The 40,702-nt window shown below is 67.6% G+C and carries 40 protein-coding genes (1 of these 40 running past the window's edge); 21 read left to right on the top strand and 19 right to left on the bottom strand.

Annotated features, from left to right (window positions below):
* Nucleotides 1-267: 267 nt before the first annotated feature.
* Nucleotides 268-2,094, bottom strand: a complete 1,827-nt coding sequence (locus tag ACEQX1_RS12390) for a M3 family oligoendopeptidase (RefSeq protein WP_370193428.1) — start codon at nt 2,092-2,094, stop codon at nt 268-270.
* Nucleotides 2,095-2,273: 179 nt separating this feature from the next.
* On the opposite strand from ACEQX1_RS12390, the gene ACEQX1_RS12385 reads away from it, so the two are divergent.
* The 3 genes from ACEQX1_RS12385 to ACEQX1_RS12375 all read left to right on the top strand — a co-directional run bounded on the left by ACEQX1_RS12385 (nt 2,274) and on the right by ACEQX1_RS12375 (nt 6,866).
* Nucleotides 2,274-3,752 (top strand): sigma-54-dependent transcriptional regulator, encoded by a 1,479-nt coding sequence (locus tag ACEQX1_RS12385; RefSeq protein WP_370193427.1) that lies wholly within the window; start codon nt 2,274-2,276, stop codon nt 3,750-3,752.
* 251 nt (nt 3,753-4,003) lie between these two features.
* Nucleotides 4,004-5,692 (top strand): DUF882 domain-containing protein, encoded by a 1,689-nt coding sequence (locus ACEQX1_RS12380; protein WP_370193426.1) that lies wholly within the window; start codon nt 4,004-4,006, stop codon nt 5,690-5,692.
* A 742-nt stretch (nt 5,693-6,434) separates the two neighbouring features.
* Nucleotides 6,435-6,866: a MucR family transcriptional regulator gene (locus ACEQX1_RS12375; protein ID WP_024348910.1), complete on the top strand. Its 432-nt coding sequence runs from the start codon at nt 6,435-6,437 to the stop codon at nt 6,864-6,866.
* Nucleotides 6,867-7,041: 175 nt separating this feature from the next.
* On the opposite strand, the gene ACEQX1_RS12370 is transcribed toward ACEQX1_RS12375, so the two are convergent.
* Both ACEQX1_RS12370 and ACEQX1_RS12365 read right to left on the bottom strand, forming a co-directional pair.
* Complete coding sequence (locus ACEQX1_RS12370) at nt 7,042-7,305, bottom strand: DUF2312 domain-containing protein (RefSeq protein ID WP_024348909.1); 264 nt, start codon at nt 7,303-7,305, stop codon at nt 7,042-7,044.
* Between the two features lie 132 nt (nt 7,306-7,437).
* On the bottom strand, nt 7,438-7,743 hold the full coding sequence (locus ACEQX1_RS12365) for a DUF1244 domain-containing protein (RefSeq protein ID WP_188077630.1): 306 nt from the start codon (nt 7,741-7,743) through the stop codon (nt 7,438-7,440).
* A gap of 297 nt (nt 7,744-8,040) precedes the next feature.
* On the opposite strand from ACEQX1_RS12365, the gene ACEQX1_RS12360 reads away from it, so the two are divergent.
* Together ACEQX1_RS12360 and pyk are read left to right on the top strand one after the other, a co-directional pair.
* Nucleotides 8,041-8,460, top strand: a complete 420-nt coding sequence (locus tag ACEQX1_RS12360) for a DUF1036 domain-containing protein (protein WP_029702587.1) — start codon at nt 8,041-8,043, stop codon at nt 8,458-8,460.
* On the top strand, nt 8,457-9,893 hold the full coding sequence (pyk, locus tag ACEQX1_RS12355) for a pyruvate kinase (RefSeq protein WP_024348907.1): 1,437 nt from the start codon (nt 8,457-8,459) through the stop codon (nt 9,891-9,893). Before ACEQX1_RS12360 ends, pyk begins: the two co-directional genes overlap by 4 nt.
* A gap of 46 nt (nt 9,894-9,939) precedes the next feature.
* On the opposite strand, the gene ACEQX1_RS12350 is transcribed toward pyk, so the two are convergent.
* The 5 genes from ACEQX1_RS12350 to ACEQX1_RS12330 form a co-directional block, all read right to left on the bottom strand.
* The gene (locus ACEQX1_RS12350; protein WP_370193425.1) at nt 9,940-10,512 is read right to left on the bottom strand and encodes a tetratricopeptide repeat protein; all 573 of its coding nucleotides are present in this window, start codon (nt 10,510-10,512) and stop codon (nt 9,940-9,942) included.
* 278 nt (nt 10,513-10,790) lie between these two features.
* Complete coding sequence (ykgO, locus tag ACEQX1_RS12345; RefSeq protein WP_024348905.1) at nt 10,791-10,916, bottom strand: type B 50S ribosomal protein L36; 126 nt, start codon at nt 10,914-10,916, stop codon at nt 10,791-10,793.
* Nucleotides 10,917-11,090: 174 nt separating this feature from the next.
* On the bottom strand, nt 11,091-12,146 hold the full coding sequence (locus ACEQX1_RS12340; RefSeq protein ID WP_370196877.1) for a 5-(carboxyamino)imidazole ribonucleotide synthase: 1,056 nt from the start codon (nt 12,144-12,146) through the stop codon (nt 11,091-11,093).
* 41 nt (nt 12,147-12,187) lie between these two features.
* Nucleotides 12,188-12,691 carry a 5-(carboxyamino)imidazole ribonucleotide mutase gene (gene purE, locus ACEQX1_RS12335; protein ID WP_024348903.1) on the bottom strand — a complete coding sequence of 168 codons (504 nt, stop codon included), beginning with the start codon at nt 12,689-12,691 and terminating at the stop codon, nt 12,188-12,190.
* Nucleotides 12,688-12,891 (bottom strand): YdcH family protein, encoded by a 204-nt coding sequence (locus ACEQX1_RS12330; RefSeq protein WP_024348902.1) that lies wholly within the window; start codon nt 12,889-12,891, stop codon nt 12,688-12,690. The genes purE and ACEQX1_RS12330 overlap by 4 nt, the downstream gene beginning before the upstream one ends.
* A 208-nt stretch (nt 12,892-13,099) precedes the next feature.
* Between ACEQX1_RS12330 and ACEQX1_RS12325 the strand changes: the two genes are divergently transcribed.
* Nucleotides 13,100-13,276: a YdcH family protein gene (locus ACEQX1_RS12325; protein WP_035694417.1), complete on the top strand. Its 177-nt coding sequence runs from the start codon at nt 13,100-13,102 to the stop codon at nt 13,274-13,276.
* A 93-nt stretch (nt 13,277-13,369) separates the two neighbouring features.
* On the opposite strand, the gene ACEQX1_RS12320 is transcribed toward ACEQX1_RS12325, so the two are convergent.
* Both ACEQX1_RS12320 and ACEQX1_RS12315 read right to left on the bottom strand, forming a co-directional pair.
* Nucleotides 13,370-15,001, bottom strand: coding sequence for an acyl-CoA synthetase (locus ACEQX1_RS12320; RefSeq protein WP_370196875.1), 1,632 nt, complete (start codon nt 14,999-15,001; stop codon nt 13,370-13,372).
* Between the two features lie 93 nt (nt 15,002-15,094).
* A complete protein-coding gene (locus ACEQX1_RS12315) occupies nt 15,095-15,853 on the bottom strand; it encodes a sulfite exporter TauE/SafE family protein (protein ID WP_024348900.1) in 759 nt (252 codons plus the stop codon).
* Between the two features lie 236 nt (nt 15,854-16,089).
* Here ACEQX1_RS12315 and ACEQX1_RS12310 point away from each other — a divergent pair, with 236 nt between their 5' ends.
* From ACEQX1_RS12310 to ACEQX1_RS12275, 8 genes are all read left to right on the top strand, one after another.
* Nucleotides 16,090-16,743, top strand: coding sequence for a thiamine phosphate synthase (locus tag ACEQX1_RS12310; protein WP_370194181.1), 654 nt, complete (start codon nt 16,090-16,092; stop codon nt 16,741-16,743).
* Entirely contained in the window at nt 16,740-17,804 is a 1,065-nt protein-coding gene (locus ACEQX1_RS12305) for a tetratricopeptide repeat protein (protein WP_370194182.1), read from the top strand. Before ACEQX1_RS12310 ends, ACEQX1_RS12305 begins: the two co-directional genes overlap by 4 nt.
* 205 nt (nt 17,805-18,009) lie before the next feature.
* Complete coding sequence (gene efp / locus ACEQX1_RS12300; RefSeq protein ID WP_009208693.1) at nt 18,010-18,573, top strand: elongation factor P; 564 nt, start codon at nt 18,010-18,012, stop codon at nt 18,571-18,573.
* A 70-nt stretch (nt 18,574-18,643) separates the two neighbouring features.
* Nucleotides 18,644-19,465, top strand: a complete 822-nt coding sequence (locus ACEQX1_RS12295) for an inositol monophosphatase family protein (RefSeq protein ID WP_024348897.1) — start codon at nt 18,644-18,646, stop codon at nt 19,463-19,465.
* Nucleotides 19,466-19,638: 173 nt separating this feature from the next.
* Entirely contained in the window at nt 19,639-20,688 is a 1,050-nt protein-coding gene (locus tag ACEQX1_RS12290; RefSeq protein WP_024348896.1) for a MotA/TolQ/ExbB proton channel family protein, read from the top strand.
* A 2-nt stretch (nt 20,689-20,690) separates the two neighbouring features.
* Nucleotides 20,691-21,719 (top strand): peptidoglycan -binding protein, encoded by a 1,029-nt coding sequence (locus ACEQX1_RS12285; RefSeq protein ID WP_024348895.1) that lies wholly within the window; start codon nt 20,691-20,693, stop codon nt 21,717-21,719.
* A gap of 172 nt (nt 21,720-21,891) precedes the next feature.
* Nucleotides 21,892-23,148 carry a PQQ-dependent sugar dehydrogenase gene (locus tag ACEQX1_RS12280; RefSeq protein ID WP_370192997.1) on the top strand — a complete coding sequence of 419 codons (1,257 nt, stop codon included), beginning with the start codon at nt 21,892-21,894 and terminating at the stop codon, nt 23,146-23,148.
* Nucleotides 23,149-23,219: 71 nt separating this feature from the next.
* A complete protein-coding gene (locus ACEQX1_RS12275) occupies nt 23,220-23,555 on the top strand; it encodes a cytochrome c (RefSeq protein ID WP_370192995.1) in 336 nt (111 codons plus the stop codon).
* A gap of 107 nt (nt 23,556-23,662) precedes the next feature.
* Here ACEQX1_RS12275 and ACEQX1_RS12270 read toward each other — a convergent pair whose 3' ends face one another.
* Nucleotides 23,663-25,468, bottom strand: a complete 1,806-nt coding sequence (locus tag ACEQX1_RS12270) for an ABC transporter transmembrane domain-containing protein (RefSeq protein ID WP_370193003.1) — start codon at nt 25,466-25,468, stop codon at nt 23,663-23,665.
* A gap of 230 nt (nt 25,469-25,698) precedes the next feature.
* Between ACEQX1_RS12270 and rpmE the strand changes: the two genes are divergently transcribed.
* A complete protein-coding gene (rpmE, locus tag ACEQX1_RS12265) occupies nt 25,699-25,920 on the top strand; it encodes a 50S ribosomal protein L31 (RefSeq protein WP_024348891.1) in 222 nt (73 codons plus the stop codon).
* A 125-nt stretch (nt 25,921-26,045) separates the two neighbouring features.
* Here the strand turns inward: rpmE and ACEQX1_RS12260 are convergent, their stop codons facing one another.
* The 7 genes from ACEQX1_RS12260 to ACEQX1_RS12230 form a co-directional block, all read right to left on the bottom strand.
* On the bottom strand, nt 26,046-26,213 hold the full coding sequence (locus tag ACEQX1_RS12260) for a hypothetical protein (RefSeq protein ID WP_169513613.1): 168 nt from the start codon (nt 26,211-26,213) through the stop codon (nt 26,046-26,048).
* Nucleotide 26,214: 1 nt separating this feature from the next.
* Nucleotides 26,215-27,549, bottom strand: a complete 1,335-nt coding sequence (locus ACEQX1_RS12255; RefSeq protein WP_370196874.1) for an amidase — start codon at nt 27,547-27,549, stop codon at nt 26,215-26,217.
* On the bottom strand, nt 27,539-28,957 hold the full coding sequence (locus tag ACEQX1_RS12250) for a TRAP transporter large permease subunit (protein ID WP_024348889.1): 1,419 nt from the start codon (nt 28,955-28,957) through the stop codon (nt 27,539-27,541). Before ACEQX1_RS12250 ends, ACEQX1_RS12255 begins: the two co-directional genes overlap by 11 nt.
* Nucleotides 28,954-29,538, bottom strand: a complete 585-nt coding sequence (locus ACEQX1_RS12245; protein WP_024348888.1) for a TRAP transporter small permease subunit — start codon at nt 29,536-29,538, stop codon at nt 28,954-28,956. Before ACEQX1_RS12245 ends, ACEQX1_RS12250 begins: the two co-directional genes overlap by 4 nt.
* Nucleotides 29,539-29,612: 74 nt before the next feature.
* Nucleotides 29,613-30,773 carry a TRAP transporter substrate-binding protein gene (locus ACEQX1_RS12240; protein ID WP_024348887.1) on the bottom strand — a complete coding sequence of 387 codons (1,161 nt, stop codon included), beginning with the start codon at nt 30,771-30,773 and terminating at the stop codon, nt 29,613-29,615.
* Nucleotides 30,774-31,203: 430 nt separating this feature from the next.
* Nucleotides 31,204-32,211, bottom strand: coding sequence for an NAD(P)-dependent alcohol dehydrogenase (locus ACEQX1_RS12235; RefSeq protein ID WP_370195444.1), 1,008 nt, complete (start codon nt 32,209-32,211; stop codon nt 31,204-31,206).
* 160 nt (nt 32,212-32,371) lie between these two features.
* Complete coding sequence (locus ACEQX1_RS12230) at nt 32,372-32,923, bottom strand: DUF1465 family protein (protein WP_370196873.1); 552 nt, start codon at nt 32,921-32,923, stop codon at nt 32,372-32,374.
* Nucleotides 32,924-33,310: 387 nt separating this feature from the next.
* Here ACEQX1_RS12230 and ACEQX1_RS12225 point away from each other — a divergent pair, with 387 nt between their 5' ends.
* Together ACEQX1_RS12225 and ACEQX1_RS12220 are read left to right on the top strand one after the other, a co-directional pair.
* On the top strand, nt 33,311-34,318 hold the full coding sequence (locus ACEQX1_RS12225) for an NAD(P)H-quinone oxidoreductase (protein WP_370196872.1): 1,008 nt from the start codon (nt 33,311-33,313) through the stop codon (nt 34,316-34,318).
* 158 nt (nt 34,319-34,476) lie between these two features.
* Entirely contained in the window at nt 34,477-35,178 is a 702-nt protein-coding gene (locus tag ACEQX1_RS12220) for a DUF1013 domain-containing protein (protein WP_370196871.1), read from the top strand.
* A 127-nt stretch (nt 35,179-35,305) separates the two neighbouring features.
* Here the strand turns inward: ACEQX1_RS12220 and ACEQX1_RS12215 are convergent, their stop codons facing one another.
* Nucleotides 35,306-36,097, bottom strand: coding sequence for an SDR family NAD(P)-dependent oxidoreductase (locus ACEQX1_RS12215; protein ID WP_187390216.1), 792 nt, complete (start codon nt 36,095-36,097; stop codon nt 35,306-35,308).
* Nucleotides 36,098-36,347: 250 nt separating this feature from the next.
* Between ACEQX1_RS12215 and ACEQX1_RS12210 the strand changes: the two genes are divergently transcribed.
* The 4 genes from ACEQX1_RS12210 to pstC all read left to right on the top strand — a co-directional run.
* On the top strand, nt 36,348-37,589 hold the full coding sequence (locus ACEQX1_RS12210) for a hypothetical protein (protein ID WP_370196870.1): 1,242 nt from the start codon (nt 36,348-36,350) through the stop codon (nt 37,587-37,589).
* Between the two features lie 132 nt (nt 37,590-37,721).
* Complete coding sequence (locus ACEQX1_RS12205) at nt 37,722-39,029, top strand: ATP-binding protein (protein ID WP_370194838.1); 1,308 nt, start codon at nt 37,722-37,724, stop codon at nt 39,027-39,029.
* Nucleotides 39,030-39,179: 150 nt separating this feature from the next.
* Nucleotides 39,180-40,214, top strand: a complete 1,035-nt coding sequence (locus ACEQX1_RS12200; RefSeq protein WP_228240257.1) for a substrate-binding domain-containing protein — start codon at nt 39,180-39,182, stop codon at nt 40,212-40,214.
* 69 nt (nt 40,215-40,283) lie between these two features.
* Nucleotides 40,284-40,702, top strand: partial view of a phosphate ABC transporter permease subunit PstC gene (gene pstC / locus ACEQX1_RS12195; protein ID WP_370196869.1) — the 5' portion only. Its footprint extends 964 nt past the window's final position; the window shows 419 of its 1,383 coding nt (coding positions 1-419); its start codon is at nt 40,284-40,286; its stop codon lies off the right edge, out of view.

Below are 40,702 nucleotides of genomic sequence, written 5' to 3'. Positions count from 1 at the left end.
ATGCGCCCCGCTTGAAACAAGCTGGCAGCCAGCGTGCGCTCGCTACATCGAGCCGGCGTGACAGACTGAAGCTGAACGGCCGCTTGCGGGAATGGCCGTCGGCTGTGCTAACGGCCAGCATGGGTCGAAAGCCGCCGCCCTGAGGTAGCCTCTGCTACCCGACGTGATCTACGACGATTCCGAAGGCATGCGCCGGCGCCTTAAACGCGACAGCGCCGCCTGAGCTTGTGGCCCGGCGGCGCTGGTTTCCGGTCGATGGCCGGTGGCTCAGTCCATGGCTTCCAGTTCGTCGATGAAGCCGGAGATCATGGCGAGGCCGCGGGACCAGAAGGCCGGGTCGGAGGCGTCGAGGCCGAAGGGCTGCAGGAGCTCCGAATGGTGCTTGGTGCCGCCGGCCTTGAGCATCTCGAAATACTTCTCCTGGAAGCCCGCCTCGGAGTTCTCGTAGACCGCGTAGAGCGAGTTCACCAAGCAATCGCCGAAGGCATAGGCATAGACGTAGAACGGCGAGTGGATGAAGTGCGGCACGTAGGTCCAGTAGGTCTCGTAGCCGTCGCCGAGGCGCAATGCGGGTCCGAGACTGCGCTTCTGGATGTCCATCCAGATCTCGCCGATCCGCTCGGTGGTCAGCTCGCCGCCGCGGCGCTCCTCGTGCAAGGCGCGCTCGAACTGGTAGAAGGCGATCTGCCGGACCACCGTGTTGATCATGTCCTCGACCTTGGAGGCGAGCAGCGTCTTGCGCTCCGCCTTCGTCGTCGCCTGGTCGAGCAGCGAGCGGAAGGTCAGCATCTCGCCGAAGACCGAGGCGGTCTCGGCGAGCGTCAGCGGGGTCGCCGCCATCAGCGCGCCCTGGCGGCCGGCCAGCACCTGGTGGACGCCGTGGCCGAGCTCGTGGGCGAGTGTCATGACGTCGCGCGGCTTGCCCATGTAGTTGAGCAGCACATAGGGGTGGACGCTCGGCACGGTGGGATGGGCGAAGGCACCCGGCGACTTGCCCGGCCGGATCGCCGCGTCGATCCAGTCATTGGTGAAGAAGCGCTCGGCGATCGAGGCCATTTCCGGCGCAAAGCCCGAATAGGCCGACAGCACCGTGTGGCGGGCCTCGTCCCAGGAGATGTCGCGGCGGGTGGAATCGGGCAGCGGCGCGTTGCGGTCCCAGTAGTCGAGCACGTCCTGGCCGAGCCATTTGGCCTTCATGGCGTAATAGCGGTGGGAGATCGACGGATAGGCGTCGGTGACGGCCTGCGACAGGGCGTCGACGACATTGCGCTCGACCCGGTTGGCCAGATGGCGGGAATCGGCGACGTCCTCGAAGCCGCGCCAGCGGTCGGAGATCTCCTTGTCCTTGGCCAGGGTGTTGGTGATCAGCGTGAAGGTGCGCAAATTCTCGCTGAACACGTTGGTCAGCGCGCTCGCCGCCTTGCGGCGCTTCTCGCGGTCCGGATCCTGCAGGATGTTGAGGGTCGCCTCCAGCGCCAGATCGTCGCCGTCGACGGTGAAGCGCAGCGAGGTCAGCGTCTCGTCGAACAGCCGGTTGAAGGCGCCGCGGCCGGTGATCGCCTTTTCGTGGAACAGCTCCTCGACGCGGTCCTCCAGCTGGTAGGGCTTGTCGAGGCGCAGATCGACGAGCCACGGCCGGTAATGGGCGAGCGCCGGATCGCGGTCCATCGCCGCGTCCATGTCGGCATCCTCGATGCGGTTCAGCTCCAGCGGGAAGAACAGCAGCCGCGACGAGATGTCGGTGACCACCGACTGGATGTCGCCGTAGAACTTGGCCCGCGCCGGGTCGGAGGTGTCACCCGAATAGACCAGCCCGGCATAGGAGATGATCCGCCCGAGAAGCTCCTCCAGCGCCTCGAAGCTGGCGACGGCGGCGGCGAGATTGCCGTCCTCGGCCCTGGCGGCTTCCTCGAGCCGGCCGCGCCAGCGCTCCTGGAACGTCTCGGCGTCGGCGCGGGCGCGCTCGACGTCGCGTGTCAGTTCGGGACTGTCCATGGCCGGGTAGAGATCCGACAGATTCCATTCCGGCAGGGCGCCGGTGGCGTCGACCGCCGTCTCGGCGGCGGAAAAGGTCGGTCGGACAGAATGCGTCATCGGGACAATCTCATGGCTTGGCGGGAATACCGGCCGGCGCGGGTCGCCGGACGGTCGTCGGAAAGGATCAAATTCGACTGAAATTGCTGGGAGTTTTTTGCCCATTCTCGTTCAGTCGCTTTTTAGCGGTGCGTGTCAATTTGGGTCGTTCTCGCGTCAAGACGAGACTGGAGGCTGACATGAACCGCGTAGTACTTATCGTTGACGACGACCCCATTCAACGGCGTCTGGTGGAAGCCCAGATCGGCCGGATGGGCCTGCGTCCGCTGACCTGCGACGGCGGCCTCGCGGCGTTGCGGGCGCTCGACGCGCACCAGCCGGGCGAAATCTCCGCCGTCATCCTCGACCTGATGATGCCCGACAAGGGCGGCAGCGAGGTGATGGCCGAGATGCGGCGGCGCAATCTCGACATTCCGGTGATCGTGCAGACCGGCAAGGGCTCGATCGACACCGTCGTCGAGGCGATGCGGGCCGGCGCCTTCGACTTCATCGTCAAGCCGGTGTCGCCGGACAAGCTGAAATCGGTGATCGACAGCGCGCTGAAGATGCGCGGCGCGGCGACGCGGCGGACCACGTCGAAGGCGCGCACCGTGCGGCTCGACCAGGGCGACGCCTCGCCGGCGCTGCGGCCGGTGCTGGCGGCGGCGGCCAAGGCGGCGCGCTCGGGCATTCCGGTGCTGATCTCCGGCGAGACCGGGGTCGGCAAGGAATGGCTGGCGAGCGCCATCCAGGCCGGCGGCGACCGCGCCAAGGCGCCCTTCGTCAAGGTCAATTGCGGGGCACTGCCCGGCGATCTGGTGGAAAGCATCCTGTTCGGCCATGCCAAGGGCGCCTTTACCGATGCCGGCCAGCCGCATGAGGGCAAGTTCGCGGAGGCCAATGGCGGCACGCTGCTGCTCGACGAGGTCGGCGAATTGTCGGCCTCGGCGCAGGTGAAGCTGCTGCGGGTCCTGCAGGACGGCGTGATCGACCCGGTCGGCGGGCGCCAGGCGGTGAAGACCGATGTGCGGATCATCTCGGCGACCAACCGGGACCTGGCGGCCGGGGTGACGGCGGGACGGTTCCGCGAGGACCTCTATTACCGGCTGAACGCCTTCGAGCTGACCGTGCCGCCGCTGCGCGAGCGGCGCAGCGAGATCGCCAAGCTGGCCCGCCGCTTCGTCGACCGCTACGTGGCGATGGAGCCGCAATCGCCGGTCCGGCACCTGGCGGCCGACGCGATCGCCCTCCTGCAACGCTACGACTGGCCGGGCAATATCCGGCAGCTGGAGAACGCCATTCACCGGGCGGTGGTGCTGGGCGAGAGCGAAAGCCTGACGGCGGCCGACTTCCCGCAGATCGCGGCGCTGATCGCGGCCGGGCCCGCAGACACAGAGGCGGCGGCGGACTCCCATGCGTCGTCCCATACCGGCCATGGCGCCGGCACGACAAACGACCCAGCTCCGATATCCAACGGCCACGGTCGCGGCGAGCCCGCAGATTTCGCGGTGCGCGACCAGAATGGCGAAGTGCGGCGGGTCGAGGAGGTGGAGGCCGACCTGATCCGGCTGGCCCACGCCCAGTATCATGGCCGCATGAGCGAAATCGCCCGGCGGCTGGGAATCGGGCGGTCGACGCTGTACCGCAAGATGCGGGAATACAAGATCGACGCCGATTGATCAGCTTGCGCCGGTCAAGATCTTCCCATCCGGCAAGGCGTTGATTTCACGCCGAAACACCACTATCCCGGCGAGTAAGCTTAATCGGGCCTTAACGCTTTTCTTGCAGAATCGGGAGAAAGTTCGCTGACTGTCATCTTCATGCCGCAGTTTCGGAAAAATTGGACAGGCGACGAGAACGGTCATCGGGGTTGCCCATACCGGCGGATGCGTCCGACGGGCAGGCAAGTGTTTTGAGGGGAAGAGACCGCATGTTCGGACATACCGCTCGCGCCGGCCGCTCGGCCTGGCGCCTCGCGACGTTCGCTGCCCTGGCTCTGCTGATCGGCGGCACGGTCACCGCGGCGAAGGCCGAGACCCGCGTCCTGAAGTTCTACAATCTGCATACGAAGGAGAAGGGCAGCTTCTCCTACAAGAGCAACGGCCGCTACAACAGCGGCGAGCTCAAGAAGATCAACTGGTTCCTGCGCGACTGGCGCAAGGGCGAGCAGACCCAGATCGACCCGCGGCTCCTGGACCTGATCTGGGAGGCGTATCGCCAGAGCGGCTCCAACGCCCTCATCAATGTCGTCTCCAGCTATCGCTCGCCGGCGACCAATTCGATGCTGCGCTCGCGCAGCTCGGGCGTCGCCAAGAAGAGCCAGCACACGCTCGGCAAGGCGCTCGACTTCTACATTCCGGATGTGCCGCTGGCCAAGCTGCGCGAGATCGGCCTGAAGATGCAGGTCGGCGGCGTCGGCTATTATCCCAAATCCGGCTCGCCCTTCGTGCATTTCGACGTCGGCAACGCCCGTCACTGGCCGCGCATGAACCGCAAGCAGCTGATGGCGGTCTTCCCGAACGGGAACACGGTGCATGTGCCCTCCGACGGCAAGCCGCTGCCGGGCTACCAGCAGGCGCTGGCCTCCTACAAGCAGCGCCGCGGCGGCTCGTCGATCCAGGTCGCCAATGCCGGCTCGGGCTCTTCGGGCGGCGGCAAGACGCTGCTGGCCATGCTGTTCGGCGATGGCGACGAGGGCGAGGACGAGGTCCAGAGCGCCCCGACGCCGCGGGCTCCGGTGAAGGCCGCGGCCGCGCCGAAGGTCGAGGTGGCTTCGGTCGTGCCGCAGGCGCGCCCAAGCCGGGATCTGCCGGGCGGTGTCGCCGTGCCGGTCGGCGACCGCTTCGATACGGGTGCGCCGGCCTCGGCTGCCGCCCCCGCCCAGACCGAGGTCGCGGCCCTGATCAATGCGCAGATCCCGGTGCCGACCTGGGCGCCGAGCCGTGCCGTGCCGGCCGACGCCTCCGACGCCCCGGCGGCCCGCGAGGATGCGGTGTCGACCCTCGTCGCCGCGCTCGAGGAGCAGGCGAGCGAGACCGTGGCGAGCGGCCAGATGGCCTATGCGGTTCCGACCCCGGGCGACCGCCCGCAATTCGAGAGCGTGCTCAAGGACAAGCCAGCGACCGCCGCGACGGCGATCGCCAAGGTGGCGCCCGCGAAAGAGACGATGAAGGCCGTGGAGATGGCCGCCAGGGCGCCGAGCCCGCGTCCGCAGATCGATCCGCAGGCCACCAAGCCGGTGCCGGCGCTGATGACCGCAGCGGCGTCCAGCGCGCCGAAGCCCCGTCCGCAGCCGGCCGATGCGGCAGGCGCCGCCGCGGCGACCTCCGGCAAGGGCGGCCGCGTCCTCAACGCCGTGGTGCAGGACACGCCGAAGCCGAAGGTACTCGATCCGCAGGAGGCGATCGCCTCGCGCTTCAAGATCGCGGCGCTCGTCTCCGACACCGACAGCCGGGCCGCGCGCCTGGCGACGGCCAAGCCGGATGCCGGGCGGCTGGTCGGCAATTTGCCGAGCACGCTGTTCGCCTCGGGCTTCGCCCCGGCGGCCAATGCCGGCAAGAGCGACCGCTTCTCGGGCTCGGCCGTCAACTTCCTGCCGATGGTGAAGGTCGGCCAGTAAGGCCGCCGCTCCACCATCCGCGCACGATCAAGATCGTCGACGGCCGTCCGGTGTTGCCACCGGGCGGCCGTTTTCGTTCGGGCGTGGCGTGGCGGGACCGGCTATGCGCCCCGGCCGGCGGGCGAGGCGGGACGGCGGTGTGGCGTGGCGTAGAAGACCGGGGCGCGGCGCCAGTTGACCGATACGTAAAAGTCCGTCGAAGCCTTGTATGGGGACGAGGAATGCACGTCGTGCGAGCGCTCTCGACTTCGCTGCAGTGCCGAAGCAGTACGATATCCGCGTATCTTCGCAACGGCTTGGCAGCGTTTTCTCAGCTCATCCAGCGGTCGAAACTTCAGCGATATGACGCTCGCTGGTCTTACCACCGAAGCAGTGCGATGAGACGCAAAGCATTTCCGGTTTTTGCGGCTCATTGAACAATGCCGGACAGTTTCGCCGCATGGTTGTGCCGGTTGCGGTCTCTTGATGTACGCGCATCATTTAGAGTTGTTCTATAATAAGGCAGACATTCGATATTCTGCGGCTGCTTATTCGCCCCGGCAAGTGTGGACAAAATTGTCGGGACTTAGGGGTTGCGAATAATCCACTTGACATTAAGTAACGCCACATAAATACCAAACGTGGATGGTGGATTGCCCAGAGGCGAGGCCACCGTTTCGCAATAAACAAACTGCACGAGGCGCGCAGAGGCGCCTGATTCAACAGGCGCAATCGCCACAACTTCGCGCAGCACGGGGTAAAAATGGACCAGATCGAAAACGTCGAAAACAACGAAATGCTGATGGAGCTCACCGCGGAAGTGGTGGCGGCCTATGTCAGCAACAACTCGCTGCCGGTTTCCGAACTGCCTGCACTCATCTCGGACATCTACGGCGCCCTCGGTCGCACGAACAGTGCGCCGCAGGCGGTGCAGGCCGAGAAGCCGAAGCCGGCGGTGCCGGTGAAGAAGTCGGTGACCGACGACTACATCATCTGTCTCGAGGACGGAAAGAAGTTCAAGTCGCTGAAGCGCCACCTGATGACCCACTACAATCTCTCGCCGGAAGAGTACCGCGAGAAGTGGGACCTGGCGCCCGACTATCCGATGGTCGCGCCGAACTACGCCGCGGCGCGTTCGCGCCTCGCCAAGCAGATGGGCCTCGGCCACAAGCGTCGCCGCGCCGCGGCACGCTGAGCCGGCCGCCGCATCGCTGCGGCAGCAACAGAAAAAGCCCGCCGGAGCGATCCGGCGGGCTTTTTCGTGTTCGGTTGAGAGCCTCGGGTGAGGGGCGCCGGCGTGGATGCGAGCCGGGCCGGATCCATGGACCGGCGACCGGCGGCGCGTGGTCGCCGGCGCGGCGCCGCTGGCGCTATTCGCGCGGCAGGTCCGGGGCCATGCCGAGGGCCTGCAGGTAGAGATCGAGGATCGCTTCCTGCTCCTGGCGCTCGTTCTGGTCCTGCTTGCGCAGCGAGATCACGCGGCGCAGCACCTTGGTGTCGAAACCGTTGCCCTTGGCCTCGGCATAGACGTCCTTGATGTCGTCGCTGATCGTCTTCTTCTCTTCCTCGAGCCGTTCGATCCGCTCGACAAAGGATCGCAGCTGATCCTGGGCGACATCGTTCACGTCGGACATGGTGGGTCTCCGTCTGGCACTTTCGCGCAATGAATTGGCCGGGAACTACCAGACCGGGGTGATTCGGGGAAAGCCCGTTGTGCCGCTATGGCACGTGGCGGCCGCCCGATGCGGGGTCCGCGCGCGAAAACGTTACTCGCTCGGGCGCGTCTGCTCGAAGCGCTGGGCGGTCTCGGGGCTCGCCTCGCGCTGGTAGCGGTCGCGCCATTCGCCGTAGGGCATGCCGTAGACGATCTCGCGGGATTCGTCCTTGGTCATGGCGATGCCGTCGGCCTCGGCCGCGTCGCGGTACCAGTTGGACAGGCAGTTGCGGCAGAACCCGGCGAGGTTCATCAGATCGATGTTCTGCACGTCGGTGCGCTCGCGCAGATGATCGCGCAGGCGCCGGAACGCCGCCGCTTCGAGCTCGATGCGCTTCTGGTCGTCGATCGGGTCCATGTCGCTCTCCTGTGTCCGTCCGCTTCGCGGCACCTTGCCCCGATATCGAGCCGAAGCGTCTTCGCATCAAGGGTGCGACGGCGCGAGGCGGCGGGCAGGGTGGGGCGGCGGGCCGGTTCGGGCTCGCAACCGGCCGGCGGATGATCTAGGACGGCGGCAGCGCAGCGTGGTCATGTCGTTGACAGGTTCGACCGCTATGCGAAAGCTGCCTCTCGTGCGGACACTCTCTCTTTCGGGGAAAGCGTGATGATACCCAACCCGTTTCGCCGGCTGCGCCACGGATTTGCTCTCGGGCTGATGGCCGCCGGACTGTTCCTCGTCTCGGCGCCGCTGACGGCGGATGCCGCCCGCGCCGATTTCCGGGTGTGCAACGGCACCCAGTCGCTGGTCGGCGTGGCCATCGGCTACCGGGCCGAAGCCGGCTGGACCACCGAAGGCTGGTGGCGGATCCCGGCGACGACCTGCAAGGCGATCATCGAGGGTCCCCTGTCGTCGCGGTACTATTACGTGTATGCCGAGGACTCCGATGGCCAGGGCCGCTGGGCCGGGCCGGTAAACCTCTGCATCGCCGAGAACGAGTTCAAGATCGCCGGGGTCAAGGACTGTTTCAAACGGGGCTACCAGAAGATGGGGTTCCGCGAATACGACACAGGCGAGCAGGCCAGCTGGATGGTCCAGCTGACCGAAGCGCCCCGCGAAACAACGGATAGCCAATGAGACGCCATCGCAAGGTCAAGATCCTTGCCACCCTCGGGCCGGCATCGTCCTCCGAGGAGATGATCCGCAAGCTGCATGAAGCCGGTGCGGATGTCTTTCGCATCAATATGAGCCATTCCGACCACGATCTGATGCGCGAGCTCGTCGCCCGCATCCGCCGGGTCGAGTCCGCCGTGGGCCGGCCGATCGGCATTCTGGCCGATCTGCAGGGACCGAAGCTGCGGGTGGCGAAATTCGCCGAGGGCAGCGTCCAGCTGACGGTCGGCGATGATTTCACCCTCGACGACAATCCCGAGCCGGGCGACACGACCCGCGTCTATCTCCCGCATCCGGAAATCCTGGAAGCGGTGGAGGTCGGGCACCGGCTGCTGATCGACGACGGCCGGCTGCAGCTCGTCTGCACCGAGACCGACAAGCACTCGATCAAGTGCCGCGTCGTCGCCGGCAACAAGATCTCCGACCGCAAGGGCGTCAGCCTGCCGGACACGACCCTGACCACCGGGGCGCTCACCGACAAGGACCGCCGCGATCTCGACGCGGTGCTGGCCGAGAATGTCGACTGGGTGGCGCTGTCCTTCATCCAGCGTCCGGAAGACCTCGCCGAAGCGCGCAAGGTGTCGCGCGGCCGCGCCTTCCTGTTGTCGAAGATCGAGAAGCCGCAGGCGGTGGAACGGCTCGACGAGATCATCGAACTGTCCGACGCGATCATGGTCGCGCGCGGCGACCTGGGTGTCGAGATGCCGCTGGAAGCGGTGCCGGGCATCCAGAAGCGGATCACCCGTGCCGCCCGCAAGGCCGGCAAGCCGGTGGTCGTCGCCACGCAGATGCTGGAATCGATGATCTCCGCCCCGGTGCCGACCCGCGCCGAGGTCTCGGACGTGTCGATCGCCGTCTATGAGGGCGCCGACGCGGTGATGCTGTCGGCCGAATCGGCGGCCGGCGAATATCCGGTCGAGGCGGTGTCGACGATGGACCGGATCTGCCAGCGCGTCGAACTCGACCCGCTCTATCCGGGCATCATTTCCGGCCAGCGCACGCCGCCCGAGGCGACCGGCGCCGACGCCGTGTCGCTGGCGGCCCGGCAGATTTCCGAGACGCTCGGCGTGTCGGTGATCGTCACCTATACGGCGACGGGCACCACCGGCCTGCGCGCCGCCCGCGAGCGGCCGCAGACGCCGATCCTGGCGCTGTCGCCGGTGCTGGCCACCGCGCGGCGCCTGTCGCTGGTCTGGGGCCTGCATTGCGTGGTGACGGAAGACGCCCAGGATCTCGACGACATGGTCGACCGGGCCTGCCGCATCGCGGTGGAACAGGGCTATGCCAAGTCGGGCGAGCGGATGATCGTGACGGCGGGCGTGCCGCTGCGCACGCCGGGCGCCACCAACATGCTGCGCATCGCCTATATCGGCTCGGACGGCCTCAGCGCGGTCTGACGCGGCCGTTCCGTTCAATCGACAAGCAACGGCCCGGCGGTCTGTCTCAGATCGCCGGGCCGAGCAGTTCCTCGGACAGGCGCCCGGCGGCGTCCTGCGCCGAATCCAGCGCCGGGTAGACGGCGAGGACCCGCAGATAGGTCTCCAGCGCCTGCTCCTTGCGGCCGGTCTGTTCGAGAATCATCGCAAGGCCCATCAGGGCGCCCCAGTGCCGCGGTTCGCGCAGCAGGGTCTGCTCGATATCGACCAGCGACTTGCCCAGCCTGTTCATCGAGAAATTCAGCGTCGCCCGGCGGTTCCACGCCTCCGGATAATGCGGCGCGATGACCAGCGCCTGGTCGAGGAGGTCGAGCGCGGCGGCGTTGTCCTCACGGGTCATGGCGAGGGCGGCGCGCTGCATCAGGAGATCGATGGTGGCGCTGCCGCTGCGGCGCCAATGGCGCTCGATGCGGCCGGCGATGCGGCGGGCGGCGCGTTCGTCGGCCTGTTTGCGCAGATCGGCAAAGAGGCGGTCGAGTTCCTGCTCCGGCGTCTCGTCGGCGACCTGCGGCTCGGCCTCGTCGGCGGCCTCGTCCTCGGCGACGGGGGCGCTGCCGAAGGCGTCGGGATTGTCGGTCATGCCTTCATCGGGCGGCGGAATCACCATGGGCGGCGATTGCGAATCGTCCGGTCCGGGCCGGGGCGCGGCCTCAGGCGGACGATCGGGCTCGATCAGCGACGGCGGCGCGCCATCCTGTGCCAGCGCCGGGACGAGGCCCGGGGCGAGAAAGCAGACACCAAGGGTGAGACAATGAAAAACGCCGCGCATGCGGAGAGGTTAATTCTCCGCAGCGCAGCGTCAATCAGAAACTTCGTGATCGAAGGGGCGGGGACGGGCGAGGCCGGTCCCCAGGGGCATCAGCCCTGGCGCGCCTTGAAGCGCGGTGCCACCTTGTTGATGATGTAGACGCGGCCCTTGCGGCGCACCATGCGGTTGGCGCGGTGACGGGTCGCGAGGGACTTGAGCGAGTTCTTGATCTTCATGACAACACCGGAATGTTAGACGCGAGGATCGGGGCTGGCCGTTCCGCCGCAAAATGATGGGCGCGCCGCAGCGGCACGCCCGGAAAGATTGGTGCCGAGATAGCTTTGCCGGCAGCTTTTGTCAACGCTCCCGGCGCCATTGCGACCGCGCTGTGACGCCCGATTTGCGCTGATTCAGTCCGTCAGCCGGGTCAGATGGCCCATCTTGCGGCCGGGCCTTGCTTCCGGCTTGCCGTAGAGATGGAGGAGGGTGGCGGGCTCGGCGAGAATCGCATCGACGCGCTTCACGTCGTCGCCGATGAGATTCTCCATGACGCAGTCCGAGTGACGTGCGGCGGAGCCGAGCTTAAGGCCGGCGATCGCCCGCACATGCTGCTCGAACTGCGAGACGACGCAGGCCGCCTCGGTCCAGTGGCCGGAATTGTGCACCCGCGGGGCGATCTCGTTGACGAGGATGGTGTCGTCGCCCTGCACGAAGAACTCGACGCCGATGACGCCGACATAGCCGAGCTTGGCGAGGATGCTGGCGGCGACGGCCCTGGCCGCTTCGCCGACCTGCGGCGAGACCCGGCCGGGGACGGTCGAGGTATGCAGGATGCCGAGCCGGTGGACGTTCTCGGCCGGATCGTAGGCGACGACGCTGCCGTCGATGCCGCGCGCCGCGATGATCGAGCATTCGTAGGCGAAGGGCACCTTCTTCTCGAGAATCGCCGGCACGCCGCCGAGGCTCTCGAAGACGTCGGCATGGGGGCCGCCCTTGCGGATCGAGGCCTGGCCCTTGCCGTCATAGCCGAAGCGACGGGTCTTCAGGATGCAGTCGCCGTCGAGCTCGACGAGGGCGTGGCCGAGTTCGGCGACGCTGTCGATCGCGCGCCATTCGGCGGTGGCGACGCCGATGCCGTTGAGAAAGGCCTTCTCGACGACGCGGTCCTGGGCGACTTCCAGCGCCTCGGCCGGCGGATAGAGCGGCACGGCGGTGACGGCGGCGCGGATCTGCTCGACCGGCACATTTTCGAATTCATAGGTGACGACGCTGGTGCGGGCGGCGAGGTCGCGCAGGGCGGCGACGTCGTCATAGGCGGCGACGATCTGCGCGTTGGCGACCTGCGCGGCGGGGCAGCCGGCGTCGGGATCGAGCACGATCACCCGGTAGCCGAGCCGGGCCGCGGCCATGGCCAGCATGCGGCCGAGCTGGCCGCCGCCGACGATGCCGATGGCGGTGTCCGGCATGGCGAAGCGCGCTTCGGCGCCGGGGGCGGGCGGCGTCGTGCTCACGGGGTATCCACTGGTGCGGCGGCGACCGCGTCGGTCTGGGCCTTGCGCCAGGCATCGAGGCGGCCGGCGAGGGCGTCGTCGGACAAAGCGAGCACGCTGGCGGCGAGAAGCGCGGCGTTGACGGCGCCGGCGCGGCCGATGGCGAGGGTTCCGACGGGCACGCCGGCGGGCATCTGGACGATGGAGAGCAAGCTGTCCTGGCCGGACAGGGCGCGGCTTTCGACCGGGACGCCGAAGACCGGCAGCGGCGTCATCGCCGCGGTCATGCCGGGCAGATGGGCGGCGCCGCCGGCCCCGGCGATGACGACCTTGAAGCCGGCGGCCTTCGCGCCGCGGGCGAAATCGTAGAGACGCTCGGGCGTGCGGTGGGCCGAAACGATCTGCGCGTCATAGCCGATGGCCAGCGCGTCGAGCGTGTCGGCGGCGTTCTTCATCACCGACCAGTCGGACTGGCTGCCCATGATGATGGCGACGGGCGGGGAGAGGGCGGCGTCGCTCATGCGCTGATGTCCGGAATGATCTGATCCTCCAGATCCTGCAGGCGGTCCCGGATGGTCAGCTTCTTCTTTTTCATGCGCTGGACCTGCAGCCGGTCGCAGCCGGTTGCGACCATCGCGTTCACGGCCGCGTCGAAATCGGCATGTTCCTGCCGCAGACGCGCCACCTGCAGCCTCAAGGCCGCCTGTTCCTGATCCGCCATTCTGTTCCTTTCAGGCACCGCCGCGTGCAACCGAACCGGGGTCTCGACAATTGTCCAGACAGTCGTGACGGACGATTAGCAAAACCGCCCATCGGACGATAGCGACCGCCGGACCAATCGACAGTGCGACACTCTTGTGACACCGTCGACTGGTTGCTGGCTCCGGTTCGCATTGCGGACCGCGACCTAACTCACGAAGGGAGAAGCCATGTCCTTGGATACCCATCTCGCTACGCTGGAACAACGCCACTCGGCGCTCGACCACGAGATTTCAGCTGCGCTGGTATCGAAACCGGCGATGAGGGATTCGGAACTCCGGGAGATGAAGCGAAAGAAGCTCCAACTGAAGGACGAGATCGAGCGGCTGCGCCAGCCCGCCGGCTGATCTCAAACCTCCCAAGCCATTCCGCCCCGGCACCGGCAACGGTGTCGGGGCGTTTTTCGTCCGGGCCCGGGCCCGGGCGCCGCGCCGCCATTCTCAGCCGATCGCCTTGCGCAGCACGTATTTCTGGATCTTGCCGGTCGAGGTCTTCGGGACCTCCTGGAAGCGGATCTCCTTGGGGCATTTGAAGCGGGCCAGCCGCTCGCGGCAATGGGCGATGAGATCGGCCTCGGTGACGCTGCGGCCGGGCTTCAGCTCGACGAAGGCCAGCGGCGTCTCGCCCCATTTCTCGTCCGGCTTGGCGACCACCGCCGCCGTCGCGACATCCGGGTGCTGGTAGAGCGCGTCCTCGACCTCGATGGAGGAGATGTTCTCGCCGCCCGAGATGATGATGTCCTTGGCGCGGTCCTTCAGCTCGATATAGCCGTCCTCGTGGAGGACGCCGAGATCGCCGGAATGGAACCAGCCGCCGCGGAACGCCTCGGCCGACGCCTCGGGGTTCTTCAGATAGCCGCGCATGACGATGTTGCCGCGGAACATGACCTCGCCGATGGTCTCGCCGTCGGCCGGGGTCTTCTCCATCGTCTCCGAATGCATCACCGCCAGATCCTCCAGCGCCGGATAGCGCACGCCCTGGCGCGCCGTCTTGGCGGCGCGGGCCGGGCCGTCGAGGGCGTTCCACTCGTCCTTCCACTCGTTGACCACGGCCGGGCCGTAGGTCTCGGTGAGGCCGTAGAGATGGGTGACCTCGAAGCCGGCGTCGCGCATGCCCGACAGCACCGATTGCGGCGGCGGGGCCGCGGCGGTGTTGAAGGTGACGGTCTGGTCGAAGTCGCGCTTGTCGCCGGCATCGGCGTTGATCAGCGTCGCCATGACCACCGGCGCGCCGCACAGATGGGTGACGCCGTGATCGGCAAGGGCGTCGAACATAGCCTTGGCCCGGACCCAGCGCAGGCAGACATGGGTGCCGGCCTGGACGGCGAGGGTCCAGGGGAAGCACCAGCCGTTGCAGTGGAACATCGGCAGCGTCCACAGATAGACCGGATAGCGGCCCATGCCGGAGGCGATGACATTGGCGTAGCCCATCAGCGCGGCGCCGCGATGGTGGTAGACGACGCCCTTGGGATTGCCGGTGGTGCCGGAGGTGTAGTTGAGCGAGATGGCGTCCCACTCGTCGTTGGGCATGTGCCAGGCATAGTCCGGGTCGCCCTCGGCGACGAGCGCTTCGTATTCCAGGCTGCCGATGGCCGGCCCCTTGGCGACCGGGGCGTCGGCGGGGAAATCCGGATCGTCGTAATCGACGACGAGGGGCGTGACCTTGGCCTTCTTCAGCGCCTCGGCCATGACGCCCGAGAATTCGCGATCGACCAGCACGACCCTGGCTTCGGAATGGTCGAGCTGGAAGGCGATGATGTCGGCGTCGAGACGGGTGTTGATGGACAGGAGCACGGCTCCGGTCATGGGGACGCCGTGATGGGCCTCGAGCATGGCCGGGGTGTTGGACAGCATCACCGCAACGGTGTCGCCGCGCGCAATGCCGCGCCGTTCCAGCGCCGAGCCAAGGCGACGCGAGCGCGCGTAGAACTCGGCATAGGTCCGGCGCAGGGCGCCGTGGATGATGGCGACCCGGTCCGGATGCACCAGCGCCGCGCGGGCCAGATGGCTCAGCGGCGTCAGCGGTTGGTAATTGGCCGCGTTGCGATCGAGATGCTCGTCGTAGATGCCCATGTGTCCGTCCCGAACTCCCCCGTTTGGGGCTGTTCTATAGAAGATCGGGAGGCGCGCGTCACGGCGGATTGCGCGGAACGCCGGCAGAGAGCGCTAGAAGAACAGCGCCCGGGCGCCGTCGACGATGAGCTTCAGGCCGACCGGCACCAGCACCATGTAGGCGATCCAGTAGAAGGCCTTGGGATCGACGCGGCGCACCAGCCAGACGCCGGCAAGGGTGGCGACGGGCGCCAGCGGCATGAGCACCGCCGAGGTCGCCAGATTGTCGGCGGAGAACTGGCCGAGCAGGAAATACGGGATCAGCTTGACGGCGTTGGTGGAGGCGAAGAACAGCACCGACGTGCCGGCATAGACCGGCGGCGGCAGGCGCAGCGGCATGACCGCGACCTGGAAGGGCGGGCCGCCGGCATGGCTGACGAAGCTGGAGAAGCCGGCGATGGCGCCCCAGCTGAGGCTCTTGGCGGTGTTGCGCGGCCGTGGCTCGAGCTGGTGGCGCGAGCGCCAGAACCATTCGGCCGCGAACCAGAGCGCCAGGAGGCCGATGACGAGGCGGATGCCGTCGGCGGAGACCATGGTGGCGGTGAGATAGCCGAGAAGGACGCCGCCGAAGGAGGCCGGCAGCATGATGGCGATGACGCGGCGGTCGAAGGTGCCGCGCCAGGCGACGAGGCCGACGATGTCCATGGCCACCAGCACGGGCAGCATGATCGCCGCGGCGGTGACCGGCGAGATGACGACGGCCATCAGCGGGACGCCGACCAGCGTCAGCGCGCCGCCGAAGCCGCCCTTGGCCAGGCCCACGAGAAGCACCGCGGGGATCGCGACGAGATAGAACAGCGGGTCGGTGATCACGCGGCGAGCGGCTTCCGGTCGGAGTCGGCAAACGAAGGTGCCGCAGGAGTAGAACCGTCACACCGCCATGGCAACTGCGGGCGATGGCGGCATCCGGCGGGATGCGCCGGGGCATCGGGCCGTGAGCGCGGCCGCGGCACGGCGGATGTTTCCCACCCGGCGAGTGATTTGCTAAAGCCTTTCGCGAAACGGCCGACACGACGATCGGCGCCCGACATGCAAGGTCAAGATTTTCGATGGACACCGAATACATCCGTCCCAGGCTCGTACTCCTGACCACGCCGCTCGGCGACGCGGATGCCGTGACGGCCGTGCAGGCCGCGCTGGCCGGCGGCGACGTCGCCTCGGTCATTCTCGACCCGGCCGGCCGCGACGCCGTCTCCTTCCAGAACCTTGCCGAGAAGCTGGTGCCGATCATCCAGGCGGCCGGCGCCGCCGCGATCGTCGCCGACGACACACGCTGCGCCGGCCGCGTCCAGGCCGACGGCATCCACATGACGTCGGGCGATCCGGCGGAGCTCGGCGAGACCATGGAGCGCTTCGCGCCGAAGCTGATCGTCGGCGCCTCGGGCTTCGAGACACGCCACGACGCGCTGGAAGCCGGCGAATTGCGCCCCGACTACCTGCTGTTCGGCCGGTTCGGCGGCGACGTCGATCCGAACCCGCATCCCAAGAGCATCGCCATGGGCGAATGGTGGGCCGAGATCGTCGAATTGCCCTGCATCGTCCTGGCCGGTTCGGACATCGAGAGCGTGGTCGAGGCCGCGGCGACGCGGGCCGAGTTCATCGCCCTGTCGGCTGCCGTCTTCGCCCTGCCGGAGGCGGCGGGCGAGATGGTGGCGCGGGCCAATGCCCTGATCGACGCCTGGTTCGAAAGCGCGGCCGCATGAGAGCGCCCGAACGAGCGGCCGGCGGGCGGCTTGTCCTTATGGCGGGGCTGGCGGCGCTGATCATCGGCGCCGGGCCGGCCTGGGCCCAGAGCGACGATGCGCCGGGTGAGGCCGCAGCGGCTGATCCGGCGATTCTGGACCAGGGCACGCTGACCGAGGGCGCGCAGGGCGAGGCGCTGCCGGTGCCCGCGGAGGTCGCGCCCGAGACGCCGCCGGCGGAAGGCCAGCAGCCGTCCCCCAGCGATCTCGCCTACGGCGCCTATCAGCGCGGCTTCTACCTGACGGCGCTGAAGCTGGCCGAGCCGATCGCCAATCTCGGCGATCCGGCGGCGCAGACGCTGCTCGGCGAAATCTATTCGCGGGCGCTCGGCGTGCCGCAGGATCTGCAGAAGGCGGCGCACTGGTACGAGGCGGCGGCCAAGGCCGGCAGCGCCGAGGGCCAGTTCCGCTTCGCGCTGATGCTGCTGGACGGCACCGTGGTCGCCTCGGACATCGCCAAGGCGCGCGACCTGATGGCGGCGGCGGCCGAGCAGGGCCTGCCGCTTGCCCAGTACAATTACGCCCAGATGATCGTCCAGGCCTCGCCCTCGGGCGGCTTCGAGGAGGCCTTCGGCTATTTCCAGAAGGCCGCCAATGCCGGCGTCGCCGACGCCCAATATGCCATGTCGCAGCTCTATGAGTATGGCCGCGGCGTGCAGGCCGACAGCGCCGTGGCGCGCAAATGGCTGCGCGCGGCGGCGATCAACGGTCTCGGCGCGGCGCAGGTGGAATTCGGCATCTGGCTGATCAACGGCAAGGGCGGTCCTCCGCAACTCGAGGACGGCTTCCGCTTCCTCAAGCGGGCGGCCGACCGGGGCAATCCCATCGCCATCAACCGGGTGGCGCATCTCTACAAGGATGGGGTGGGGACCGCGCCCGACCGCCTGCAGGCGGCGAAATGGGCGGTGCTCGCCAAGCGGGTGGAAAACTCCGACCCGACCCTCGACGACTTCTTCCGCGGGCTCGATCCGCAGACCCAGAAGTCGGCCCTGGAGGCGGCCAACCGGTTCCGTTCGCGCTGAACGGGACAGCCGAAACCCGCCACGAGGCTTGAATGGCGGGGTAAATTATGGTCTTGAGCCCCGACCCGCAGAGATCGTCAGACGAAGGCATGGAGCCCGGCACCGGCCGGCCGCCCCCTTCCGGCGAGCGAGCCTGCCGATCAATAACGCTGCCGCTGCCGTGCGACCGGATCGTCGCCGACGCGAGAACCCTTCGAGAGCATCGATGAAGATCAACGGAAACGAAATTCGCCCCGGCAACGTCATCGAGCACAATGGCGGCCTGTGGGCGGCGGTGAAGACCGCCCATGTGAAGCCCGGCAAGGGCGGCGCCTTTGCCCAGGTCGAGCTGAAGAACCTGATCGACGGCACCAAGCTGAACGAGCGCTTCCGCGCCTCCGAGACCGTCGAGCGCGTCCGCCTCGAGCAGAAGGACTACCAGTTCCTCTACGCCGAGGGCGAGATGCTGGTGTTCATGGACACCGAGACCTACGAGCAGCTGGAGCTCCAGAAGGACTTCGTCGGCGAGCGCGCGGCCTTCCTGCAGGACGGCATGATGGTCACGGTGGAAAGCCACGAGGACAAGCCGATCGGCATCAAGCTGCCCGACCAGGTGGTGCTGGCGATCGTCGAGGCCGACCCGGTGGTCAAGGGCCAGACCGCGGCCTCGTCCTACAAGCCGGCGGTGATGGAGAACGGCATGCGCGTGATGGTGCCGCCGTTCATCGAGACCGGCGAGCGCATTCTCGTCGACACCAACGAGATCACCTATCTGCGCCGCGCCGACTGAGGCTGAGCCCGAGATTTCCTGACGGCGGCCGCCATCCGGGCGGCCCTCTCTTATTCGACGAAAGCAGACGATGGCCCGATCCGCGCTTCTCCATGTGATGACGCAGGCCGCCATGAAGGCCGGCCGTTCCCTGATCCGCGACTTCGGCGAGGTGCAGAACCTGCAGGTCTCGATGAAGGGACCGGCGGATTTCGTGTCCAATGCCGACCGGCGGGCCGAGGAGATCGTCCACCAGGAACTGTCGCGGGCGCGCCCGGACTGGGGCTTCCTGATGGAGGAGCGCGGCGTCGTCGAGGGCAACGACCCGCAGCACCGCTGGATCGTCGATCCGCTGGACGGCACCACCAACTTCCTGCACGGCATTCCGCAATTCGCCATCTCGATCGGCCTCGAACGTGACGGCCAGATCGTCGCCGGCGTGGTGTTCAACCCGGCGATGGACGAGCTCTACACGGCGGAGAAGGGCGGCGGCGCCTTCGTCAACGACCGGCGCCTGCGGGTCGCGGCCCGCAAGTCGCTGGCGGAAGCGCTGTTCGGCACCGGCACGCCGTTCCTCGGCCATGGCGACCATGCCGGCTATCTGTACGAGCTGCGCCAGATCATGGGCGAGACCTCGGGCGTGCGCCGCATGGGCGCGGCCTCTCTCGACATGGCCTATGTGGCCGCCGGCCGGCTCGACGGCTTCTGGGAGCGCAAGCTGAAGCCCTGGGACGTGGCCGCCGGTTCGATCCTGGTGCGCGAGGCGGGCGGCTTCATCAGCGGCATGAACGGCGCCAAGTTCGACCACGAGATCGGCGACGTGGTCTGCGGCAACGAGTTCATGCGCAAGGCGCTGAGCGACCAGATCGCCCTGGCCGAGCGCAAGCGCACGGCCGCCGCCCAGAACGGCTGAGACGACCGCGGCCGCATCGTCGGCCGGGGCAGACGGCAGGGGACGGCTGGCGGGGCGACGTAACGAGCGTTTAAAAGAGCCGCATTATTCCTTACCTTGCCTTATGGTTCGAGTGAACGCGGGCAGCGGGGTCCGTGCCGTGGACCCGAACCGGCGGAGTTGATTGGAACGCGATGCAGGTCTTCAGATCGTCTACGGACAACACCGGGCGGCCGGATGATTTCGATCCGAACCGGCTGTCGAGCCCCATGGTCTTCCTGTGGTCGATGCTGGTGTTCCTGGCGCTGGCGTCCTTCGTGGCGGCAATCCTCGGCCGGCAGATCTCCACCGCCTTCGCCACCAATCCCGGGCTGAACGGCCTGATCATCGGCGTACTGGCCGTCGGCATCCTGCTGGCCTTCCTGCAGGTGCTGCGGCTGTCGCGCGAGGTCCGCTGGGTCAACGCCTTCCGCGAGGGCTCGTCGGATTTCGACCGGCTGAAGGATCCGGTGCTCCTGGCGCCGATGCGCGGCCTGATCGGCCGTCGCCGCTCGATCTCGCTGTCGACCCATTCGATGCGCTCGATCCTCGATTCGATCGCCACGCGCCTCGACGAGACCCGCGACATCGCCCGCTACCTGATCGGCCTCTTGGTCTTTCTCGGGCTGCTCGGCACGTTCTGGGGCCTGTTGCGCACCATCGGCTCGATCGGCGCGACCATCCAGGGCCTCGATCCGGCTGCCGGCGACACGGCCAGCGTCCTCGACGCCCTGAAGGCGGGCCTCGCCGCGCCGCTGTCGGGCATGGGCACGGCGTTTTCCTCGTCGCTGTTCGGCCTCTCCGGCTCGCTGGTGCTCGGCTTTCTCGACTTGCAGGTCGGGCGGGCGCAGAACCGGTTCTATACCGAGCTGGAAAACTGGCTGTCCTCGGTGACCGATGTCGGCTCCGACATGGTGCTGCCACCGACGGGCGAGGGGGCGCAGGTCGCCGCCGGCGGTTCGGAGCAGTTGCGGCAATTGTCCGAGCAGATCGACAAGATCGCCAAGGACCAGACCACGACGCCGCGCACCAGCGCCGCCATGGCCAATCTGGCCGAGAGCATCCAGGGCCTCGTCACCCACATGCGCAGCGAGCAGCAGATGCTGCGCGACTTCGTGGAGACCCAGGCCGGTGAGCAGCGCGAGTTGCGGCAGGTGCTGGACCGGCTTGCCGGCAGTCTCGGCGACAAGCGCAAGGAACCCTAGCCATGGCGCTGTCGCGCAACCGCAGGAGCGATCGGTCGGTCGATTACTGGCCGGGCTTCGTCGATGCGCTGTCGACGCTGCTGCTGGCGATCATGTTCCTGCTGTCGGTGTTCGTGCTGGCGCAGTTCCTGCTCAGCCGCGAGATCACCGGCAAGGACGAGGTGCTCGACCGGCTGAACAGCCAGATCAACGAGCTGACGCAGCTCCTGGCGCTGGAGCGCTCGACCACCCAGGACAACGAGGACCAGATCGCCAATCTGCGGGCGTCGCTCGCCGGCATCGAGGAGGAGCGCTCGCGCCTGCAGGAGGCGCTGGAATCGGGATCGGGCTCGGCGGCCGCCGCCTCGGCCCGGGTCGAGGGCCTGCAGACCGCGCTCAGCGAGGAGCAGGAGCTGTCGCAGCGGGCCCGCTCGCAGGTGGAGCTTCTCAACCAGCAGCTTGCGGCCCTGCGCCAGCAGATCGGCGCCCTGGAGCGGGCGCTGGAGGTGTCCGAGAGCCGCGACGCGGAAAGCCAGACCAAGATCGCCGATCTCGGCCGCCGCCTGAACGTGGCGCTTGCTCAAAGGGTACAGGAGCTGTCGCGCTACCGCTCGGACTTCTTCGGCCGGCTGCGCGAGATCCTGTCGGATCGCGAGAACATCCGCATTGTCGGCGACCGCTTCGTGTTCCAGTCGGAAGTGCTGTTCCCCTCGGGGTCGGACGTCCTGCAGGAGGAAGGCACCGACGAGATGGCCAAGCTCGCCGAGGCGATCGTCGCGCTCAATCGCGAGATCCCGTCGGACATCAACTGGATCATCCGGGTCGACGGGCACACCGACAACGTGCCGATCTCCGGCGGCCGGTTCGAGGACAATTGGGAGCTCTCGACCGAGCGCGCCGGCGCGGTGGTCAAGTATCTGATCAGCCAGGGCGTGCCGCCCGAGCGGCTGGCGGCGACCGGCTTCGGCGAATACCAGCCGATCGATCCCGAGAACACGCCGGAGGCCCGCGCCCGCAACCGGCGCATCGAGTTCAAGCTGACCGAACGCTGAGCCGAGGCGTCTTCGCGAGCCTCCGAGACGCTGCGACCTTGCGGCGCGCCTCCCGCCGCCATCGGTGGGCGGTGCATGATTGACGATGTCGCGAAGTGCATGCCAGCATCCTGCCCGAGGGGACGGGCACCCCCTCCACAACGATCGCGCCCAGCGCGGCAGGGGAGGAAACATGCACAGGATCCTGATGAGCACGGTCGCCGTGTTCGCACTCATGGCGGTGTCGCCGGCGGCGGCGCAATCCGACGACAACATGAAGAAGCTGCAGGGCATGCAGTCGACCGGCACCTCGATGGATTTCCAGACCATCGACCAGACCGGCGAATATGCCGATCAGCTGCGCAAGAACCTGGAAGCGATCACGCTGCCGGACGGCTTCGAGATCTCGCTGTTCGCGGTGGTCCCCGACGCACGCCACATCGCCGTCGGGCCGCAGGGCGTCGCCACCTTCGTGGGCACCCGCAAGCAGACCGTCTGGGCGATCACCGACCGCGACCGCAACCGGGTGGCCGACGAGGTGAAGCAGTTCGCCCCGTCGATCGACTTCACCATCCCGAACGGCGTCTGTTTCTCCGATGACGGCTTCCTGTTCATCGCCGAGCAGAACCGGGTGCTGGTGCTGCCGGCCGCCGAGTTCTTCTACGAGAGCCCGGACGTCGCCGTCGGCGTGGTGGTGGACAAGGGCGAGCTGATCCCGGCCGCCGAGGAATCCTTCAACCACACCGCCCGGGTCTGCCGGATCGGGCCGGACAACAAGCTCTATGTCTCGCTCGGCCAGCCCTACAACGTGCCGCCCGAGGAGAAGAGCGACCTCTACAAGCGCGAGGGCATCGGCGGCATCGTGCGGATGGAGCGTGACGGCAGCGGCCGCGAGGTCTACGCCACCGGCGTGCGCAATTCGGTCGGCATGGACTTCAACCCGGACAATGGCGAGCTGTGGTTCACCGACAACCAGGTCGACGGCATGGGTGACGACATCCCGCCGGGCGAGCTGAACCGGGCGACCGCGGCCGGGCAGAATTTCGGCTTCCCCTGGTATGGCGGCGGCAGCGTGCGCACCAACGAGTACAAGAACGCCGAGATCCCCGCCGACGTGGTGGCGCCCGAGGTCGAGATGGACGCACATGCGGCCGATCTGGGCATGACCTTCTATGACGGCGACAGCTTCCCGCGGAAATATCGCGGCGGCATCTTCTCGGCCCAGCACGGCTCGTGGAACCGGACCGACCCGATCGGGGCGCGGGTGATGTTCACCTCGCTCAACGAGGACGGCTCGGCCAAGGAGACGGAAGTCTTCGCCGAGGGCTGGCTGTCGGACAGCGGCGAATATATCGGCCGCCCGGTGGACGTGGCGACGCTGAAGGACGGCTCGCTGCTGGTCTCCGACGATCTGGCGGGCGCGATCTACCGGATCGCCTACACCAAATAGGCGTTCCGAACGCCGACAGGGCCGCGCCGGGGGACCGGGGCGGCCCGCCACCCTCCAGACGGATGACCCCCATGACCAAGTTCCTGCCGCGCGGCCTCGCCGCGGCGCTGCTTCTTCTCGCCTCGCCCGCCGCCATGGCCGCGGATCTGGCGGCGGGCAAGGAGAAGGCCGCCATGTGCGCCACCTGCCACGGCCTCGACGGCGTCGCGACGGCGCCCGATGCCCCGAACATCGCCGGCGACAGCGCCTTCTATCTCGCCGAACAGCTCAAGGCGTTCCGCTCGGGCGCGCGCCAGCACCAGCAGATGTCGATCATCGCGCAGGGTCTGGAAGACGACGACATCGCCGATCTGGCCGCCTGGTATGCGGCCATCGAGGTGACGGCGACGATGCCCGAGGTGGATTAGCCGGGACGCCGAGCCTTCGGGGGCGCAAGGTCCGCAGGTCCGCTGCAAAGCCACGACGGATCGCCCGGATGGGACGCGGCGCGCTGCGGGACGCCGCGCCCGCGGGGCTATTCGGCGGCGCCGAGCATCGCGTCGGTGCGGCCGGCCTCGAACTGCAGGCGGGCGAGACGCGCATAGATGCCGTCCTTGGCGATCAGCGAGGCATGGGTGCCTTCTTCGACGATCTGGCCGCCATCGAGGACGAGGATTCGGTCGGCCTTCAGCACCGTGGCGAGGCGATGGGCGATGACCAGCGTCGTGCGACCCTCCATCAGCTTTTCCAGCGCCCGCTGGACGAGGATCTCGCTTTCGGCGTCGAGGGCGGAGGTCGCCTCGTCGAGGAGCAGGATCGGTGCGTCGCGCAGGATCGCCCGGGCGATCGCCACGCGCTGGCGCTGGCCGCCCGACAGGGTGATGCCGCGCTCGCCGATGACCGTGTCGTAGCCGTCCTGCATGGCCTCGATGAAGCCTTCGGCCAGCGCCGAGCGGGCCGCCGAGACCACCTGCGGGCGCGAGGCGTCCGGATCGCCGAAGCCGATGTTCTCGGCCGCGGTCGCGGCGAAGATGGTCACGTCCTGCGGCACCAACGCGATGCGGCTGCGCAATTGCTCCAGATCGGCCGTGCGCACGTCGACACCGTCGATCAGGACGCGGCCGGCATCGGGATCGTAGAAGCGCTCGATCAGCGAGAAGATGGTCGACTTGCCGGCGCCGGACGGCCCGACGATGGCGACGGTCTCGCCGTGCTTCACGGTGAAGGACAGATCGTGGACCGTCGAGACGTCGGGCCGCGTCGGATAGGCGAAGCTGACCCGGTCGAAGACGACCTCGCCGCGCGCTGGCCGGGGCAGGGCGACGGGATCGGCGGGCGAGCGGATGGCCGGTTCCTCGGCCAGGAGCTCGGACAGGCGCTCGGCGGCGCCGGCGGCCTGGGCGATCTCGCCCCAGACCTCCGAGAGCTGGCCCACAGCGCCCGCGGCGAAGACGGCGTAAAGCAGGAACTGGCCGAGCGTGCCGCCGCTCATGGTGCCCTCGGTGACCTGCTGGGCGCCGATCCACAGGACGGCGATGATCGAGGAGAAGATCAGGAAGATGGCGAAGGCGGTCAGAAACGCGCGGGCGCTGACCGAGGCGCGGGCTGCCTGGAAGGCGCGGTCGACGGCGGCGGCGAAGCGGTTGCCGGTGGCGGTCTCGCTGGTGAAGGCCTGGACGGTGCGCACGGCGCCGATCGCCTCGGTGGCATAGGCGGTGGCGTCGGCCAGCGTGTCCTGCGCATAGCGCGAGCGCCGGCGCACCGAGCGGCCGAAGGCGACCAGCGGCACGATGATGACGGGAATCGCGGCGATGACGATCAGCGACAGGCCGGGACTGGTGATCACCATCATGACGACGGCGCCGATGAACAGGATGGCGTTGCGCAGGGCCAGCGACGCGGTGGCGCCGACGACGGACTTGATCTGGGTGGTGTCGGCGGTCAGGCGCGAGACGATCTCGCCGGTCAGCGCCCGGTCGTAGAAGCCCGGCGACAGGCGCGTGATCCGGGAAAAGACATCCTTGCGCAGATCCGCCACGACGCGCTCGCCCAGCGTGATGACGAAATAGTAGCGGCCGGCGCTGGCGATCGCGAGGACGGCGGCCAGGACCACCAGCATGGCGAAATAGGTGTCGATGAAGGCGGTGCTGGGGGCGTCGAAGCCCTTGTCGATCACCCGGCGCACGGCCAGCGGGAGCGAGAGCGTGGTGAGGGCCGCCAGCGACAGGAAGAAGATCGCGCCGGCGACCTTGGCCTTGTAGCGCTTCAGATAGGGAATCAGCCGGGCGAGGGGCTTCAGGTCGCGGCGCTTGCGTTCGGCTTCGCGCTCGCCGGCTGTCATCTGGCGCAAGCCCGCCTCCAGTCATTCTTGCAGTTCATGAACCCGCCGCGCGTACCGCGACGGGGATGGCCTCCGGCTCTTGTGCCGACAGGTGCCCTCATGTATAGGCTCGTCCTCGAATTTGAAAGCGATCGCGCTTTCCAACTCCGCGACATCGAGACCTGCAGGCGGCCCTGTCCGCAGCTGTGTCGGTTTGGCGGGGATCCGGCCAGACCCAAGGATCGAAGGCGATGAAAGACAAAATCCACCCGGACTACCACACGATCACCGTCGTGATGACCAATGGCACCGAGTATCAGACCCGGTCGACCTGGGGTTCTGACGGCGACAAGATGAATCTCGACATCGATCCGACCAGCCATCCGGCCTGGACCGGCGGCAACCAGCAGCTGCTGGACCGTGGCGGTCGCGTGTCGCGCTTCAAGAAGCGGTACGAAGGCCTCGGCATGTAAGACGCCGACACGGCGTCGACATGAAAAAAGCCCGGCCATCGTGCCGGGCTTTTTGCTGTCTGGGGTCCGGAAGCGACGCGCGGCGGGGCCGCGCGACGGTGTGCGGACGTCGCGGTCGACGCGCGTCAGGGCTTCGGCGTCGGATCGTGGAAGAACAGGTCGTAGCCGGCCAGCAGCACGGTCGCCAGGAGCACCAGGCCGAGATCCGGCGACGGCACGTGGACGATGAGAATCAGCAGGAAGGCGCACAGGACGGCGTAGGCCACCAGCGACAGCTTGCGTTCCAGTGTCATGTCAGGCGCTCCCGTTGGTCAGTTGCGTTTCCAGCCAGTGCGCGGTGCGCAGAAGCCGGCCGTCCTCGCCGCGCCGGCCGACGAGCTGGACGCCGATGGGCTGGCCATCGGGGGTCTCGAGCAGCGGCAGCGTCACCGAGGGCACCCCGAGGAAGGTCCACAGGGCATTGAACACATTCTCCCCCTCCGGCGCCACGCCGGGCCGGGCCGGACCGATGGCGGCGGGGGTGAGGATGGCGTCGCAGCGCGACAGCACCGCCTCCAGCCCCGCATAGAGCACGGCGCGCCAGTCGAGGGCGGCGAGGTAGTCGCGGGCGAGGATGGTGTCGCCCTGCTCCAGGAGGGCCGTCAGCTCGGCCGAGACGGCGCCGGGATAGCGCTGGCGCGTGCCGTAGAGGTTCTTGGCGGCCTCGGCCAGCCGGACCCGTTCGGCATGGATCAGGCCATCGGCGAAAATCTCCGGCAGGTCGGCGTCGAAGCAGCGTTCGCCGAGTTCGGCCGCGACCTCGCCGATGCCTTCCTGTGTGAGCGGATCGGCGCGGTCCCACCAGGGCGTACGCACGATCGCCAGCGTCGGCACGACGGGCGGCGTCATGCCGGCCTGGGCAAGGAGCTGCGGATGCGGCGTCGCCTCGGTCGAGGGATCGGCCAGATCGTTGCCGAACAGGCATTCGGCCAGGAGCGCGACGCCGGAGATGCTGCGGGCGCAGACGCTTGGGGCGTCGAGGCTGGGCGCCACGTCGCGGACGCCGCGGCGCGGGATCGCGCCGAAGGTCGGGGTGTAGCCGGTGATGCCGCTGGCCGAGGCGGAGCGGATCAGCGCACCGTCGCCAGCCATGCCGACGCCGAGCGAGGCGGCGCCGCGGGCGACCGCCGTGACGCAGCCGTCGACGCCGGTGACCGGCGCATCGGTGTCGGTCGACGCGACAGCGGGGCCGATGCCGAGTTCGCGCACCGCCGTCTTGCCGGCGATCAGCGCGCCGGCCGAGCGCAGGCGCTCGACGATGGCGGAATCGGCTTCCGGCACGCGGCCGGTGAAGGGGGCGAAGCCGGCGATGGCCGGCATGCGCGCCGCGTCGATCATGTCGTCGACGGCGACCGGCAGGCCGTGCAGCGCGCCGATCGAGCGCAGGCGGCCCCGCTGGGTGTCGAGATGGACGCCCTGGCGGCGGGCGAAATCGGCATCGAACCAGGCGAAGGCGGCGGCCGCCGCCGGATCGCTCTCCACCCTGGCGGCGGCGGCGTCGGTGACCTCCGCCGCGCGCGCGGCGCCCCCTGCCAGCCGCTCGCGCAGGTCGAGCGGCGGCAGGTCGATCAACGAACTCCTAGCGGCCATAGAAGACTTCCGGGAGGTAGTAGACCGACTGCGGGACGAGATAGACCACCGCCATCGCCAGGAACACCATCATCAGGAAGGGCAGGACGCCCTTGAAGATGTCGGTCAGCTTCACGTCCGGCGGCGCGATGCCCTTCAGGTAATAGGCCGACATGGCCATGGGCGGCGTCAGGAACGAGGTCTGCAGGTTCAGGGCAACGAGGATGCCGAAGAACAGCGGATCGATGCCGAACATTTCCAGGAGCGGCAGGAAGATCGGCACGAAGATGATGATGATCTCCGACCATTCCAGCGGCCAGCCGAGCAGGAAGATGATCAGCTGGGCGAGCAGCAGGAACTGCAGCGGCGTCAGGTCGAGGCCGCGGACGAACTCCGAGATCACCTGCTCGCCGCCGAGATAGGAGAACACCGAGGAGAAGATGTAGGAGCCGACGAAGAGCCAGCAGACCATCGCCGTGGTGCGGACCGTCAGATAGACGGATTCGCGCAGCCGCTGGAAGGTGAGGGCCCGGTAGCCGACGGCCAGCAGGATGCCGCCGAGGGCACCGATGGCCGCCGCCTCGGTCGGGGTGGCGAGGCCGAACAGGATCGAGCCGAGAACGGCGAGGATCAGGAAGGCCAGCGGCAGGAACGACGTCAGGATCATGAAGGTCAGCCGCAGGAACGGCACGTCCGGCACCTCGTCCTTGGTCGGGCGCGGGGCGGCGCTCGGCTGCAGGACGGACCGGCCGATGATGTAGACGAGGTAGAGGCCGACGAGGATCAGGCCCGGCAGCAGCGCGCCGGCATAGAGCCGCACGATGGAGACGCCGGAGGCTGCCGCATAGACGATCAGCATGATCGAGGGCGGGATCAGGATGCCGAGCGTGCCGCCGGCGCAGATGATGCCCGAGGCGAAGGACTTGTCGTAGCGCGCGTTCAGCATCGCCGGCAGGGCCAGAAGGCCCATCAGCGTGACGACGGCACCGACGATGCCGGTGGCGGTGGCGAAGAGGGCGCAGGTGATCAGCGCGGCGACGCCCATCGAGCCCGGCATGTTCTTGGACGCGATGTTGAGCGTCGTGAACAGGCGGTCGACGATGTTGGCGCGTTCGACGATGTAGCCCATGAACAGGAACAGCGGGACGGCCGTCAGCACCTCGTTCGCCATCACCGTATAGGTCTGGTTGATGAACAGGTCGAAGACCGTGTTGCTGAAGAACCCGTCTATCCAGAGGGTGAAACTGTCCCAGCTGGAGGCCAGCTCGTCGAGCCGGTTGTAGCTGCGCCACATGCGGTTGGGGTCGAAATAGGCGTAGTAGCCGAAGCCGATACCCATCGCCATGAGGGTGAAGGCGATCGGAAAGCCGAGGAAGACGAGGAAGATAAACAGCCCCAGCATCAACAGGGCGAGTTGCGGGTCACTCATGGATGGGCATCTCTCTCGGCCGCGGTCGCCTTGTTGAGGACGGTGTCCTCGGTTTCCTGAACGTCTTCCTCGGGCCGGATCCATTCACCGCCACGGATGCACTGGATGCAGCGCATCATCTCGGCAATGCCCTGGATGAAGAGGAGGATGCCGGCGGCGACGATGACGGTCTTGAACTGGTAGATCGGAATGCCGGCCGGGCTGTTGACGCTGACCTCGCCGTAGCGCCAGGAGCGCGCGGCGTATTTCCAGCCGGCCAGGATCAGCGCCGTGACGCCGGGAAAGAAGAAGAAGACGTAGAGCACCAGGTCGACCATGGCCTGGGTGCGGGGCTTCCACATCCGGTACAGGAAGTCGCCGCGGACATGGCCGCTGCGCGACAACGTATAGGCACCGCCCATCATGAAGAGCGTGCCGTACATGATGAAGGAGACGTCGAGGGCCCAGGGGGTCGGCGATCCGAGGACGTATCGCACGAAGACCTCGTAGCTCGTCCCGAACGTCATGAGAATGATCAGCCAGGCAAAGGCCTTGCCGAAAGCTGCCGACAGGGCGTCGGCAAAACGAATGAATGCGATCATGGACTCCCGATCCTCGTACAGAAATGTCCGGCGGTATCAGCCGCCGGACATTCCGTTCTTCGACGCAGCCGGCGTCAGCTCGGCAGCTTGCCCGGGAAGAAGAAGTTGTAGGCCAGCCGGTAATCCGGCGAGTTGAGCAGCTCGTAATAGGAGACGCGCTCGACCCATTCGCGCTGGCTGTCGAGGATCTTCTTGAAGAAGGTGTCTTCCTCGAGCCCGACGATCAGCTGCTTCCAGGCTTCCAGCTGGGCTTCCAGGATCTCCGGCGGGGTCTGGCGGACCGTCACCCCGTCGACATCCTGCAGTTCCTGCAGGTCCTTGGAATATTCGTTGAGGGCGAGCGCCGTGTTGGCCGTGGAGGCCGCCTCGACGCTGTATTCCATGATGGCCCGCAGGTCGTCGTCGAGATCCTCCATGAAGTCCTTGTTGAACAGGAACTCGAAGGCCTCGCTCGCCTGGTGGTAGGAGCCGAGATAGTAGTTCTTGGCCACGTCCTGCGCACCGAAGCGACGGTCGGAGGAGGGGTTGTTGAACTCGAAGGCGTCGATGACGCCGCGCTCCATTGCCGGGACGATTTCACCGCCCGGAAGCTGGGCGACGCTCATGCCCATGGACTGCATCAGATCGGCGGCCAGACCCACGGTGCGGTACTTGAAGCCCTCGATGTCGGCGACCGAGTTGACCGGCTCCTTGAACCAGCCGAAGGGCTGTGCCGGCATCGGGAAGCCCATCATGCCGATGACGTTCAGGCCCATGACGTCCTGGGTCAGCTCCTTGTAGAGCTCGCTGCCGCCGCCCTGGTAGAACCACGACAGCATGGTGGTCGGGTTGCCGCCGAAGACCGGGCCGGTGCCGAACAGCGAGGCAGCCTTGTTCTTGCCGTACCAGTAGGCCGACACCGAATGGGCGGCATCGATGACGCCGTCATTGACCGCGTCCATCACCTGGAAGGCGGCGACGACGGCGCCGGCCGGCAGGAGATCGATCTTGAGGCGGCCGCCGGACATGGTCTCGACGCGCTCGACATATTGCCGGGCGAAATCCATCCAGATGTCCGAGGCCGGCCAGGACGTCTGCATCTTCACGACCAGCGGCGACTGGGCCAGCACGGCCGGTGCAGCGAGAGTGCCGGCAGCCGCTCCCGCAGCAACGACGCCACCCCTCAGGAACTTGCGGCGAGAAACGCCGTCATTCGACTTGGACAGGCTCTCAACGTTGTTATTGCGGCGCAGCATTATCTACTCCTCCCTTATGAAATCACTCGGAATGACCTGTTGCCTCCCAGCGCGAGCAAGATTGCCGATTAAAAACTCCACGTCAATCAAGGTGGAAGATGGCCGTCTTGAGCGGCCGCTCATGTGAGGAAGGCAGCGCGCCGGGCGGGGCCGGCCGATCATGGGGCAGGGACAGGGCGCAACGGCGCTGCAGCAGGTGGAGCAGCCGCAAGCCGATGGTTTGCAGGGGTTTGCGTGCGATTTACGTTTACGGAAGAGGCAGGTCCGGGCGCGCCGGTGCGCGGGTCCGGCGGAGCCTGAACGCGGCGTCGCGGGCTGCGATCACGATGGCGGAAAACGCTGCGTCGGCCGCACGGGGTCGCAAGATGAGACGAAAGTCTAACGCGCCGGGCGGTGCAAAACCGCGCCGCCCGGCGGGGGTGACCCGCGGCTAGAATTCCAGGCAGATCTTGCCGAAATGCGCGCCCGATTCCTCGTGGCGGAAGGCGTCCGCGATGTCTTCAAGCGCAAAACTGCGGTCGATGACCGGCTTCAGGCCGATGGCGTCGATGGCGCGGACCATGTCCATCTGATGCCGCCGGCTGCCGACGATGAGCCCCTGCAGGCGCTGGTGCTTGGCCATCAGGGCGGCGGTCGGCACCTCGCCGGCGCGCCCGGTGAGGACGCCGATGAGGGCGATGTGGCCACCGATGCGGCAGGCGGTGATCGACTGCGGCAATGTGCCCGGGCCGCCGACCTCGATGACGTGGTCGACACCGCGGCCGTCGGTGAGGTCGAGGACCGTCTGTCCCCAGCTCTCGTCGCGCTTGTAGTTGATCGTGTGCTCGGCGCCCATCTCGCGCAGCCGCTTCAGCTTGTCGTCGGAGGAGGAGGTGGCGATGACGCGGGCGCCCATCAGCCGGGCGAATTGCAGGGCGAAGATCGAGACGCCGCCGGTGCCCAGCACCAGCACGGTGTCGCCGGCCTTGATGCGGCCATCGACGACGAGGGCGCGCCAGGCGGTGAGGCCGGCGGTGGTCAGGGTGGCGGCTTCCGCGTGGCTGTAGCTCTTCGGGGCATGGGTGAACGAGGTGGCGGGACGCACGACCTCCTCGCGGGCATAGCCGTCGACGCCGTCGCCGGGCGTGGTCTTGAAGTCGGCCACCGGCGGTTCGCCATCGAGCCACAGCGGGAAGAAGGTCGAGACGACATGGTCGCCGACCTTAAACTCGCTGACGCCGTCGCCGACGGCCTCGACGGTGCCGGCGCCGTCCGACATGGGGATGCGACCGTCCTCGGTGGGCATGCGGCCGCTGACGACGCCGTAATCGTGGAAATTGAGGGAGCTGGCGCGAATCCGCACGCGGATTTCACCGGGGCCGGGCGCGCCCGGTGCGTCGCGCTCGACGAGCTGTAACTGGTCGAGGCCGCCGGGCTTGCTGAGCTGGATCACGCGCATCGCGTCGTCTCCTGGGTTCGCTGGAAAGGGTGGGGAGCGAACGCAGGGAGGCGAGGGCGGTTGCGGCTTGGCGGCGAACACACCGTCGCCTGCGTCGCTCACGGGCGGGCGATGGACCCGCAGGATGAGGCGATCGGCGTTTGCCGACCGCGGGGAGCGGTCAGCCGTGGAAGGCGGTCTTCAGAAGGTCGATCTGCTCGCCGACGGGATTGCGCGCGGGGTGCTCCGGCTCGGCGGCGTTCTCGCCATAGATCTCGCGATCCAACATGGCGATGCGGCGCTCCAGCATCAGGGCGCGTTCGACGAGATCGCGGAAGGCTTCCGGCAGTTCGCCGTAATTCGGCGAATCCTTGGCGCTGCCGAGGCCTTCGAGACGGACCTTGACCTTCTCGGCCTCGACCTGGGCGCGCGACATGTCGCCCTGGTTTGCGGCGCGCTGCAGCAGCAGCCAGGAGGCGACCTGCATCAGCCGGGTGGTCAGGCGCATGGATTCGGCGGCGTAGAGCGTGGTGCCGTGCTTGGACAGCGCCTTCGCCTCGACCCGGCCGGCGCCGTCGAGATAGATCGCCGTCTCGTCGACCAGGGCCATGCCCTGGTTGAACAGCGGCTGGAAGGAGCGCGAGAAGGCCAGATGCTCGGCGAGCCGGATCGTGCGGTCGCCGTCCGATGTGCCGTTGGATTGGATCGTCATCGAGCCGAATTCACTCCCCATCGCGGACACCTTTTCGCACTGCCAGAATCGGTCGGACCGCGAACAGGGCGCGATCGTCGAACGAGAACAGGGTGCGTCCGTTACCAAGGCTTTGCAAGCGAGGGCGCGGGACAAGGTTAATTGCTGTTAAGCAAGCGCGGCAGGGGCGGGACGGTTCCGCCGGTCTGTCAAAAAAAGGGGCCGCGTGAGCGGCCCTTCAGGAGTTTTCAACAGGGAGGCGTCAAACGGGGCGGAAACCGCTCCGTCTATCCATCAATCCGGCGATCCTTCAATCTGGACTGATCTCAGTTAAACCCCGGAAACCTTACTCAGGGCTTAACGGTGGTTCGCTTTCGTAGGAATTTCTCTACGTTTCGTGCGACGGCCAACACGGAGATCACGCAGACCATGACGATACCCCAGGACATGCAGGCGGCCCTTCTCGACGGATTCGGCGGCCCCGAGGTGCTGAAGCCCGGCACGCGGCCGGTGCCGAAGCCGGCCGCCGGCGAGGTGCTGGTGGCGGTGGCCGCGGCCGGGGTGAACCGCCCGGACGTGATGCAGCGCCAGGGCATGTATCCGGCGCCGGCCGACGCGCCGGACTGGCCGGGCCTGGAGATCGCCGGCACAGTCGTGGCGCTGGGCGAGGGCGCCAGCCGCTTTGCCGTCGGCGACCGGGTGATGGCGCTGGTGCCGGGCGGCGGCTATGCCGAATATGCGACGGTCGCCGAGGTGAACGCGATTCCGGTGCCGACATCGCTGTCGATGATCGAGGCGGCCGGCGTGCCGGAAACCTATTTCACCGTCTGGCACAACGTCTTCCAGCGGGCCAAGCTGACGGCGGGCGAGAGCTTCCTCGTCCATGGCGGCACGTCGGGCATCGGCACGACGGCAATCCAGCTGGCGAAGCATTTCGGCGCGCGGGTGTTCGCCACGGCTGGCAGCGACGACAAGTGCCGCGCGGCCGAATCCCTCGGCGCCGAGGCCTGCATCAACTACCGCACGCAGGATTTTGTCGAGGCGCTGCGCGAGAAGACCGATGGCAAGGGCGTCGACGTGATCCTCGACATGGTCGGCGGCGAGTACACGCCGCGCAACCTGCAGCTGGCGGTCGAGGACGGGCGGATCGTGCAGATCGCCTTCCTGAAGGGGCCGAAGACGCAGATCGACCTGACGCCGCTGATGCGCAAGCGGCTGACCTTCACCGGCTCGACCCTGCGCAACCGGCCGGTGAGCTTCAAGGCGGTGATCGCGTCCGAACTGACCGATCAGGTGGTGCCGCTCCTGGAAGCGGGCACGGTGAAGCCGCTGATCGACGCGGTCTATCCGCTGGAGAAGGCCGCCGACGCGCATCGCCACATGGACGAGGATCACATCGGCAAGATCATCCTGACGACGCGCCATCTGGAGAGCTGAGCGCGTCGCGGCGGCCCCTGCCGGGTCGCCGCACGGGAAATCCGGCGATTTCCTTGCACCAATATGGCTAACGGCCTATAAGGGCGCCCGAATTCCCGTACATGTGGTGAGTATCCACGGCCGGCCCTTCCGGGGCAGGCACTTAGGAGGATTGTATCGTGGCACAGCAATTATTGATGCCAAAAGCGACCGCCGTCTGGCTGGTCGACAACACTTCGCTGTCCTTCGAACAGATCGCGGATTTCTGCACGCTCCACCATCTCGAGGTGAAGGCGATCGCCGACGGCGAATCGGCCCAGGGCATCAAGGGTCTCAACCCGATCATGACCGGCCAGCTGTCGCGCGAGGAGATCGAGGCGGCGGAGAAGGATCCGAACCGCAAGCTGAAGCTCGCCGCGCCGAAGGTGCGGGTGCCCGAGGCCAAGCGCAAGGCGCCGCGCTACACGCCGGTGTCGAAGCGCCAGGACCGTCCGAACGCGATTCTCTGGCTGGTGCGCAACCATCCGGAGTTGAAGGATTCGCAGATCTCGAACCTGGTCGGCACGACCAAGAACACGATCCAGCAGATCCGCGACCGCAGCCACTGGAACTCGGCCAATCTGCAGCCGATGGACCCGGTGACGCTGGGCCTGTGCACGCAGATCAATCTCGACCTGGAAGTCGAGAAGGCCTCGCGCGGCATCGTCCGCCCCGAGGAGATCGCCGAGGAAGAGCGCCTGCTGTCGGCCTCGCAGACCCAGAACTGGGACCGTTCGCGCGAAGACCGCGAAGAGGGCGAGCTCGACGCGGCGGCGGTGTTCGCCAAGCTCTCCTCGATGCAGAGCACGGACACCGACGAAGACGACGGCAACCAGAACTGAGATCGCCCGCGGCCGGAAACGGCCCCGGGACATGCCAAAGCGGCGCCGGAGTGATCCGGCGCCGCTTTCGTTTTTTGGGAATGTCCTGGGATGCGGGACGGCGGCCGGGCGGCCTGCCGCCGAGCAATCAGTCGGGCTCGGGCGGCGCGACGGTGTAGTTGAGGCCGAGGCGGCCGCCATCGGCATAGAGCGTCTGGCCGGTGACGTAGCTGGCCTCGGCGGAGGCAAGGAAGGCCGCCAGCGCGGCGATCTCCGACGGCTCGCCGATGCGGCCCATCGGGGTGCGCGACAGGATGCGCGCCGTGGCGTCCTTGTCGGCGACGACCGAGCGCAGCATGTCGGTCATGATCGAGCCCGGTCCGATGGCGTTGACGCGGATGCCGTAGGGCGCCAGCGACTGGGCCATCACCTTGGTGAGCTGGTTCATGCCGCCCTTGGAGACCGAATAGCCGACCTGGTCGGGCAGGGCGAAGACGGCGTTGACCGACGACATGTTGACGATCGATCCCGGCTCGCCGCCATCCTTGACCTTCTGCACCAGATGCCGCGCCACCGCCTGGCCGCACAGGAAGGCGCCCTTCAGATTGACGTTCAGCACCTTGTCGAAGGCTTCCTCCTCCAGATCGAGGAAGTCGGCCTTGTGGACGATGCCGGCATTGTTGACGAGGATGTCCACGTCGCCGAAATCGTCGAGGGCGGTGGCGACGAGATTGTGGACATGCAGCCGGTCGGCGACGTTGCAGACCACCGAGCGGATCTCGCCCAGTTCCTTCAGTTCGGCGGCGGCAGCGAGGCCGGCCCGCTCGTCGACATCGGCGATGATCACCCGGGCGCCGTCCTGCAGGAAGCGGCGGGCGATGGCCTGGCCGATCCCCTTGGCGCCACCGGTGACGATCGCGACCTTGCCTTCGAGTGACATGGCGCTTCTCCTTTGACATCTCAGCCGCGCCGAACGCGGCAACGCGCTCTCCATACCAGAATGGGCGGGCAAGGGCAGGGGCGCCGGACCGGTTCGCCGGCCGCCGCGTCAGCCTCGGTCCAGACGGCGATGCTTATGCTGCCGGCAGGGCACGGGATTGAACGCCGCAGGGGCGCCGATTAGTGTCGCCCTGTCTCTTCCCATCGCGCGCAAGGCGCCGAGGGGCTCTTTGCAAGTGGAGTGACCGTCCTTGGCCAGCGCGATCGAACAGAGCGTCAGACGCGCGCTGCAGAAGGGGAATGCCGCTGATCCGGATTTTCGCCTCGTGGTCTACGAAGCGGCCGAGCGCGCCATTCTCCGCGTGCAGTCGGCGCAGCAGAGCGACGAGGCGGAAGCCGATCGCAAGCGCCAGGCGCTGATCAGCGCGATCGAGGCGATCGAGGCGGAATATCCGGCGCCGGGCGGTTATGGGGACGATGCCGTGTCCGAAAACGCCGACGCCACGGCATCGGCCGAGCCGGACGTCGCCGCGCCCGCCACGCCGCCGATCCCGGCTGACACGCCGGAGGCGATGCCGGCCACCGACGACGAAACGCAGGCAGCAGATACGCCTGACACCGCTGCGCCGGCGGCTGGTGCGACGCGCGCTGCCGAGGCGGCGCCCATGTCACCGACGCCCGCCGCAAAGACGCCCGCCGCAAAAGCGCCTTCCGCGAAGACGCCGTCCGCCAAGGTGCCCGCGGCCAAGGTCGATGCGAAAGCCGCGACCGCCAAGCCCGGCGCCGCGGCATCCACCAAGCCGGTGCGCGACCGCTGGTCGCCCGACCACAAGCCGAAACGCGGCCGTCCGTTCAGCGAGGCGAGCAACAAGCTGGTCGGCGCGGTCATCGTCGTCCTGTTGCTGCTGCTGATCGCCGCGGCGGTCTGGGTCGTGCTGCCGCTGTTTTCCACCACGCCGGCGCCGGTCGCCAGCGAGGATGGGCCGACCATCGCCGAGACGATCCAGTCGGCCGGCGAGGACCCGGCGCTGACCGGCGGACCGTCGCCGGACAACTGGATCGACGTCTTCGCCGGCACCGACCTTGAGAAGATCGCGGCCGAGGGCGGTGCGCGCGCCAGTGGCGTGGCGGGATCGGGCGGCCGGATGGCCGTGCAGATCGCCGCGCCGGCCGATGGCGACGGGTCGGAGGTCAGCCTGGTCATCGGCGCCGGGATCGTCGAGCAGATCGCCGGCAGCCGGGCCCGCGGCGAACTCGCCGTCGGATCGCCCGACGACCAGGGCCGCGAGTTCAGCGTGAGCTGCCTGTTCGCCGGCGAAACGGTCTGCGGGCGTCAGCGCTTCCAGGTGAGCGCCGCGGAGGAGACCTTCGTCTTCGACATGGCGGTGCCGGAAGGCGCCATGGGCGCCGCGCAGCTGGTCATCGATCCGCAGATCGGAACCGGGGCGGGCGACCTGAACGTCTACGGTTTCCGTGTCCAGGCCATCGACTAGCACCGGCGACGCCGGCTCGCGAACTGCGCCGGGCGCCAACCGGCGTCATCGATCTTCGACAATTCTGCGCTAGGAAGGACGGATGTCGCATTCGTCCTGCCGCCGTCCGATTCCCGCCCCACAGGTGTCCGCTTGAGCCCGCCCGAGCCCGGCGAGCCGGAGATCGCGCCCGTCGGCCGCTCCGGCGTGCGGACCCGTTCCGTGGCGCTCGCGGCGCTGATCGGGCTCGGCGGGCTGGGCTGGTTCGTGCCCGAGGCCGCCCCCGGATGCGTGGCCGTCTTCCTGTTTCTCCTGGCGGTGCTCTACGTGCCGCAGCGGGTCGATCGGCGCCGGCAGGCGGTGGCGGCCAGCGAACGCGCCGACACGACCTGGCCGAGCCGCGGCGTCAAGGCGGTGGTGGAGGCGCTGCAGCAGCCGAGCTTCATCATCGACCGCCAGATGCTGCTGCGCTACCGCAATCCCGCCTCGCTGGTCGGCTTCGGCAACATGGCGCTGGGCGACGCGCTGTCGCTGCGCTTCCGCTCGCCGGAATTCCTGGCGGCGGTCGAGGCGGTGCTGCGCGACAACCAGCCGGGCAGGGTGACGATCGAGGAGCGGCGCCCGGTCGAGCGGGTCTGGCAGATCGAGATCCTGCCGATCCCGCCCTATCAGGGCGAGCGGCCGCATTTCTTCCTGATAAGGTTCAGCGACCGGACCGCCGAGCTGCGCATCGAACGCATGCGCACCGATTTCGTCGCCAATGCCAGCCACGAATTGCGCACGCCGCTGGCCTCGCTGTCGGGCTTCATCGAGACGCTGCTGGGTCCGGCCAAGGACGACCCGGCGGCGCGCGAGAAATTCCTCGGCATCATGCGCGAGCAGGCGACCCGCATGTCGCGGCTGATCGACGACCTCCTGTCGCTGTCGCGGATCGAGATGAAGCGGCATGTGCCGATCTCGACCCGTGTCGATCTCGGGGCGATCCTGCGCAAGGTGGAGAGCCAGCTGGCGCCGCTGGCCGAGCAGTTGGATGTCGAGCTGGCGCTGGAGCTGCCGGAGGAGCCGGTGGCGATCCCCGGCGACGAGGACGAACTGATGCAGGTCTTCTCCAATCTGGTCGAGAACGCCTGCAAATACGGCGAGACCGGCAAGCGCGTGGAGATCAGCCTGACCCGGACGGTGGAGGCGGGCGGCAGCTTCGTCGATGCGGCGGTGCGCGATTTCGGCCCCGGCATTCCGGCTGAGCACGTGCCGCGGCTGACCGAACGCTTCTACCGCGTCGATCCGGGCCGCTCGCGGGCCAAGCGGGGCACCGGCCTCGGCCTGTCGATCACCCGCAACATCCTCTTGCGCCATCGCGGGCGACTCCTGGTCGAGTCGACCATCGGAAAAGGCTCTGTGTTCACGGCCAGGTTACCGCTGCCGCGGTCCGATTCTGATACTTCGGAGAAAGCGCTATAAGAAACAGCGGCTTGGACTGTCATAAAGGTGCAATCCGACTGTCATATAGACTTCTTCCAGCGCCGCTAGACGTGTCGGCGAGCAGCAGCCGCCAGACAGGGCGGCCCAACAGTGCTCGGTTCGAAACAAACTCCTCAAGGAGACGCACCCGTGAACAACAAGTTCATCGCCAGCCTCGCGCTCGGTACCGCCATCGCACTGACCGGCCAGGCCTCCGCGCAGGTCCGGGACCAGATCCAGATCGTCGGATCCTCGACGGTTTTCCCCTACACCCAGGCCGTTGCTGAACAGTTCGCCAACATGGGTGAGTTTCCGGCGCCCGTGACCGAGTCGACCGGTACCGGCGGCGGCATGAAGATCTTCTGCGGCGGCGTCGGCGAGCAGACCCCCGACATCACCGGTGCCTCGCGCGCCATGAAGGCGTCGGAATACGAGCTGTGCCAGTCGAACGGCGTCAAGGACGTCACCGAAGTCCTGCTCGGCTACGACGCGCTGTCCTTCGCCAACGCCCGCAGCGGCCCGGAGCTGTCGGTCAGCAAGGCGCAGCTCTTCCAGGCGCTCGCCGCCGAGGTCGAGGTCGACGGTGAGGTGAAGGCCAACCCGTACAAGAGCTGGAACGAGATCGATTCCTCGCTGCCGGCCGAGCCGATCCTGGTCTATGGCCCGCCGCCGACGTCCGGCACGCGCGACGCCTGGGTCGAGCTGGTCATGGAAGAGGGCTGCGCCGAGTTCGAGGCCATCAAGGCGCTCGACGAGGACCGTCACGACGAAGTCTGCCAGCGCATGCGCACCGACGGTGCCTTCGTCGAAGCCGGCGAGAACGACAACCTGATCGTGCAGCGTCTCGAGACCGACCCGACCGCCTTCGGCATCTTCGGCTACTCGTTCCTGTTCGAGAACCAGGACAAGCTGAAGGGCGCCGCCATCGGTGGTGTCGTTCCGTCCGAGGACACGGTTCTGACCGGCGAGTACGGCGTCTCCCGCCCGCTCTTCATCTACGTCAAGAACGCGCATCGTGACGCTATTCCGGGCCTCAACGAGTTCGTCGCCGAGTATGTCAGCGACGGCGCGATGGGCGAGGACGGCTACCTGATCGACCGCGGCCTGGTCCCGCTGAGCGCCGACAAGCTCGAGGCCACCCGCAAGTCCGCCACCGAAGGCGAGACCATGCAGGCGCCGAAGTAAGCTTTCGCGCTGACAAACCCGCCGGCCATTTTCCTGGCCGGCGGTTCCTCGCAAGGAGTGTCGGGATCCATGCCGCTATCATTGACGCTGGCGACTGCCGTCTTGCTGACGATCATCGGCTTCAGCGCCGCCTTCATGAAGGCGCGGACGGTCGGGGCGACGGGTGACGGACGGACGCTGCACTCCCTCCCCAAATATCACGGCTATCTTCTTGCGCTGACGATCCTGACACCCTGCGTCGTCGTCATCCTGCTGTGGCTGGCGCTCGAGCCCGTCGTGCTCGACCGGATCATCCTCGCCAATCTGCCCGAGACGCTGAAGGAAGCGTCGGCCGGGCGGCTCGGCCTGCTCATCGGACAGGTCCGCCAGGTCGCCGCCGGCGTCACCTTCGGCGAGCCCGACCCCGCGGTCTTCATCGCCGCGGAGACCTTCCAGACGGCGGCGAACGTCTCGCGCTGGCTGCTGCTCGCGGTCGTCGTGGCGATCGC

Source organism: Aurantimonas sp. (assembly GCF_964217435.1).
Lineage (GTDB): Bacteria > Pseudomonadota > Alphaproteobacteria > Rhizobiales > Rhizobiaceae > Aurantimonas > Aurantimonas coralicida.
The sequence above is the reverse complement of the archived record's forward strand: the minus strand, read 5'-3'. Positions and strand labels throughout refer to the sequence as shown.

Excerpts from the sequence above, each read along its gene's own strand:
- ACEQX1_RS12390 (WP_370193428.1), bottom strand. The coding sequence starts at position 2,094 with ATGACGCATTCTGTCCGACCGACCTTTTCCGCCGCCGAGACGGCGGTC.
- ACEQX1_RS12385 (WP_370193427.1), top strand. The coding sequence starts at position 2,274 with ATGAACCGCGTAGTACTTATCGTTGACGACGACCCCATTCAACGGCGT.
- ACEQX1_RS12380 (WP_370193426.1), top strand. The coding sequence starts at position 4,004 with ATGTTCGGACATACCGCTCGCGCCGGCCGCTCGGCCTGGCGCCTCGCG.
- ACEQX1_RS12375 (WP_024348910.1), top strand. The coding sequence starts at position 6,435 with ATGGACCAGATCGAAAACGTCGAAAACAACGAAATGCTGATGGAGCTC.
- ACEQX1_RS12370 (WP_024348909.1), bottom strand. The coding sequence starts at position 7,305 with ATGTCCGACGTGAACGATGTCGCCCAGGATCAGCTGCGATCCTTTGTC.
- ACEQX1_RS12365 (WP_188077630.1), bottom strand. The coding sequence starts at position 7,743 with ATGGACCCGATCGACGACCAGAAGCGCATCGAGCTCGAAGCGGCGGCG.
- ACEQX1_RS12360 (WP_029702587.1), top strand. The coding sequence starts at position 8,041 with ATGGCCGCCGGACTGTTCCTCGTCTCGGCGCCGCTGACGGCGGATGCC.
- pyk (WP_024348907.1), top strand. The coding sequence starts at position 8,457 with ATGAGACGCCATCGCAAGGTCAAGATCCTTGCCACCCTCGGGCCGGCA.
- ACEQX1_RS12350 (WP_370193425.1), bottom strand. The coding sequence starts at position 10,512 with ATGACCGACAATCCCGACGCCTTCGGCAGCGCCCCCGTCGCCGAGGAC.
- ykgO (WP_024348905.1), bottom strand. The coding sequence starts at position 10,916 with ATGAAGATCAAGAACTCGCTCAAGTCCCTCGCGACCCGTCACCGCGCC.
- ACEQX1_RS12340 (WP_370196877.1), bottom strand. The coding sequence starts at position 12,146 with ATGCCGGACACCGCCATCGGCATCGTCGGCGGCGGCCAGCTCGGCCGC.
- purE (WP_024348903.1), bottom strand. The coding sequence starts at position 12,691 with ATGAGCGACGCCGCCCTCTCCCCGCCCGTCGCCATCATCATGGGCAGC.
- ACEQX1_RS12330 (WP_024348902.1), bottom strand. The coding sequence starts at position 12,891 with ATGGCGGATCAGGAACAGGCGGCCTTGAGGCTGCAGGTGGCGCGTCTG.
- ACEQX1_RS12325 (WP_035694417.1), top strand. The coding sequence starts at position 13,100 with ATGTCCTTGGATACCCATCTCGCTACGCTGGAACAACGCCACTCGGCG.
- ACEQX1_RS12320 (WP_370196875.1), bottom strand. The coding sequence starts at position 15,001 with ATGGGCATCTACGACGAGCATCTCGATCGCAACGCGGCCAATTACCAA.
- ACEQX1_RS12310 (WP_370194181.1), top strand. The coding sequence starts at position 16,090 with ATGGACACCGAATACATCCGTCCCAGGCTCGTACTCCTGACCACGCCG.
- ACEQX1_RS12305 (WP_370194182.1), top strand. The coding sequence starts at position 16,740 with ATGAGAGCGCCCGAACGAGCGGCCGGCGGGCGGCTTGTCCTTATGGCG.
- efp (WP_009208693.1), top strand. The coding sequence starts at position 18,010 with ATGAAGATCAACGGAAACGAAATTCGCCCCGGCAACGTCATCGAGCAC.
- ACEQX1_RS12295 (WP_024348897.1), top strand. The coding sequence starts at position 18,644 with ATGGCCCGATCCGCGCTTCTCCATGTGATGACGCAGGCCGCCATGAAG.
- ACEQX1_RS12290 (WP_024348896.1), top strand. The coding sequence starts at position 19,639 with ATGCAGGTCTTCAGATCGTCTACGGACAACACCGGGCGGCCGGATGAT.
- ACEQX1_RS12285 (WP_024348895.1), top strand. The coding sequence starts at position 20,691 with ATGGCGCTGTCGCGCAACCGCAGGAGCGATCGGTCGGTCGATTACTGG.
- ACEQX1_RS12280 (WP_370192997.1), top strand. The coding sequence starts at position 21,892 with ATGCACAGGATCCTGATGAGCACGGTCGCCGTGTTCGCACTCATGGCG.
- ACEQX1_RS12275 (WP_370192995.1), top strand. The coding sequence starts at position 23,220 with ATGACCAAGTTCCTGCCGCGCGGCCTCGCCGCGGCGCTGCTTCTTCTC.
- ACEQX1_RS12270 (WP_370193003.1), bottom strand. The coding sequence starts at position 25,468 with ATGACAGCCGGCGAGCGCGAAGCCGAACGCAAGCGCCGCGACCTGAAG.
- rpmE (WP_024348891.1), top strand. The coding sequence starts at position 25,699 with ATGAAAGACAAAATCCACCCGGACTACCACACGATCACCGTCGTGATG.
- ACEQX1_RS12260 (WP_169513613.1), bottom strand. The coding sequence starts at position 26,213 with ATGACACTGGAACGCAAGCTGTCGCTGGTGGCCTACGCCGTCCTGTGC.
- ACEQX1_RS12255 (WP_370196874.1), bottom strand. The coding sequence starts at position 27,549 with ATGGCCGCTAGGAGTTCGTTGATCGACCTGCCGCCGCTCGACCTGCGC.
- ACEQX1_RS12250 (WP_024348889.1), bottom strand. The coding sequence starts at position 28,957 with ATGAGTGACCCGCAACTCGCCCTGTTGATGCTGGGGCTGTTTATCTTC.
- ACEQX1_RS12245 (WP_024348888.1), bottom strand. The coding sequence starts at position 29,538 with ATGATCGCATTCATTCGTTTTGCCGACGCCCTGTCGGCAGCTTTCGGC.
- ACEQX1_RS12240 (WP_024348887.1), bottom strand. The coding sequence starts at position 30,773 with ATGCTGCGCCGCAATAACAACGTTGAGAGCCTGTCCAAGTCGAATGAC.
- ACEQX1_RS12235 (WP_370195444.1), bottom strand. The coding sequence starts at position 32,211 with ATGCGCGTGATCCAGCTCAGCAAGCCCGGCGGCCTCGACCAGTTACAG.
- ACEQX1_RS12230 (WP_370196873.1), bottom strand. The coding sequence starts at position 32,923 with ATGGGGAGTGAATTCGGCTCGATGACGATCCAATCCAACGGCACATCG.
- ACEQX1_RS12225 (WP_370196872.1), top strand. The coding sequence starts at position 33,311 with ATGACGATACCCCAGGACATGCAGGCGGCCCTTCTCGACGGATTCGGC.
- ACEQX1_RS12215 (WP_187390216.1), bottom strand. The coding sequence starts at position 36,097 with ATGTCACTCGAAGGCAAGGTCGCGATCGTCACCGGTGGCGCCAAGGGG.